The following is a 54,552-nucleotide window of genomic DNA, read 5'->3' as shown; positions in this document are numbered from 1 at the left end:
TGCTCGAACAGATCATCCAGGAGCTGCCGCGCTTCTTCAGCTACTACAACCTGGTCTTCTTCGCCAAGGCGCTGGGCGTCACCTTCGCCCTGTCGGCCATCGGCTGCATCGTCGGCTTCTCGCTCGGCTTCCTGCTGGCGGCGGTGCGGCTCGGCAGCCGGCCGGCGGGCCGGCCGCTGCGCGTGGCGGCCACGGTCTTCATCGAGCTGTTCAGGCGCATCCCGTTCCTGGTCACGCTGATGCTGGTGTTCTTCATCTTCCAGGGGCTCGACGCCGACCTCTCGATGTTCACCGTGGCCCTGATCAGCGTCTGCCTGATCGCCACCGCCTTCATCGCCGAGATCGTGCGCAGCGGCCTCGAATCGGTGCACCAGAACCAGTGGGACGCCGCCGAGACGATGAACTTCAGCTACCTCCAGACGCTGCGCCTCGTGATCGTGCCGCAGGCCTGGAAGATCATCCTGCCGCCGGTCTTCGGCTTCTTCGTCCTGTTCATCAAGGACACCGCGCTCGCCTCCCAGATCGGCGTCGTCGAGCTGGCCTTCGCCGGCAAGACGATGAACAACAAGGGCTTCTCGGCCACACTGGTCTACGGCACGGTGCTGGCTCTTTATTTCATGCTGTCCTATCCGCTGGCCCGGTTCGGCAAACACCTGGAGAACAAGCTTGCCCCAACTCGAAATCGTTGACCTCGAGGCCAACTACGGCGCCCACACCGTACTCGAGCGCATCAACCTGTCGGTCGACAAGGGCGAGATCGTCAGTCTCATCGGCCCTTCGGGCTCGGGGAAGAGCACCTTGCTGCGCGTGCTGATGGGCTTGCTGCCGCCGATTGCCGGCCAGGTGCGCATCGACGGCCAGGCGCTGGACTACAGCGACCGCGAGCAGCTGCGCCGGATCCGCTCGCAGATGGCGATCGTGTTCCAGCAGTACAACCTGTTCCAGAACATGAGCGTGCTCGACAACGTGACGGTGGCGCCGATCAAGGTCAAGGGGCGCCCGCGCAAGCAGGTCGAGGACTATGCGATCCAGCTGCTCGAGAAGGTCGGCATGGGGGCCAAGCTCAAGTCCTACCCCGACCAGCTTTCGGGCGGCCAGCAGCAGCGGGTGGCGATCGCGCGGGCGCTGGCCCTGCAGCCCGGCATCCTGCTGCTCGACGAGGTGACGGCGGCACTCGACCCCGAACTCGTCAATGAAGTGCTGGACACGGTGCGATTGCTGGCTGCCGAGGGCATGACGATGTTCATCGTCTCGCACGAAATGGGCTTCGTGCGCGAGGTGTCGAGCAAGGTCGTTTTCATGGACGGCGGGCAGGTGGTCGAGATCGGCGGCCCGAAGCAGATCTTCGACCAGCCGCGCGAGGCCCGCACGCGCGAGTTCGTCGGCAAGATCCTGCGCCACTGAGGGCGCCGCCGGCCGGCTCTACTGCGCGAATTCCGTCACGAGCCCGTTGCTGAGCCTCGACAAGGTGTAGCGGGCCAGGTTGCGCAGGTGCGCGACCACGGCGTCCTCGGCCGCCTTCTCGTTGCCGGCGATGTAGGCATCGAGGATCGCCAGGTGCTCGGTGCGGTCGTCCTCGATGCGGCTGAAGGGGTCGACCACCTCGAACAGCCGGCACAGCACGCGCAGGTGCGCGATGGTGTCGGCCAGCATCGCGTTGCCCGAGGCGCGCGCGAACAGGCCATGGATCTGGTCGTCGGCCTGCCAGTGGCTCGAGCCCTGCTGGCTCGAATCCAGCCCCAGGATGGCGCTGCGCAGGGCCTGCACCTGGTCCGGCGGCACGCGTCCCATCGCCAGCGAGACGGCTTGCGACTCGAGCCGCTCGCGCACCTGCAGGCACTGGAAGTAGTGCGACGCCGTGATCCGCCGCACCGCGTAGGAGCGGGCATTGGCGCGCACCAGCAGCCCTTCGCCCTCCAGGCGCAGCAAGGCCTCGCGCAGCGGCGTGCGCGACATCTGGAGCCGCTCGGCCAGCCGTCCCTCGACCAGCACTTCGCCGCCGATCAGCTCGCGCTGCAAGATGAGCCGGCGCACGACGGCATAGGCCCGGTCGGTCAGGTTCGTCGAGCCCTCGCCGTCGGGCGAGGACTTCGCGGCCGGCGGCGCTTCCGACGGCACGGGCTTGCGGGACCGCACGGTCTTGACCGGTGCCGCCGCCTTCCTGGCCTTTGCATGCGCCGCTGGCTTGGACGCGACTTTGGACTTCATATGATTTGTCTACAAACTGTGTGCAATCGAACCGGGAGCCCACAGCATACGGGGTTCTCCGCCCCCGTGCCACCGCCTGCGTCAGTCCTTGACCGGCCCGCGCAAGCTCTTGATCTCCGAGCGCTGGCTCTTGCCCGCCAGCCGCCGCTGCTTCGAGCCGTAGCTCGGCTTGGTGGCGCGCCGCACGCGCGGCGCCACGGCGACGCCGTCGACCAGTTCCTGCAGCCGCGCCAGCGCATCGGCGCGGTTCATGTCCTGGCTGCGGTGCTTCTGCGCCTTCAGCACCAGCACGCCTTCCTGGGTGATGCGGCTGTCGCGCAGCGCGAGCAGCCGCGCCTTGACGTCCTCGGGCAGCGAACTGGCGGGGATGTCGAAGCGCAGATGCACCGCGCTCGAGACCTTGTTGACGTTCTGGCCGCCCGCGCCCTGGGCCCGGATGGCGCTGAATTCGACCTCGAGCGGATCGACAAGAACGGGTGGACGCGGCGTGGGCATCCGCTATTTTGACTTGCGCGCCGCCACCTTCTTCGCCGTGGCGGGACGCTGCTGCACGCCGGCCATCAGCAGCGCGATGCTCTGGTCGGCGATCTGGTCGGGATCGAGGCCACCGTCGGGGTTGTACCAGCGCCCGATCCAGCTCAGTGCGCCGGCCAGCACGAAGGCCGCCATCTTGGGATCGCAGGGCGCCAGCGAGCCTTCGGCGATGCCGTCGCCGATCAAGCGACGGAACTCGCCGTCGATGCCGGCCTTGAGCCGCCGCAGTTCCTTGCGCCGCGCCGCCGGCAGCGGGTCTTCGCCGATGCGGATCACGCACATGCCGAAGTCCATCGTCACGATGCGCGAGTAGATGCGCATGCACGCCATCAGCTGGTCGATCGCACTGCCGCCGGCCCGTCGGACCTCGTCGATGCCCTGCTGCATCATGCCCAGCGCGGTGCGCACGCACTCGAGCAGGATGTCGTCCTTGCTCTTCACGTAGTAGTAGAGCGTGGGCTTGCTCACGTGCAGCTGCTCGGCGATGTCGTCGAGCGAGGTGGCGTGGAAGCCGCGCTCGTTGAACAGGCGCGCCGCCGTCTGCAGCACCGCGTTGCGCTTGGCTTCGCGCTGCTGCGCGCGCGCGCCGGCCGGCTTCCAGGGCGATGCACCGGCAGGCGGGGAGGTTTTTCGGGTGGCCATGGATCGAAGCGCCCGGGAAAGTCCCGATGCTGCCGACAGGCGCGGCATCGAACATTACCGGCGAGTAGAAATTCTACGCGTGGGTAACCCCGCATTCTTCCGCGCAAACCCTGATCGATGCCTGACGCCATCCATCCCGCTGCTGCCGCCCCGTCCAGCCCCGTGCTGCAGGTCGATGCACTCACGCTCGCCTTCGGCGGCGTGCGGGCGCTGAGCGGCGTCGGCTTCGAGGTCGCGCCCGGCTCGATCACGGCCGTGATCGGCCCCAACGGCGCCGGCAAGACCTCGCTGTTCAACACCATCTCGGGCTTCTACCGCCCTGCTGCCGGCCGGGTGCTGTTCGAGGGCCGCGACATCACGACGCTGCCGGCGCCGCAGCGAGCCCGGCTCGGCCTGGCGCGCAGCTTCCAGAACATCGCGCTGTTCCGCGGCATGACGGTGCTCGACAACATCAAGCTCGGGCGCCATTCGCATCTCCGGTCCAACGTCTTCGACGCCCTGCTCTATCTCGGCCGCGCCCGCCGGGAAGAAGCCGAGCTGCGCCGCGATGTCGAGGAGCGCATCATCGATTTCCTCGAGATCGACCACATCCGGCACGCCAGCGTGTCGGCCCTGCCCTACGGGCTGCAGAAGCGCGTCGAGATGGCACGCGCGCTGGCGATGCAGCCGCGCGTGCTGATGCTCGACGAGCCGGTCGCCGGCATGAACCGCGAAGAGACCGAGGACATGGCGCGCTTCATCCTCGACCTGCGCGACGAGTGGGGCGTGACCGTGCTGATGGTCGAGCACGACATGGGCATGGTGATGGACCTGTCGGACCACGTCGTGGTGCTCAATTTCGGCCAGGTCATCGCGCAGGGTGCGCCGGCCGCGGTGCAGTCCGATCCCGAGGTGATCCGGGCCTACCTCGGCGCCGGCGACGTTGCCGCCCTGCGCGACAAGCTGCGCGGCTCGCAAGCCACGGCGGCGCAGGCATGATGGACTGGGCCTACCTGTTCGAGATCGCGCTCAACGGCGTCGCCAGCGGCGGCCTCTACGCGCTGGCCGCCCTGGCTTTCGTGCTGGTCTACAAGGCCACCCGGGTGGTCAACATCGCGATCGGCGAGATGCTGATGATCGGCGCCTACCTGTTCTTCGCCTTCGCCGCCAGCTTCTCGCTGCCGATCTGGCTGGCGGTGCTGGGCGCGGTGCTCGGCACCGGCCTGCTCGGCGCCGTGGTCGAGCGCACCATGATCCGGCCGCTGCTGGGCGAGCCGCCGATCTCGGTCTTCATGGTCACGGTCGGGCTGGCGTCGATCCTGGTCGGGCTGGTCGAGATCGTCTGGACCGCCGACCAGCGCCGCCTGCCCGAGTTCCTGCCGAAGACGCCGGTGATGGTCGGCGACGCCTTCCTGGCGCCCAAGGTGGCCTACGGCGCGCTGGTGGCCCTGGTGCTGATCGTGCTGGTGCTGCTGGTGTTCCGCTTCTGGCGCGGCGGCGTCGCGCTGCGCGCCACCGCCTCCGACCAGGCCGCCGCCTACGCGATGGGCATCAACGTGCCGCGCGTGTTCTCGCTCGCCTGGGTGGCCTCGGCCATGATCGCGGCGGTGGCCGGCATCATCGTCGGCGCCATCGGCGGCATCTCGTCGTCGATGGGCGTGTTCGGCCTGTCGGTGCTGGTGGTGGTGATCGTCGGCGGTCTCGACAGCGTGCTCGGCGCGCTGGTCGGCGGCGTCTTCATCGGCCTGGTCGAAGCGCTCGCGGGCTCGTACCTGGGCGGCGAGTACAAGCTGCTGGCGACCTTCGTGGTGCTGGTCGTCGTGCTGATGATCCGGCCCTACGGCCTGTTCGGTACGCACGAAATAGAAAGACTCTGATGCGCATCGGCACCCTCAAGCAGAGCTACCTCGCCGACGCCGCGCTGTTCGATTCGCGCACGCAGAAGAGCTGGCTCGCACTGGGCGCCGCGCTGCTGCTGCTGTTCCCCTTCATGGCCAGCGACTACTGGCTCTACCTCGCCTGCCTGGTCGCGATCAATGTCGCGAGCGCCACCGGGCTCAACATCCTGACCGGCTACACCGGGCTCGTGAGCCTCGGGCAAGCCGCGTTCATGGGGCTGGGCGCCTACACCGTGGCGATCCTGCAGACGCGCCTGGGCACGCCTTTCCTGCTCAACCTGGTGGCCGGCGGCGTGGTGGCGATGCTCGGCGGCCTGGTGGTCGGCATCCCGTCGCTGCGGGTCAAGGGGCTCTACCTCGCGATCGCGACCATCGCGGCCTCCTTCATCACGCACTTCCTGTTCGCCAACCTCAAGCTCACCGGTGGCACCACGGGCCTGTCGCTGCCGCCCGCGCAGTTGTTCGGGGTCGCGCTCGACACCTCGTTCCGGCTCTACTGGGTGATCCTGCCGGTCACGCTGCTGATGGTGCTGGGCGCCGCCAACCTGTTCCGCACCCGAATCGGCCGCGCCTTCATCGCGATCCGCGACCGCGACATCTCGGCCGAGGTGCTGGGCATTCCGCTCCTGCGCTACAAGCTGCTGTCCTTCGGGCTGTCGTCCTTCTACGCCGGCGTGGCCGGCGGCCTGTGGGCCTACTTCTTCCGGGTCGTCACGCCCGAGAGCTTTCCGCTCCTGATGTCGATCTTCTTCCTGGCCGCGATCATCGTCGGCGGCATGGGCACGATCCTCGGCGGCATCCTGGGCGCGGTCTTCATGACGATGGTGCCGGAGCTGCTCAAGCTGGTGTTCGACCTGCTGCCCGGCGGCACCGAGGCGACCGTTTTCCTGTCGCCGGTCCGCACGGTCGTCTTCGGCCTGCTGATCGTCGGGTTTCTGGTGTTCGAGCCGCACGGGCTCGCAGAAGTGTGGCGGCGCATTCGCCGCTTTTTTCATCTGTGGCCGTTCAAGACCTAGGCCGCCTCAAAACTTGGAGACATCATGAAATCGCAACCCGTCTCGGCACGCCGCCGCACCCTCCTGCTGGCCGCTTCGGCCGCCCTCGCCGCGCCGCTGGCCGTGCATGCCCAGGCCGAAGACATCGTGATCGGCGGCTCGATCCCGATGACGGGTGTCTTCGCCTTCGCCGGCATCGGCATCAACGCCGGCATCGCCGACTACGTGAAGATCGTCAACGACGCCGGTGGCATCAAGGGCCGCAAGCTGCGCTACGTGCCCGAGGACACCGGCTACAAGGTCGATGCCTCGGTCGCCGCCTTCAAGAAGATCACGAGCCAGAACAAGGTCAATCTCTACTACGGCGACTCGACCGGCTTCGCCAAGACCATCAACCCCGAGCTCGACCGCAGCGGCCAGATCCTGATGGCCGGCGCCTCGTTCGCGACCGAGCTCAACGACCCGGCCAAGTACCCGAACCAGTTCCTGGTCGGGCCCGACTACACCGAGATGTTCGGCATCCTGCTCAAGCACATCGCCAAGGAGAAGCCCGGCGCCAAGGTGGCCTTCGTCTACTCCGACTCCGAGTTCGGCCGCGACCCGATCGAGGCCAGCGAAGCCATGGCGAAGAAGCTCGGCCTCACGGTGCCGGTCAAGCTCATGACGCCGCCCGGCAGCGTCGACGTCTCGACCGAGGTCATCAAGCTGCGCCGCGCCGCGCCCGACTACACGATCTTCCACGGCTACATCCTGGCGCCGATTCCCGAGTTCGTGCAGCAGGGCAAGCAGATGGGCATGACCAGCAAGTGGATGGGCACCTTCTGGACCATGGACAGCTCGACCGTGATGAAGATGGGCGAGGCCGGCGACGGCTTCATGGGCGTGATGCCCTATCGCTACTACTACGACACCTCGGCCAAGTCGCCGATGCTCGACAAGATCCGCCAGCTGCGCCCCGAGTACCAGAGCACGGCCTACACGCAGGGCTTCCTGACCGCGATGCTGTTCACCGAGGCGGCGAAGCGCACGCTCGACGCCGGCAAGCCGCTCGACGGCAAGAACCTCAAGGCGGCGCTCAACACCATCAAGGACTTCGACACCGGCGGCCTGATCGGCGTGCCGATCACGATCAAGGGCAACTCCATTCCCGTGGGGCGGGTGTACACGGCCGACATGAAGGCGCAGAAGATGGTGCCTGCGTCCGACTGGATCAAGCTGGACTGACGATGCAAGGCGCGGCCGCGGACCTGGTCCTCGAAGTGAACAACATCGAGGTGGTCTACAACAAGGTGGTGCAGGTGCTGCGCGGCCTGTCGCTGGCCGTGCCGCGCGGCGAGATCGTGGCGCTGCTGGGCAGCAACGGGGCCGGCAAGTCGACCACGCTGAAGGCGGTGTCGGGCCTGCTGGTGCTGGAAGACGGCGAGCTGCAGGCCGGCCGCATCGCCTTCAACGGCGCCTCGACCGCGCGCGTGCCGCCGCAGCAGCTGGTGCGGCGCGGCCTGTGCCACGTGATGGAGGGCCGGCGCGTGTTCGAGGACCTCACGGTGGAGGAGAACCTGGTCGCCGCGACCTACGCCCACAGCGGCCGCGGCCCGGCACCGCGCAACTTCGATGCCGTGTACGCCTACTTCCCGCGGCTGCACGAACGCCGCAAGGGCCTGGCCGGCTACCTGTCGGGCGGCGAGCAGCAGATGCTCGCGATCGGCCGCGCGCTGGTCGCCGAGCCGCAGCTGATCCTGCTCGACGAGCCCTCGCTCGGGCTCTCGCCCAAGCTGGTGGAGGACATCTTCACGATCATCGCGCGCATCAACGCCGAGCGCGGCGTCTCGATGCTGCTGGTCGAGCAGAACGCCAGCGTGGCGCTGGCCGTCGCCCACCGCGGCTACATCATGGAGAACGGCAAGATCGTGATCGACGGCAGCGCCGAACGGCTCGCGGCCGACCCCGACGTGCGCGAGTTCTACCTTGGCGTGGGCGGCGGCGGCGAAGCACGCAGCTTCCGCGGGCTCAAGCACTACAAGCGCCGCAAGCGCTGGCTCTCATGAGCGCAAAGCTCCCTGCCCTCACCCTGCCGCAGATGCTGCGCGAGCAGGCGCGCGCGCAGCCCCAGGCGATCGCGATCCGGCAGAAGGACTTCGGCATCTGGCAGCCGGTGAACTGGGCCGACTACCACCGCCGCGCCAGCCACTTCGGACTCGGCCTGCGTGCGCTCGGCCTGCCGGCCGGCGGCCATCTCGGCATCCTGTCCGAGAACCGCATCGAATGGGTGCTGGCGCAGCTGGGCGCCGGCCTGGTCGGCGCGGTCACGGTCGGCGTCTACCCGACCAGCCCGAGCAGCGAGATCGCCTACGTGGTCGCGCATGCCGACATCGAGCTGATCGTCTGCGAGGACCAGGAACAGACCGACAAGGTCATCGAGGCGCTCGACCGCCTGCCCCGCCTGCTGAAGATCATCGTGATCGAGACCAAGGGCCTGCGCAGCCTCGATGCCTCGCTGCGCGAGCGCGTCATCAGCTTCGACGAAGTCGAAAAGGCCGGCGCCGCCGTCGCCGCGCGTGAAGGGCCGGCGCAGATCGACACCGCGCTGCAGGCCCAGACGCTGGCCGACATCGGCCTCATGATCTACACCTCGGGCTCCACCGGAAAGCCCAAGGGCGCGATGATCTCCTGGCGCAACATCCGCGGCGTGGTGCCCGGCATCGTCGAGCGCCTGGGCCTCGACCCCAACACCACGCACCTGTCGTACCTGCCGCTGTGCCACGTGGCCGAGCAGATGCTCTCGACCTTCGTGCCGCTCTACCTGGGCTCCCAGGTCAACTTCGGCGAATCGATCCGCACGGTGCAGGAAGACCTGCGCGAGGTCGCCCCCACGATGTTCCTCGGCGTGCCCCGCATCTGGGAGAAGCTGCATGCCGGCATCAGCATCAAGATGCAGGAGTCCGGCCGCCTGCAGCGCGCGCTGTACCGGCGGGCGATGGCCGCCTGCGCGCCGCTGGCCGAGAAGCCGCGCAGCCGCTGGAGCCTCGGCGAGAGGGCCCGCTTCGCGCTGGCCTACTGGACCGTGCTGCGCGCCTTGCAGAACTTCATCGGGCTGCGCCGCGTCAAGGTCGCGCTGACCGGCGCGGCACCGATCCCGCCCGACGTGGTGCGCTTCTTCCGCACGCTCGGCGTGCCGCTGGTGGAGGTCTACGGCCTCACCGAGTCGACCGGCATGATCACCGGCCACCGCGGCGACCAGGTCAGGATCGGCACCGTCGGCCCGCCGATCCTGGGCACCAACCACCGCATCGGCGCCGACGGCGAACTGCTGGTGCAGGGCGAGATGGTGTTCGAGGGCTACTACAAGAATCCGGAAGCCACCGCGGCGTCGATCCGCGACGGCTGGCTGCACACCGGCGACGTGGTGCGTGAGGAAGATGGCCAACTGCGCATCGTCGATCGCCTCAAGGACATCATGATCACGGCCGGCGGCAAGAACCTGACGCCCTCGGAGATCGAGAACACGATGAAAGGCAGCCCCTTCATCAAGGAATGCATCGTGGTGGCGGACGGCCGCAAGTTCGTCGGCGCGCTGGTGCAGATCGACTACGAGACGGTCGGCAAATGGGCCGAGGCCGAGCGGATCTCATTCACGCATTTCCGCTCGCTGGTCGACCAGCCGAGGGTGCGCGACCTGATCGATGCCGAGCTCCAGCGCGGCAATGCGCAGCTGGCGCAGGTCTCGCAGGTGCGCCGCTTCCACCTGCTGACCAAGGAGCTCGACCACGACGATGGCGAGGTCACCGCGACCATGAAGGTGCGGCGCGCCAGCATCTACCAGCGCTACGCGAGCGAGATCGAGGCCCTGTACAGCGCCTGATCAGAGGGCGTCGTCGCGCGACACAGGACGCGCCTGCACGTCGGTGACCACGCCCGGATCGCGCAGCCGCACTGGCGCGTCGGCGGCCTGCCCCTGGGCACGGGCGCCTGCGACGTCCGCCGCCGTGGGCTCGGCCGGCCGGCCAGCGGCCCGGAAGCGGTCGAAGCCGCCACGCGGGTCGAAGCGCATCACCCACGGCTGCACCGGCTTGCCGGTGAGCCGCGCCCAGGCATAGCGCAGGCCCCAGACGGCCGCCAGCAGCAGCACGGCGACCGCCAGGCTGGCCGCGAACACGAGGCCCAGCATGAAGAAGACGAGGCGAAGAAAGAAATTCAGCATCGTTCTTAGGATACGGTCTCGGCCAAGGGTTCCCGGTCATTGCTGAACGTGAACTGCCCCGGTGCCTGGATCGGATCGGTGCCGACGCTGATCGTGTCCTTCGGCCCGAAGCTGCCGTCGAGCAGCAGCTTCGACAGCGGATTCTCGATCCGCTGCTGGATCGCCCGCTTCAGCGGCCGCGCACCGAACACCGGGTCGAAGCCGACCTTGGCGATCTCGGCCAGCGCCGCCGGCGACACCTCCAGCCCCAGGTCCATCTTGGCCAGGCGGTCCTTCAGCACCTTGAGCTGGATCGCCGCGATGGCTTCGATGTTCTTGGCGTCGAGCGCATGGAACACCACGGTTTCGTCGATGCGGTTCAGGAATTCGGGCCTGAAGTAGTTCTTGAGCTCGTCCCAGACCGCGTCCTTGATCTCCTCGGTCGGCCGGCCGACCATCGATTGGATGATCGGCGAGCCGATATTGCTGGTCATCACGATCACCGTGTTCTTGAAGTTCACGGTGCGGCCCTGGCCGTCGGTCAGCCGGCCGTCGTCGAGCACCTGCAGCAGCACGTTGAAGACGTCCGGGTGCGCCTTCTCGACCTCGTCGAGCAGGAGCACGCTGTAGGGCTTGCGGCGCACGGCTTCCGTCAGGTACCCGCCCTCCTCGTAGCCCACGTAGCCCGGCGGCGCGCCGATCAGGCGGGCGACCGAATGCTTCTCCATGAACTCGCTCATGTCGACGCGGATCAGGTGGTCCTCGCTGTCGAACAGGAAGCCGGCCAGCGCCTTGCACAGTTCGGTCTTGCCCACGCCGGTGGGGCCGAGGAACAGGAAGGAGCCGGTCGGGCGGTTCGGGTCCGCGAGGCCCGAGCGCGAGCGGCGGATCGCGTTGGCGACCGCACCGATGGCCTCGTCCTGGCCGACCACGCGCTCGTGCAGCTTGCCTTCCATCATGAGCAGCTTGTCGCGCTCGCCCTGCATCAGCTTGGACACCGGGATACCGGTGGCGCGCGCCACCACTTCGGCGATCTCCTCGGCGCCGACCTGCGTGCGCAGCAAGGTCGGCGCACTCGACTTGCCCTTGCTGGCCTCGGTGTCCTGCGCTTCCTTGAGCCGCTTCTCGAGCCCCGGCAGCTTGCCGTACTGCAGCTCGGCGACCTTGTTGAAGTCGCCCTTGGCGGTGAACTCGGCGATCTGGAACTTGATCTTGTCGATCTCCTCGCGGATCTGCGCGCTGCCCTGGGCCTGGGCCTTCTCGGCCTGCCAGACCTCGTCGAGGTCGGCGATCTCCTTTTGCAGCTTCGCGATGTCGCCCTCGATCAGGCCGAAGCGCTTTTGCGATGCCTCGTCCTTTTCGCGGCGCACGGCTTCGCGCTCGATCTGCAGCTGGATCAGGCGACGGTCGAGCCGGTCCATGACCTCGGGCTTGGAGTCCATCTCGATCTTGATCTTGGCCGCTGCCTCGTCGATCAGGTCGATCGCCTTGTCGGGCAGGAAGCGGTCGGTGATGTAGCGGTCGCTCAGCTCGGCCGCGGCGACGATCGCCGGGTCGGTGATGTCGACGCCATGGTGGACCTCGTATTTTTCCTTCAGGCCGCGCAGGATCGCCACCGTCGCCTCGACGCTCGGCTCGCCCACGAGGATCTTCTGGAAGCGGCGCTCCAGCGCGGCGTCCTTCTCGATGTACTTGCGGTACTCGTCGAGCGTGGTGGCACCGACGCAGTGCAGCTCGCCGCGCGCCAGGGCCGGCTTGAGCATGTTGCCGGCGTCCATCGCGCCCTCGGCCTTGCCGGCGCCGACCATGGTGTGGAGTTCGTCGATGAAGACGATGGTCTGGCCTTCGTCCTTGGCGAGTTCGTTCAGCACGGTCTTGAGCCGTTCTTCGAACTCGCCGCGGAACTTGGCCCCGGCCAGCAGTGCCGCCATGTCGAGCGACAGCACGCGCTTGCCCTTGAGCGAGTCGGGCACCTCGCCGGCGACGATGCGCTGGGCCAGGCCCTCGACGATCGCGGTCTTGCCGACGCCGGGTTCGCCGATCAGCACGGGATTGTTCTTGGTGCGGCGCTGCAGCACCTGGATCGCGCGGCGGATTTCCTCGTCGCGGCCGATGACCGGGTCGAGCTTGCCCAGGCGGGCCCGCTCGGTCAGGTCCATGCAGTATTTCTTGAGGGCCTCGCGCTGGCCTTCGGCATCGGCGCTGTTGACGCCCTGGCCGCCGCGCACCGCTTCGATCGCGGCCTCCAGCGACTTGCGGCTCACGCCGTTGCTGCGCGCGAGATTGCCGATGTCGGCCTTGCTGTCGGCCACCGCGAGCAGGAACAGTTCGCTGGCGATGAACTGGTCATTGCGCTTGATCGATTCCTTTTCGGTCGCCTGCAGCAGCTTGCCCAGTTCGGGGCCGACCTGCACCTGGTCATGGCCCTCGACCTTCGGCAGCTTCTTGATCGCCGCCTCGGCGGCCTGCAGCAGGCCCGGCACATTGGCGCCGGCGCGCTCGAGCAGCGCGCGCGGGCCGTCGTCCTGGCGCAGCATCGCGACCAGCAGGTGGGCCGGTTCGATGTAGGCGTTGTCGTTGCCCAGCGCGAGCGACTGCGAGTCGGCGAGGGCTTCCTGGAATTTGGTGGTGAGTTTGTCTTGTCGCATGGCTTGATTCCTGCATTCAAAATAGGGCCGTTCCGTGGCGAGTTCAAGACCGTCCGGACTTTTTCAACTGCAATCATTGGAGTCGATAGATGCTGAAGTCAACATGGAGTGGCGCCACGCGCCTCGTGCGCGGCCTTTTCGCGGCCGGCCTGCTGGCCGCCGGGGGCCTGGCGCTGGCCCAGCCGGCCGGCACGCCGATCCGGCTGCTGGTCGGCTTTCCGGCCGGCGGCGGCACCGACGTGATCGCCCGCACCCTGGCCGAGAAGCTCAAGGACGAGCTGGGCACCTCCGTGGTGGTCGACAACCGCGCCGGCGCCGGCGGCCAGATCGCCGCCCAGGCGCTGAAGGCCGCGCCGGCCGACGGCCACACGCTGTTCCTCTCGCACGACCATTCGATCTCGATCCTGCCGCTGGTGGTGAAGAACCCCGGCTTCGATGCGGCGCGTGATTTCGTGCCGGTGGCCGGCTTCGCCACCTTCGCCAATGCGCTCGCGGTGTCGGGCGGCACGCCGGCCAAGTCGGTCAACGAATACGTGGCCTGGGTCAGGAAGGAGCGCGGCGGCAAGGACACGATCGGCGTCCCGGCGCCCGCCTCGATCCCCGAATTCCTGGTCAAGCTGATCGGCGCCAAGTACAAGATCGACGTCCAGGCCGCCCCCTACCGCGGCAGCGCCCCGATGCTGGCCGACATGCTGGGCAACCAGATCTCGGCGGGCATCGGCTCGGTCCCCGACTTCATCGAGAACCAGAAGGCCGGCAAGATCCGCGTCGTCGCCGTGATCGGCGACAAGCGCCAGGCCGTGCTGCCGCAGGTGCCGACCTTCGCCGAACTGGGCCTGGCGGGCCTGGAAGACCTGCCCTACTACGGCATCTTTGCGCCGGTGGGCACCCCCCAACCGGTGATCGACCGCTTCGGCGTCGCGCTGGCCAAGGTGCTCAAGATGCCGGACGTGCGCGACCGCCTGACCGCGATGGGCCTGAGCGTCGAATACATGCCGCAGGGCCAGTTCGCCGGCCGCGTCCGCAGCTACACCCAGACCTGGGCGCAGATCATCAAGTCCAGCGGCTTTCAGCCGCAGTGAGGCTCAGCGGCATTGCCCGAGGCAATGCCCCAGCGCGCGATGGCTTCGTCGTCCGTCGCGCGCGCGTCGACCCAGCGGGCGCCCTCGGGCGTCTCTTCCTTTTTCCAGAAGGGCGCCTGGGTCTTGAGGTAGTCCATCAGGAACTCGCAGGCCAGGAAGCTCTGGCCGCGGTGTGCCGAGGTCACGGCGACCATCATGATCTGGTCCTGCGGCTGCAGCAGGCCGACCCGGTGGATCACGTGCGCGCCGAGGATGTCGAAGCGCCTGCAGGCCTCGTCGATCATGGCCTCGATCGCCTTTTCGGTCATGCCCGGGTAGTGCTCGAGTTCCATCGAGGCGACGGCGCTGCCGTCGTTGCGGTCGCGCACGGTGCCGATGAAGCAGCAGACCGCGCCGACGCCGGCGTCGCCCGCACGCAGCGCGGCGACCTCCTGCTGCAGGTCGAAGTCCTCGGTCTGGATCGAAACACGGGCGGTGCGCATCCACGGATTGTGGCACCGCGATACACTCGCGCGATGCCTTCCAGCGCCCTGCAACGCCAGCCCTCTTCTCGCGAAGAAGCGGCCTGCGTGCGCCTGCAAGGCAAAGCCAAAAAACCCGAGCTCGTCTGACCGGAGCTCAGGTTCCGTCGTCGGATGAGCGACGGAACTGCAAGGCCTCGGGCCGAAGTGGGTGGCGTGCGCGCATTCGACGGTGGTTTCCTCCATCGGTCGAAACCTGAAAAGGACAACTGCGTGCAAGACTCTCATCCTTCCCCCTCTCCCGACTTCTCGGGCCTCTGGATTCCGCTCGTCACGCCGTTCCGCGACCACGCGGTCGACCACGCCGCGCTCGCGGCGCTGGCCGAAGGGCTGGCTGCCACCGGCATCGCGGGCTTCGTGGTCTGCGGCTCAACCGGCGAAGCCGCCGCGCTCGACGAGGACGAGCAGCTGGCGGTGCTGGCGACGGTCGCCGCGGCCGCCCCCTCGCTGCCCCGCGTCATGGGCCTCTCGGGCTACCACCTCGGCAAGACGCTGGCCTGGGTCCGCCACCTGTCGGCCTGCGGCCTGGCCGGCCTGCTGGTGCCGGCGCCGAGCTACATCCGCCCCTCGCAAGCCGGGCTGGCCGAGTGGTTCGGGGCCATTGCCGATGCCAGCGCGGTGCCGCTGCTGGTCTACGACATTCCGTACCGCACCGGCGTCGCGATCGAGCGCGAGACCCTGCTGGCGCTGGCAGCCCACCCGCGGATCCGCGGCATCAAGGACTGCGGCGGCGACCTGGCCAAGACCCGGGCCCTGATCGCCGACGGCCGGCTGCAAGTGCTGGCCGGCGAAGACGCTCAGCTCTTCGCCACGGTGGCCGAAGGCGGCGCTGGCGCGATCGCCGCCAGTGCCCACCTGCAGACCGAGCGGTTCGTGAAGGTGCTTCGCCTGCTGGGCGCGGGCCGGCTGGCCGAGGCGCGGGCCGAGTGGCAGCCGCTGCTGCCCCTGGTCGAGGCCCTGTTCTCCGACCCCAACCCGGGTCCGCTGAAGGCGGCGCTGGCCGCCCGGGGCCTGATGCAGGACGAACTGCGCTCGCCGATGACGCGGGTTCCGCCCGAGCGGCGCCAGCGCCTGCTCGGCAGCCTGCAGGCGCTCAGCCGCCCGTGACCGGCGGGAAGAAGGCGACCTCGCTGCCCTCGCGCAGCGCGGCGCTCTCGCCGCTCATGACCTGGTCGAGCGCCATGCGCACGGCCCGGCCCCGGGCCAGCGCGCTGGCATGCGGTTCGCCGCGGGCGATCAGTTCGTCGCGCAGGGCGCCGAGGTCGGCCGCGCGGGTGTCGACGGTCTCGCTGCCGCTTCCCAGCGCCTCGCGCACCGATGCAAAGTAGCGCACCTTGACTTGCATGGTCAGCCGAGCAGCGAGGCGAAGGGAATGAACTGCACCGTGTCGCCGGCCTTGAAGGGCTGGCCCGCCGGCGTGTCGATCACGCCGTCGCCCCAGACCATGGAGGTCAGCACCCCCGAGCTCTGGTTGCCGAAGACGTCGAGCCCGCCCGCGGCATTGCGCCGGGCGCGCAGGAACTCGCGCCGCCGGTCGGCCTTCGGCCAGTCGAAATCGGCGCGCACCGCGATCGGCTCGGGCGCCACGCGCGACGCGCCCTGCAAAGTCAGCAGGAAGGGCCGTACCAGCAGCAGGAAGGTCAGGAAGCTCGACACCGGATTGCCCGGCAGGCCGGTGAGGTGCGCGTCGCCGATACGGCCGTAGGCGAAGGGCTTGCCCGGCTTCATCGACAACGACCAGAGATCGAGCTGGCCGAGATGCTGCACCGCGGCCTTGATGTGGTCTTCCTCGCCGACCGAGACACCGCCGGTGGTGATGATCAGGTCGTTGCCCAGCGATGCGGCGGCGAGCGCCTCGATGGTGGTCTCGCGCCGGTCCGGCACGATGCCCAGGTCGTTGACCTCGCACCCCAGCCGCACCAGCAGGGCCCGCATGAAGAACCGGTTCGAGTTGTAGATCGAGCCCGGCTTCATCGCATCGGGCGCCACCTCGCCCGGCATCACGAGTTCGTCGCCGGTCGACAGCAGCGCCACGCGCGGGCGCTTCGACACCTGCAGCCGGTCGAGCCCGACGCTGGCCGCCAGACCGAGCCCGGCCGGCGTCAGCCGCTCGCCGCGGGCGAGCACCACGTCGCCCGCCGCGACGTCCTCGCCGGCACGGCGGATCCACTGGCCGGCCGCCGGCGCGATCTCGATGCGCACGCGGCCCAGGCCGCCCTCCTCGGGCAGCGCCGCCGTGTCTTCCTGCATCACGACGGCATCGGCGCCCTCGGGGATCTGGGCCCCGGTGAAGATGCGCGCCGCGGTGCCGGCGGCGAGCGGCGTGCCGACGCTGCCGGCCGGAATCCGCTGCGCCACCCGCAGCACGGCGCCCGCGGCCACGCAGTCGGCGCTGCGCACCGCATAGCCGTCCATCGAACTGTTGTCGCGCGGCGGCACGGTCAGCCCCGACACCACGTCCTGCGCCAGCACCCGGCCGTCGGCCTCGAAGGTCGAGACGCTCTCGGTGCCCAGGCGGGGCGTGGCGGCGGCCAGCAACCGCGCCAGCGCCTCGTCGAGCGGCATGAGGGGGAGACGGTTGGAAGCGCTAGCCATGGTGGTCTACCTTGTAGTCGAAACGCTCGGCGTGCCGCAGCAGCCAGTCGCCGATGCCATCGGCGTCGTCGAGGTCAAAGATCGGCAGCCCGGTCGGCCGCGGCAGGCATGCCGGATCGTCAGTCGCGATGCCGACGACGAAGGCGTCCTCGAGGTAGCGCGCCGGCCGCGCCGCCTCGCCCTCGGCGGGTGCGCGAAAGACCTCGATCTTGAACAGGTCGCTGTGCTTGAAGCCCTCGACCAGCACCCAGTCGACCCCGTGGTCGAGCTCGGCGATCAGCTCGTGCACGCCGAGCTCGGTCGGTCGCTCGAACTCGCGCATCAGCGCCAGGCGCTTGTCGGAGGCCACCACGACCTCGAAGGCACCGGCCTCGCGATGGCGGAAGGTGTCCTTGCCCGGATGGTCGATGTCGAACTTGTGATGCGCATGCTTGACCACCGACACGCGCTGGCCCAACAGCCTGAGCACCGGGATCAGCCGCTCGACCAGCGTGGTCTTGCCGGCGCCCGAGTAGCCGGCGAAGCCGATGACTTTCATGCGCGGCCGGCCCGCTCAGGCCGGCGCCGGACCGCCCCGAGCCGGCCAGCGCCCCCTCGGGGAGCAGCGAGGACACGAAACGACGAGCGTGGGGGCCTCTCAGTCACAGTGCTGCGCAATGTAGGCCTTGACCGCTTCGGCGTCGGCCGGCAGCTTGACCACCCGCTTGGGCAGCGCCTCGATGCCCTCGAAGCGCGCCGGCCGCGCCGGCTCGTGGCCGAGCGCCTCGACGATGGTCTCGGCGAACTTGATCGGCAGCGCGGTCTCCAGCACGATCATCGGCACGCCGGCGACCAGGTGCTCGCGCGCGGCCTTCAGGCCGTCGGCGGTGTGGGTGTCGATCAGTGTCGCGAACCGCTTGTCGGTATCGCGGATGGTGGCCAGGCGGTCGGCGTGGGTGCTGCGGCTGCTGGCGAAGCCGAAGCGTTGCGCCGCCTGGGCGAAGACCGGGTCGCCACGCAGGTCGAAACGCCCGGCACGGCCCAGTTCGCCCTCGAACAGCGCACGCGTCTTGGCGCCGTCGCGGCCCACCAGGTCGAACACGAAGCGCTCGAAGTTGCTGGCCTTGGAAATGTCCATCGACGGGCTGGAGGTCTCGTGCGTGTCGGCGGCCGCGCGCACGCGGTAGACGCCGGTGCGGAAGAACTCGTCGAGCACATCGTTCTCGTTGGTCGCCACCACCAGCGTGCGGATCGGCAGGCCCATCATGCGGGCCACGTGGCCCGCGCAGACGTTGCCGAAATTGCCCGAAGGCACGGTGAAGCTGACCTGCTTGTCGTTCGAAGCCGTGGCCTGGAAGTAGCCCGCGAAGTAATACACGACCTGGGCCAGGAGGCGCGCCCAGTTGATCGAATTGACCGTCCCGATCTTGTACTTGCGCTTGAAGCCCAGGTCGTTCGACACCGCCTTGACGATGTCCTGGCAGTCGTCGAACACGCCGTCGACGGCGATGTTGTGGATGTTCGCATCCTGCAGGCTGAACATCTGGGCCTGCTGGAACGGGCTCATGCGGCCGTCGGGCGAGGTCATGAAGACCCGCACGCCCTTCTTGCCGCGCATTGCGTACTCGGCCGCGCTGCCGGTGTCGCCGCTGGTGGCGCCGAGGATGTTGAGCTGCTCGCCGCGGCGGTTCAGTTCGTATTCGAACAGGTTGCCGAGCAGCTGCATCGCCATGTCCTTGAAGGCCAGGGTCGGGCCGTTCGACAGGGCTTCGAGGTAGACGCCGTCCTCGAGTTCGCGCAGCGGCACGATCTCGTCGCTGCCGAACACCTCGGCGGTGTAGGTCTTGGCGCAGAGGGCCTTCAGGTCGGCGGCCGGGATGTCGTCGACATAGAGCGAGAGCACCTCGAAAGCCAGTTCGGCGTAGCTCAGGCCGCGCCACTTCGCGAGCGTCGCCGCGTCGACCTTCGGATACTGCTCGGGCAGGTAGAGGCCGCCGTCGGGCGCCAGGCCCTCGAGCAGGATGTCGCAGAAGCGGCGGCGGTCCGGGTGACCGCGCGTGGACAGGTAGCGCATCAGGAGAGCTCTTCCTTGCGGATGCGCACGATCGGCGCCAGCACGGTCGGCAGTGCCTGCAGCTGCGCCATGGCGTCGTCGAGCGTGCCCTCGCGGGTGTCGTGCGTGAGGATGATGAGGTCGGTCTGGGTCGAGCCTTCGCCGCCCACTTCGTCGGCTTCGCGCTGCAGCACGGCGTCGATGCTGATGCCGGCGCCGGCCAGCAGGCCGGTCACCTTGGCCAGCACGCCGGCCTCGTCGGCCACGCGCAGGCGCAGGTAGTAGCTGGTCACGACCTCGGCCATCGGCAGCACCTTCAGGTCGCTCATCGCGTCCGGGTGGAAGGCCAGGTGCGGCACGCGGTGCGCGGCGTCGGCCGTGTGCAGGCGCGCGATGTCGACCAGGTCGGCGATCACGGCGCTGGCGGTCGGCTCGCTGCCGGCCCCCTTGCCGTAGTAGAGCGTGGTGCCGACGGCGTCGCCGTTGACCACCACCGCATTCATCGCGCCTTCGACATTGGCCAGCAGGCGCTTGGACGGCACCAGCGCCGGGTGCACCCGCAGCTCGATCCCCTGGGCCTTGCGCTTGGTGATGCCCAGCAGCTTGATGCGATAGCCGAGCTGCTCGGCGTACTTGATGTCCTGCGCCGCCAGCTTGGTGATGCCCTCGACGTGCGCGCGGTCGAACTGCACCGGGATGCCGAAGGCGATGGCGCTCATCAGCGTCACCTTGTGGGCGGCGTCGACGCCCTCGATGTCGAAGGTCGGGTCGGCCTCGGCGTAGCCCAGGCGCTGGGCCTCCTTGAGCACCGTGTCGAAGTCCAGGCCCTTGTCGCGCATCTCGGACAGGATGAAGTTGGTGGTGCCGTTGATGATGCCGGCGATCCACTGGATCGAGTTGGCCGTGAGGCCTTCGCGCAGCGCCTTGATGATCGGGATGCCGCCGGCCACCGCCGCCTCGAAGGCCACCATCACGCCCTTGGCATGGGCGGCCGCGAAGATCTCGGTGCCGTGCACCGCGAGCAGCGCCTTGTTGGCCGTGACCACGTGCTTGCCGGCCGCGATCGCCTCGAGCACCAGCTGTTTCGCGATGCCGTAGCCGCCGATCAGCTCGACCACGATGTCGATCTCGGGATTGGCGATCACGGCGCGGGCGTCGGCCACCACCTGGACGCCCTCGCCGACCACCGCTTTGGCGCGCGCCGTGTCGAGGTCGGCGACCATCGTGATCTCGATGCCGCGGCCGGCGCGGCGCTTGATTTCTTCCTGGTTGCGACGCAGCACCTGGAAGGTGCCGCTACCGACCGTGCCGATGCCGAGCAGGCCAACTTGGATGGGTTTCATTCGATGTGTCTTCTGGAGCAATGGGGAGGAACTCAGGCCGCGGCCCGGTTTCGATAGCGTTCGAGGAAGCCGGCGATGCGGTTGACCGCCTCGCGCAGATCCTCTTCGTGCGGCAGGAACACGATCCGGAAATGATCGGGCGTGGCCCAGTTGAAGCCCGTGCCCTGCACCAGCATCACCTTGGTCTCCTTCAGCAGGTCGAGGAAGAACTGCCGGTCGTCCTCGATCGGATAAACCTTCGGGTCGAGCTTGGGAAACATGTAGAGCGCCGCGCTGGGCTTGACGCAGCTCACGCCCGGGATCGCGGTGATCAGGTCGTAGGCCAGGTCGCGCTGGCGGCGCAGGCGGCCGCCCGGGGCGACCAGGTCGTTGATGCTCTGGTAGCCGCCGAGCGCGGTCTGGATCGCCCACTGGCCCGGCACGTTGGCGCACAGCCGCATGTTCGAGAGCATGTTGAGGCCCTCGATGTAGTCGCGCGCCATCTTCTTGTCGCCCGACACCACCAGCCAGCCGGCGCGGTAGCCGCAGGAGCGGTAGCTCTTGGACAGCGAGTTGAAGGTCAGCGTCAGGACGTCCTTCGACAGGCTGGCGATCGCCGTGTGCCTGACGCCGTCGTACAGGACCTTGTCATAGACCTCGTCGGCGAAGATCACCAGGCCGTGCTCGCGGGCGATCGCGACGATGCCCTTGAGCAGCTCGTCCGAGTAGAGCGCGCCCGTGGGATTGTTGGGGTTGATCACCACGATGCCCCGGGTGCGCGGCGTGATCTTGGCGCGGATGTCGTCGAGGCTCGGCATCCAGCCGTTGTCCTCGTCGCACACGTAATGCACCGGGCGCCCGCCCGAGAGGCTGGCCACCGCGGTCCACAGCGGGTAGTCGGGCGCCGGCAGCAGCAGCTCGTCGCCGTCGTTGAGCAGCGCGTTGGTGGCCATCGCGATCAGCTCGCTGGCGCCGTTGCCGAGGTAGATGTCGTCGAGCGTGACGCCCGCGATGCCCTGCTTCTGGGTCTCGTGCATCACCGCCTTGCGCGCCGCGAAGATGCCCTTGCTGTCCGAGTAGCCGGCCGAGGCCGGCAGGTTGCGGATCATGTCCTGCTGCACCTCCTCGGGCGCATCGAAGCCGAACACGGCGAGATTGCCGATGTTGAGCTTGATGATCTTCTGGCCCTCTTCCTCCATCTGCTTCGCGGCGTCCATGATCGGGCCGCGGATGTCGTAGAGCACGTTGGCCAGCTTGGCCGATTTCTTGAGCGGTTTCAAAGTCCCTCCAAGGGGGTCTGCGCAGGGGAAAACCTATAATTTGACCACATTTCAACCCCCTCCCCGATGAAGCTCCAGCCTGACAAATCCGACGTCCAGACCCTCACTGCGCACGGCCCGGGCTGGGTCGCCATCAACAACGAACGGGTGGAATCCAGCGTCGTGGTCGGCTCCCGCGGGGAGCGCTTCGAATGGGACGCCAGCGACTTCGGCCAGCTCGGTGCCGAGCATTTCGCCCAGCTGGCCTCGCTGGGCGCCGAACTGGTCATCTTCGGCAGCGGCAGCCGCATCCGCTTCCCGCAGCCGGCTTGGCTGCAACCCCTGATGGCGCAGCGCACCGGCGTCGAGACCATGGACACCCCCGCGGCCTGCCGGACCTACAACATCCTCGCCAGCGAGGGCCGCCATGTGCTCGCGGCGCTCCTTATCGAGAGACCTTGAGGGCAATTGGAGTCATTTCGGGGTAAAATCGCGGGTTGCGAACCGGCGGCCAGCCCTCAGTTAGCAACGACCAATCCTCCATGATCCCGACTGGGTCGGACATGGAATCAAACGGAGAAAACAAGTTTCATGGCGATCGTTGTCAACAAACCCATTCCCGAATTCGACGCCAATGCGACAGGCGGCCTGAAGGTCTCGAACACCTCTCACCTCGGCCATGTGCTGGTCATGTACTTCTACCCCAAGGACAATACCCCGGGTTGCACGACCGAGGCGATGCAATTCCGCGATCGCTACAAGGATTTCGAGAAAGCCGGCGCCACCGTGTTCGGCGTCTCGCGCGACAACATGAAGTCGCACGACGAATTCAAGGCGAAGCTCGAGCTCCCCTTCGAGCTGATCGCCGATACCGAAGAGAAGATGTGCCACATGTTCGGTGTGGTCAAGAACAAGATCATGTACGGCAAGAAGGTCAAGGGCATCGAGCGCAGCACCTTCCTGATCGGCGCCGACGGCATCCTGAAGGCCGAATGGCGGGGCCTCAAGGTCCCGGGCCACGTCGACGACGTCCTGAAGGCAGTCAAGGCGCTCAAGAAATCCGCCTGAAACCCGAATTCGTGTGGTTTTGCGCGCTCGCGTTGGCGAAGCGCAACGATCACCGGTTGCGTCACGTGCGATGTGCATAATGGCTTCATGCCGTTGAGCTCCACGACCGCATCCACCGAAAAAAGCCGCCCTGGTCTTCAGGCGGCTTTTTCGCTTTCTGGCCCCTTTACTTTTGCGAGCGACACCCTCCATGCCCTTGCCTCCCGCCCCCACGAAACGCGCCGCACTGCTGTCGCCGGACGCCCACGACGCGCCCGCCCGGTCCTCGCACGGACGCAACGGCCGCCGCTCGGCCGACCGCAGGACTGAGCAAAGCGACGCGAACGGGCCCCAGCCGCTCGAATTGTTCGACCGCCACGCGGCCGAGGCCGGCGCCGCGATCGAGCCGCCGCCGCTGCCCCGGGCCAAGGCGCCGCCGCGTCCGGCACCGGAGCCGGCCGTGCAGGTGGAGACCCGCGCCCGGGTGCCCGCCCCGGCACCGCAGCCGGCGCCGCGCCCCAAGCGCAGCAAATCCAACGGCCCGGCCAAGCTCTTCGTGCTCGACACCAACGTGCTGCTGCACGATCCGATGTGCCTGTTCCGCTTCGAGGAGCACGACATCTTCCTGCCGATGATCGTGCTGGAGGAACTCGACGGCCACAAGAAGGGCACCACCGAAGTCGCGCGCAACGGCCGCCAGACCAGCCGCACGCTCGACGCCCTCGCCGGCGCCCAGGGTGCCGACATCGGCAAGGGCCTGAAACTCGACACCACCGGCCACCGCGAGGCCGGCGGCAAGCTGTTCTTCCAGACCGCGCCGCTCGACTACACGCTGCCGACCAGCCTGCCGCAGGGCAAGGCCGACAACCAGATCCTGGGCGTGGTGCAGGCGCTGCGCGACCTCTACGCCGATGACGCGCCCGGCCGGCCGAAGCAGGAAGTGGTGCTGGTGTCGAAGGACATCAACATGCGCGTCAAGGCACGCGCGCTCGGGCTGGCCGCCGACGATTACCAGAACGACAAGACGCTCGAAGACGGGGACCTGCTCTACGCCGGCTCGCTGGCCCTGCCGGCCGACTTCTGGACCCGCCAGAGCAAGACGGTCGAGAGCTGGCAGAGCGGCAGCAGCACCTTCTACCGCATCAGCGGCCCGATCGTGCCGAACCTCTACATCAACCAGTTCGTGTACTTCGAGGCGCCCGGCGAGCCCAGCATGTATGCGCGCGTGACCGAGATCCGCGACAAGACCGCGGTGCTCAAGACGCTCAAGGACTACGGCTCGGTGAAGAACGCCGTCTGGGGCGTGAACACCCGCAACCGCGAGCAGAACTTCGCGATGAACCTGCTGATGGACCCCGACGTCGACTTCGTCACCCTGACCGGCACCGCCGGCACCGGCAAGACCCTGATGGCGCTGGCCTCGGGCCTGACGCAGGTGCTCGACGACCGCCGCTACACCGAGATCATCATGACCCGCGCGACCGTCAGCGTGGGCGAGGACATCGGCTTCCTGCCCGGCACCGAGGAAGAGAAGATGGGCCCCTGGATGGGCGCGCTCGACGACAACCTCGAGTTCCTGGCCAAGGGCGACGGCGGCGGCGCCGGCGAGTGGGGCCGGGCGGCCACCAACGAGCTGATCCGCAGCCGGATCAAGATCAAGAGCATGAACTTCATGCGCGGGCGTACGTTCCTGAACAAGTACGTGATCATCGACGAGGCGCAGAACCTCACGCCCAAGCAGATGAAGACGCTGGTCACGCGCGCCGGCCCGGGCACCAAGATCATCTGCATGGGCAACCTGGCGCAGATCGACACGCCCTACCTCACCGAAGGCTCGTCCGGCCTCACCTTCGCGGTCGACAAGTTCAAGGGCTGGCCGCACAGCGGGCACATCACGCTGGCGCGCGGCGAGCGCTCGCGCCTCGCCGACTTCGCCAGCGAAGTTCTGTAGCTCGGCCGCTTTTCGCCGCTGCTGAAGCCTGCTGACACTACGTTGTCAGCAGGCGGCGCGCAGCATGGAGGCTTCTTTCACCCCCTGAGGAAGCCACCATGACCACCACCATCAACTGGTTCGAAATCCCCGTCGCCGACCTGGACCGAGCCCAGTCCTTCTACGAGAAGGTGCTCGGCCGCGCGCTCAAGCGCGAGGACATGGGCGGCGCCGCGATGGCGATCTTTGCCTACGAGGAGCCGGCCACCGGCGGCTGCCTGGTGGCCGGCGCCCCGCGCGCTGCCGCCGCGGGCAGCGGCGTGCGGATCTATCTCGACTGCATGCCGAGCATCGACGCCGCGCTGTCGCGCGTGGCGCCGGCGGGCGGACAGATCGTGACGCCGAAGACGGCGTTGCCGGGCGACATGGGCTCGTTCGCGGTGCTGCGCGACACCGAGGGCAACGAAGTCGGCCTGCACGCCCTGGCCTGACGCCATGACCGCCGCCCGCAGGCACAGGAACTGGATCGCCGTCGCCAGCGCGGAACATGCGCGTCGCGGCCGCGACGATCCCGCGGGCGGCTTCATGCAGGTCGGCCATGGCTAGCGGGCGTCGCTCCAGCGCATCCGCGCCGGCGACCATGCCGCTTGTGACGCGCCGACCACCACCCTGGGCCGGCCTGTTCGAGGTCAACGACCACGATTTCGGACTGATCGCGGCCGCCATGCGGGCCGAGCTGCAAGGCCTCGGCCCTTGGAACCGATGATGGAGAAAACCATGCAATCCCAATCCCAACCCCAACGTCAACGCCTCGAACCCTTCCGCGTCGCGGGGCTCACCGCACGCACCACCAACCGCGACGAGAGCGATCCGCAGGCCGCCCGCATCGGCACACTGTGGGACCGCTTCTTCGGCGAGCGGGTCTACGAGAAGACGCCGCACCGCGTCGACGACATGCGGCTCTTCGGCGTCTACTCGGACTACGAGACCGATGCCCACGGGGCCTTCGACATCACGACCGGCGTCGCCGTGGCGGACGGCCCCGCGAGCGTGCGGATCGAGGGCGGCGACTACCTGGTCTTTCAGGGCCACGGCGAGATGCCGCAGATGGTGCTCGCGGTGTGGCAGGCGATCTGGCACTATTTCGATGCGCACCCCGAGATCCAGCGTCGCTACAAGAGCGACTTCGAGGCCTACAGCGGCCCCGACCAGGTCGCCATCCACATCGGAATCCTGACGGACTGACATGAGCAGCACCACCGGCGGTCGGCACGGCAAGAAGAGCTGGCGAGAAAAACTCGCAGGCTACCCGCGGCTGCCCGAAGTGAAGCCCATCCCGCCCGCCATGCAGCGCCGTCACGGACCGGGGACCATCGTGACGCCCTCCCCGCGCGAGGTCGAGGAGGCGATGCGGCGGGTGCCGGAGGGCCGTCTCGTGACCGTCTTCGGCATCGGCGAGCAACTGGCGCGCGAACACGGCGCCACCATCGGCTGCACCGTGACCACCGCGATCTTCGCCAGCATGGCTGCGCAGGCGGCGGCAGAAGACCGGCAGGCCGGCCGCGCCGACATCACGCCCTACTGGCGCACCCTGAAGGTCGACGGCGAACTCAACCTCAAATACCCCGGAGGCCTCGATGAACTCATGCGCCGCCTCGAAGCCGAAGGCCACGCCGTGGTCCAGCGAGGCAGGCGCTATTTCGTCGAAGACTACGAAACCAAGACCATCGGAAGCTGACCCCCTGCATGCGCCGCGCCGACCGCCTGTTCCACATCGTCCAGCTCATCCGCGGGCGCCGGCTCACCACGGCCGCCTTCCTGGCGCAACGGCTCGAGGTCTCGGAGCGCACCGTCTACCGCGATGTCGCCGACCTGCAAAGCCAGGGCGTGCCGATCGAAGGCGAAGCCGGCGTCGGCTACCGGCTCGGCTCCGGCTTCGACCTGCCGCCGCTGATGTTCACGCAGGACGAAGCGGCGGCACTGGTCGCGTCGGCGCGCCTGGCACAGAGCTGGGTCGACGCCGCGATGGCCCGCGACATCGAATCGGCGCTCGGCAAGATCCTGTCGGTGCTGCCGCCGGCGGCACGGGTGTCGGCCGAGAGCCTGGCGCTCTATGCGCCGGCCTACGTGCTCGACGCCGGCACGCGCGATCGACTGCAGACCTTGCGCGAGGCGGTGCAGTCGCGCCACAAGCTGCGCATGGACTACCGCGACGTCGCCGGCGCCCCCAGCCTGCGCACGGTGCGTCCGCTGGGCTGCTTCTACTGGGGCAAGGTCTGGACCTTCTCGGCCTGGTGCGAGCTGCGCGACGACTTCCGCGGATTTCGGATCGACCGCATCGACCGCATCGAGGTGCTGCCGGAGCGCTTCAGGGACGAGCCGGGCAAGACCCTGGCCGACATGCTGCGCCGGCTCAAGGCCGACGCGGACAACGCCGGCGAAGCGCGCTAGAAATCGTTGCCGCCCCCGGCCAGGTTCTCGAACTTGGTGAGCGGCTTCAGGAAGGCCAGCTTGACGGTGCCGGTCGGGCCGTTGCGGTGCTTGCTGATGATCACCTCGGCGACGCCCGGCTCCTTGCTGTTCTTGTCGTAGTAGTCGTCGCGGTAGATGAACATGATGATGTCGGCATCCTGCTCGATCGCCCCGGATTCGCGCAGGTCGCTCATCATCGGGCGCTTGTCGGTGCGGCTCTCGACGCCGCGGCTCAACTGCGACAGCGCGATCACCGGGCACTTGAGTTCCTTGGCCAGCATCTTCAGCCCACGCGAGATTTCGCCCACCGCCGTGGCGCGGTTTTCGTCGTTCATGCTGCTCGAGACGCTCATGAGCTGCAGGTAGTCGACCACGATCAGCCCGAGCTTGCCGTACTGGCGCGCCAGCCGCCGCGCGTTGGCACGCAGCTCGCTCGTGGTGAGGCCGGGCGTCTCGTCGATGTGCAGCGAGACATTGCGCAGCTTCTCGATGGCCTCGGTCAGCCGCGGCCATTCCTCGTCGGTCAGCTTGCCGGTGCGCAGGTGGCCCTGGTCGATGCGGCCGATCGAGCCGACGATACGCACCGCCAGCTGCGAGGCGCCCATTTCCATCGAGAACACCGCCACCGGCAGGCCCTCGTTGAGCGCCACGTGCTCTGCGATGTTGATGGCCAGCGAGGTCTTGCCCATCGAGGGCCGCGCCGCCAGCACGATCATGTCGCCCGGCTGCAGGCCCGAGGTCATCTTGTCGAACTCGTAGAAGCCGGTGCGCACGCCCGTGATGTCGTTCGGGTTCTCGGCCATCTCGGTCACGCGGTCGAGCAGTTCGACCACCAGGGAATCCATGCCCTGGAAGCCCTGCTTCATGCGCGAGCCTTCCTCGCCGATGTTGAAGATCTTCTGCTCGGCTTCGTCGAGGATCTTGTCGACCGCCTTGCCCTGCGTGTTGAAGGCGTTGGTGGCGATCTCGTCGCTCGCACTCACCAGCTTGCGCAGGATCGAGCGCTCGCGCACGATCTCGGCATAGCGCCGGATGTTGCTCGCGCTCGGCACGTACTGCGCCAGCGAGTTGAGGTAGGCCAGGCCGCCGATCTCGTCGGCCTTGCCGAGGTTCTGCAGTTGCTCGTAGACCGTGATCACGTCGGCCGGCTTGCTGGCGTTGATCAGCGTGCCGATGGCGGCGTAGATCAGCTTGTGCTCGTGGCGGTAGAAGTCGCCGTCGACCACCACGTCGCCCATCCGGTCCCAGGCGCCGTTGTCGAGCAGCAGGCCGCCCAGCACGCTCGATTCGGCCTCGATCGAATGCGGCGGAATGCGCAGCTGCGCGATCTGGCGGTCGGACGACGGGTCGTTGTCGGCGTAGGAAAAGAGTGCGGACATGAAATTCCTTGCAACCATGCATGCTAAGCCGGGCGAGGCGCGGCGTCACGTGGACAAGGCTGTGAATAAGCGGTGATCTTCCGGTGCAGCGTGCGGGACAACCCGGGCGCCCGGAAAAAGAAAAGCCGCCCGAAGGCGGCTCTTTCACGCGCACGAAGCGCGTGGGGCGTCTTAGGCGCTCTCGCCGTAGACCGTGACCGTGATGTCGACCACCACGTCGGTGTGCAGCGCGACGCTGACGGTGCTGTCGCCGACGACCTTGATCGGGCCGTTGGGCATGCGCACTTGAGCCTTCGCGACCTTGTAGCCTTGCTTGTTCAGCTCTTCGGCGACGTCCGCGTTGGTGACCGAGCCGAACAGGCGGCCGTCGACGCCGGCCTTCTGCGTCAGCTTGATGGCGGTGCCGCCGAGCTTTTCGCCCTGGGCTTGCGATTCGGCCAGCTTGGCGGCCGCAGCCTTTTCGAGCTCGACGCGCTTGGCTTCGAATTCGGCCTTGTTGGCTTCGGTGGCGCGGCGCGCGCGGCCCGAGGGGATCAGGAAGTTGCGGGCGTAGCCGTCCTTGACCTTGACGATTTCGCCGAGGACGCCGAGGTTGACGACTTTGTCCAGAAGAATGACTTGCATGGTGTGTCGCTCCTTAGACGCGGTGTTGGTCGCTGTACGGCACCATCGCGAGGAAGCGGGCACGCTTGATCGCGGTGTTGAGCTGGCGCTGGTAGATCGCGCGCGTGCCGGTCAGGCGGGCGGGGATGATCTTGCCGTTTTCGCTGATGAAGTCGCGCAGGGTGTCGATGTCCTTGTAGTCGATCTCTTCGACGCCGGCGACGGTGAAGCGGCAGAAGCGCTTGCGCTTGAACAGCAGCGACTGGGTGTTGCGCTTCGGACGCTTGTCCTTGTTGAATTTCTTGAACGTGGCCATTGTTGGACCTCTAGAAAATTAGTTGAAATCTTGAACGTGCAGAACAGGATGCTTGGCCGTACCCGGTGTCGCGAGGAAGCCCTGGAATCGCCAGAGACTGCCCAGTTCCTGCCTTGCGAGCCGTTCGGCCACTGCGCCGAAGGCGACGGCCTTGATGGCCGCCTTGACCTGTCGGGGCTGGGCCGCTTCGGTCACTGTCGACTCGTGTTCGAGTCGCAGGTCGATGGCGGGCAGTCCGGCAGGCGTGTATCGCAAGGCTCCGAGTTCGGCGACGCAGGCAGTCAGCAGCAGCTGATTGACCGCGGCAACGCTCACGCCATCAGTTGTTGTTGGCGGCGTATTCGGCCTGCTGGGCCTTGCGGGCCTCTTCGCGCTCGACCGTCTTCATCATCGACGAAGGACCGGTGTCGGCCTTCTTCTTGACCACGGTGAGGTGGCGCAGGACGGCGTCGTTGAACTTGAACGCGTGCTCGAGTTCGGCCATGACGGTCTGCTCGGCTTCGATGTTCACGCACAGGTAGTGCGCCTTGTTCAGCTTGTTGATCTGGTAGGCCAGCTGGCGGCGGCCCCAGTCTTCGACGCGGTGGATCTTGCCGCCGCCAGCCGTGATCAGGCCCTTGTAGCGCTCCAGCATGGCCGGAACCTGCTCGCTCTGATCCGGGTGGATCAGCAAAATGATTTCATAGTGACGCATTGGCACTCCTTGTGGATTTCCCCCGATGTGGTTCGAGGAAAGGGGTTGAGCCACCCGCGGCGTCAGACGTGGTGTGGCAAGGCAAAGCCGTAAATTATAGCACTCAGGCGCCGCGCAGTGCCCGCTCGAGCGCCGCGGCCTTGTCAGGACCCACTGCCGCCTGGATCTTCGGGAACAATTCCAGCAGCTGCTCGTAGTTCGCGGTTCCCTCGACCGACAGGTTGAGCCTGAAGCCGCGCAAGCCCAGGCTGCCCGTGAGCTGGGTCGCGATCGGATAGGCGTCCTTGTAGCGCTGCTGGTCGGAGCGGCCGTCGGCCGGCGCAGCGGCCACGGGGGCAGGCGCAGGCGTGGGCGCCGCCGCGGGCACGGGTGCAGGCGCGGACGCCGCCGCGGGCACGGCAGCGGCGGCAGCGCCGGCCTCGCCGACGAGCGCCAGCAGGCCCTGCGCGATCATCTGGTCGATTTCCTCGCGGCTCACGCCCATCCCGGCCTCGAGCACGTCGCCGACGCTTTGCTTGCCGTCGCAGAGGATGAACGCCGTGCGCTGGCGGGGGGTCAGCGCGATCGAACGATCCTTCAGGACGCGCTGACCGGCTTCAGTCTTGACAAGAATCATGGGGTTCCTCGACGCCAGGGCCAGGGAGCATGCAGGTCCGCGAAGCGGACCCGATGCAACATGGCCATGAGTTTGACATCAAAGATGCATTTGGTTGCAAATACACCAAGCTGACACGGGGATTACAACCGCAACCTGACCGAAGTCGTTGCGCGGCGGTGACAGCACTGCCCCCGCCGCCCTTCCACGGTCAGCGCTTGGCGAGCTGCTGCCAGGTCTCGATCACGCTGTCGGGGTTCAGCGAAATCGACTCGATCCCCTGTTCGGCCAGCCAGAGCGCGAAGTCCGGATGGTCGCTGGGGCCCTGGCCGCAGATGCCGACGTACTTGCCCTGGGCCTTGCAGGCCTTGATGACCTTCTCCAGCAAGGCCTTGACGGCCGGGTCGCGCTCGTCGAAGTCCGCCGCCAGCAGTTCGAGGCCGGAATCACGGTCCAGGCCCAGCGTGAGCTGGGTCAGGTCGTTGGAGCCGATCGAGAAGCCGTCGAAGAACTTGAGGAACTCTTCCGGCAGGATGGCATTGCTCGGCACCTCGCACATCATGATCAGCTTGAGCTCGTTCTCGCCGCGCTTCAGGCCGTGCTCGCCCAGCAGTTCGGTCACGCGCTGAGCCTGGCCCAGGGTGCGCACGAAGGGCACCATGATCTGCACGTTGGTCAGGCCCATCTCGTTGCGCACGCGCTTGAGCGCCTCGCATTCCATCGCGAAGGCCTCGCCGAACTCGCCGCTCAGGTAGCGCGCCGCGCCGCGGAAGCCCAGCATCGGGTTCTCTTCCTCGGGCTCGTAGCGGCTGCCGCCGATCAGCTTGCGGTATTCGTTCGACTTGAAGTCCGACAGCCGCACGATCACCGGCTTGGGCCAGAAGGCGGCGCCGATGGTGGCGATGCCCTCGGCCACCTTGTCGACGTAGAAGGCGCGCGGCGAGGCATGGCCGCGGGCCACCGACTCGACCGCCTTCTTGAGGTCGGCATCGACGTTCGGGTAGTCGAGGATCGCCTTCGGGTGGACGCCGATGTTGTTGTTGATGATGAACTCGAGCCGCGCCAGGCCGACGCCGTGGTTCGGCAGCTGGGCGAAGTCGAAGGCCAGCTGCGGATTGCCGACGTTCATCATGACCTTGAGGTCGATCGGCGGCATCTCGCCGCGCTGGACTTCGGTCACCTCGGTTTCGAGCAGGCCGTCGTAGATGAAGCCGGTGTCGCCTTCGGCGCAGCTCACGGTCACCAGGGTGCCTTCCTTGAGCAGGTCGGTGGCGTCGCCGCAGCCGACCACCGCCGGGATGCCGAGCTCGCGGGCGATGATCGCCGCGTGGCAGGTGCGCCCGCCGCGGTTGGTGACGATCGCGGCGGCCCGCTTCATCACCGGCTCCCAGTTCGGGTCGGTCATGTCGGTGACCAGCACGTCGCCGGCCTGGACCTTGTCCATCTCGCTGATGCTGTGGACCAGGCGCACCGGTCCGGTGCCGATCTTCTGGCCGATCGCACGGCCTTCGGCCAGCACCGCGCCCCGGCCCAGCAGCTTGTAGCGCTGCTCGGCCTTGCCCTGCTGCTGGCTCTTAACGGTTTCAGGGCGGGCCTGCAGGATGTAGAGCTGGCCGTCGGTGCCGTCCTTGCCCCATTCGATGTCCATCGGACGGCCGTAGTGCTCCTCGATCACCAGCGCGTACTTCGCCAGCTGCTCGACGTCGGCGTCGGTCAGCGAATAGCGGTTGCGCTGCTCGGTCGGCACGTCGGTGGTCTTCACCAGCTTGCCGCTGGCGGCCTTTTCGGCCGCGGTCGCGAACTCCATCTGGATCAGCTTGGAGCCCAGGTTGCGGCGGATCACGGCCCGCTTGCCGGCGCGCAGGGTCGGCTTGTGGACGTAGAACTCGTCGGGGTTCACGGCGCCCTGCACCACCGTCTCGCCGAGGCCGTAGCTCGAGGTGATGAACACCACGTCCTCGAAGCCGGATTCGGTGTCGATCGTGAACATCACGCCGGCGGCGCCGAGGTCGCTGCGGACCATGCGCTGCACACCCGCCGACAGCGCCACCACGTCGTGGGCGAAGCCCTTGTGGACCCGGTAGCTGATCGCGCGGTCGTTGTAGAGGGAGGCGAACACCTCCTTCATCTTGTGCAGCACGTCCTCGATGCCGACCACGTTGAGGAAGGTCTCCTGCTGGCCGGCGAAGGAGGCGTCGGGCAGGTCTTCGGCCGTGGCCGACGAGCGCACCGCGAAGCTGGCCTGGGGATTGCCCGCCGACAGGGTGGCGAAGGCGTCCGCGATCGCCTTCTGCAGGTCGGCGGGGAAAGGCTGGGCCTCGACCATGGCGCGGATCTCGCCGCCCACGGTGGCCAGGGCGCGCACGTCCTCGGTGTCGAGCGCGGCCAGCTTGGCGCTGATCTTGTCGGCCAGGCCGTCGTGGGCCAGGAACTGGCGGAAGGCATGGGCCGTGGTAGCGAAGCCGGTGGGCACCCGGACGCCCTGCGGCAGCTGGGAAATCATCTCGCCGAGACTGGCGTTCTTGCCGCCGACCGACTCGACGTCGGTCATTCTCAGGTTTTCGAACGGGACGACCAGGGCGGTCGCTTCGAAGAGGTCAGACATGGGAAAGCTCCAGAAGTTGAAACTGTGGCTGCATGCAGGCGGCACGACGCGATCGTTCTTCTTGCTCTGGGCATCGGCGGGGGGTGCATGCTGGAATTCGAAGGGGAAAAGTGCTCGGCTTTCCCGATAATGGGGCGAATTGTAGGCGCGGCGGGGTTCGGCGTGCCGCAGGACAAGGTCGCCAATCCATGCACACGCGCACAGTCTTCTTCGTTTCCGACGGCACCGGCATCACGGCCGAAACCTTCGGCAATGCCGTTCTGGCCCAGTTCGAGATGAAGCCGCGCCATGTGCGGCTGCCCTTCACCGACACGGTCGACAAGGCGCACCAGGCGGTTCGCAAGATCAACCACACGGCCGAAATCGAGGGCGTCCGGCCGATCGTCTTCACGACGCTGGCCAACATGGAGGTGCTCGAAGTCATCGAGACCGGCTGCAAGGGCATGCTGCTCGACATGTTCGGCACCTTCGTGCGCCCGCTCGAGATCGAGCTCGCCATGAAGTCCAACCACCGGATCGGGCGCTTCAGCGACGTCAGCAAGAGCAAGGAATACGACGCCCGCATCCAGGCCATCGATTTCAGCCTGGCGCACGACGACGGCCAGAGCAACCGCGACCTCGAGGGCGCCGACGTGATCCTGGTCGGCGTCAGCCGCAGCGGCAAGACGCCGACCTCGCTCTACCTGGCCATGCAGCATGGCCTGAAAGCCGCCAACTACCCGCTGATCCCCGAGGATTTCGAGCGCCGCCAGCTGCCGCCGGCGCTGATGCCGCACCGCAAGAAGATCTTCGGGCTCACCATCCAGCCCGAGCGGCTGAGCGAGATCCGCAACGAGCGGCGGCCGAACTCCCGCTACGCGAGCCTCGAAAGCTGCCGCCACGAGGTCAGCGAGGCCGAGGCGATGATGCGGCGGGCCGGCATCCGCTGGCTGTCGACCACCACCAAGTCGATCGAGGAGATCGCGACCACGATCCTGCAGGAACTTCGTCCAGAGCGACTGACGTACTAGCCGAACAAGTATTGGACGGTGCCGTCGGCAGCCGCCACCGGCTGGCAGGGCATGCCCCAGACGCGCTCGATCAGCGCCGGCTGCAGCACCTGCGCCGCCGGCCCCTGCTGCACGCCACCGCCGCCCACCAGCACCACCACCTCGTCGGCATAGCGGCGCGCCAGGTTGAGGTCGTGCAGCACGGCGACGATGCCCACGCCCTGCCCCGCCCAGCCGCGCAGCAGGCGCATCGCGGCATGCTGGTGCGACAGGTCGAGGGCAGCGGTCGGCTCGTCCAGCAGCAGCCAGCGGGCCCGGCCGTCGGGCCGCGGCTCCCACAGCTGGGCCAGGGCCCGCGCCATCTGCACCCGCGACTTCTCGCCGCCCGAGAGCGTGTTGAGCACGCGCTGCGCCAGCGCCGACACGTCGGTCAGCGCCATCGCGCCGTCGATGATCGCGTCTTCGTCCCGGCTCGGCGTGCGGCGGTGGGGGAAGCGTCCCAACGCGACGATGTCCTGTGCGCTGAAGTCGAAGGCGACGGCGCTTTCCTGCGGCATGAGCGCGCGCCGCAGCGCCAGCGCGGCCGGCCTGTGGTCGGCCAGCGGCTGGCGCTCGAGCAGCACTTCGCCCCGGTCCGGCCGGCGCTGGCCGCCCAGCACCGACAGCAGCGTGGACTTGCCCGCGCCGTTGGGTCCCAGGATGGCGGTCACCCGGCCCGGGTGCAGCGTGATGTCGGCGCCGGCCAGCAAGGTCTTGCCGCCGAGCCGCAGGTCGATGTCGGTGCAGGCCAGCGTCACAGGCGCCCCCTGAAATGCCGCAGCATCAGCAGGAACATCGGCACCCCGATGAAGGCGGTCAGCACGCCCAGCGGCAGCTCGGTCGGCGCCATCACGGTGCGCGCCACGGTGTCGGCCTCCAGCACCAGCACCGCGCCGAGCAGCGCCGAGCCCGGCAGCACCACCCGGTGGTCGGGCCCGGCCACCAGCCGCACCCAGTGCGGCGCGATCAGGCCGACGAAGCCGATGATGCCGGTGGTGGCCGTCACCGCGCCGACCGCGAAGGCGGTCACCAGGATGGCGCGCCGCTTGACGCGCTCGACGTCGACGCCGAGCAGCGTGGCCTGCGCCTCGCCGAGCGCGATCGCGTTCAGCGGCGCCGCCAGCGTCAGTCCAGCGCCGAGCGCGACCAGCACGATCGCGGCGACCAGCCCCACGGCGCTCCAGCGCGCGCCGCCCAGGCTGCCCAGCAGCCAGAACTGCAGGCTGCGCAACTGCTCGTCGCTGGCCATCACGCTGAGGAAGCCGAGTCCCGCCCCCGCCAGCGCATTGATCGCAATGCCGGCCAGCAGCATGAGCGCCATGCGCGTGCTGCCTTCGCTGCGCGACAGGCCGTAGATCAGCAGCGTGACCAGGAAGCCGCCACCGAAGGCCATGCTGACCAGCGTCCAGCTGCCCAGGCTGCGCGGCAGCACCGGCATCAGCCAGGCGCCGAGCACGATCGTCACGCCGGCGGCCAGCGCGGCGCCGCTGCTGATGCCGATCAGGCCCGGGTCGGCCAGCGGATTGCGGAACAGGCCCTGCATCAGCGTGCCGGCCATGCCCAGCCCGGCGCCGGCGGCGACGCCGAGCACCAGCCGGGGCAGCCGGATGTTGACGAACACCAGGTACTCGGGCGACGGATCGGCCCCGCCCTGCCAGATCGAGGCGAACACGCCCATCAGCTGCGAGCCGCTGATCGCGTAGGCGCCCGAGGCGGCGCCGACGACCAGGCTCAGCAGCAGCAGCGCGAACCCGCCCGCCAGCGTGGCGCGCATCGTCAGCCGTCCGCTCATGCCGCGCGCAGGCTCTGGTGCAGTTCGCCGACGGCGGCGGGCAGGCGCGGGCCGAAGCCCAGCAGCAGCAAGGCGTCCTGGGTCACCAGGGCCCGGCGCTTGTAGGCCGGCGTCAGCGCCAGCTCGGGCCGCTGCCAGAACTTCTCGGCGCCGCCATGGGCCTCGATGCTCTGCGTGGTGGTCAAGATGACGTCGGGCGCGGCGCTGGCCATCGCCTCGGCGGTCATCGGCCGGTAGCCCTGGAAACCCGAGAGGCAGTTGACGCCGCCGGCGAAGCCGATCACCGCGTTGGCGGCCGTCTTCTCGCCCGAGACCTGCGGACTGGCACTGTGCGACAGCACGAACAGGACGCGCGGCTTGCGGCCGGGGCTTGCCGCCACTCGCTGCTGCAGTTCGGCCCATGCGGCATCGAGGCGCGCCATCAGCGCGCGCGCCTGCGGTTCGCGCGCCGCAGCGCGGCCCACGGCCGCGACCTTGCGCTGCACCTCGGACCAGCTGTGGTCGGCCTCGACCAGTTCCAGCCGGACGCCGGCCGTGCGCAGCTGGTCGAGCACCACCGGCGGCCCCGATTCGGTGGTGGCGATCACCGCGTCGGGCTTCAGCGACAGGAGGCCTTCGGCGGAGAGCTGGCGCATGTAGCCGACCTTGGGCGTCTGCCGGGCCGCCTCCGGGTAGAGGCTGGTGGTGTCGGTGCCGACCAGTTGCGATTCGGCGCCCAGCGCATAGACCACCTCGGTGATCGCGCCGCTGATGGTCACCAGGCGCGGCGCCCGCGGGGCCTGCGCCAGCGCCGTACCGGCCCAGGCCGCCAGGGCGCCCGCACCGGCCAGGCGCAGCGCCTCGCGGCGATTTCGCATCGGCTGCGTCATGGGTTCACCTCCAGCGTCGGCAGCTTGCGCACCAGCGCGCGCCAGTCCTCGCGCTCGGCATCGCCGGCTTGCGGGTGCCGAAGAACATCGCCATCAGGCCGCCCTCCCCATCGAAGGCCTCGACCGAGGTCACGACCCCGTCGCTGGTGGGCTTCTCGACGATCCAGACGCTGTCGATCAGGTCTTCGCGCAGGTGCAGGTTGAAGCCCGGGTCGAGCACGTTGAGCCACTGCATGCCGCGCATCTCCATTGGCTCGATGCGCACCACCGGCCCGCTGTGGATCTGGATGCAGCCCGGACTGCCGACGAAGACCATGATCGGCGTGCCCGCGAAGGAGGCTTCGAGGAGCAGCTCGCGCACCGCCGTGCGCTGCGCGCGCTTCGTGAAGCCGCCTTCGCTCAGGCGGAAGCTCTGCTGGCGCTCGACCTCGAACTTGTTCAGCAGTCCGAAGAACTGGTGCGTGTCGGTCATGCCGCTCCAGGCTTCGGCCAGCCCGGCGCGGTCGATCTCGCCGTCGGGCCGCGGCGGCGCCTTGGCTTCGGCGGGCGCGAAGGCGACCTGCTGCGCCGCATCCGCATGAGCCTGAGCGACCGCCTCGAAGGCGCCGCGATCGGTCGCGTCGCGGGCGAAGATCTTGTGCACGGCGATGCCGCTGGCGTCGAAGAACTGCAGGCTCAGCGCCGCCGGCTGGCCCGCGTTGGCGGCCGCCTCGCTGACGAAGAAGCCCGCATGCCAGTGCTTGAAGAAAAGCCGCAGGTCGATCTCCTCGCCGAGTGCCAGTCCCATCTGGGCGCCGCCGGACAGGTTGCGGTAGACGCCGGTCTTTTCATGCACCGTCGAGGTGTTGCGCGTCAAGGCCAGCACCGGCCCGCAGCGCTCGAGCGACTGCAGCAGCGCCAGCCACGGCCCGCGCAGCGGCGTCGCCCGCAGGCCGCGCTCATGGTCGCCCGCGTGGGCGGCGATGGCCTCGCCTTCGCTGATGCCGAGCGCTTCGGCGGCATCCTTGTGGCGCTTGCCCTCGGCGCGCAGGGTGGCGAATCGTTCGCGTACGAGTTCAGGTTTCATCATGCGTGCTTGCTTTCGAGAGGTGGATCAGAAATCGGCCACGAGCGACACGTTGAAATGCCGTCCGGGCTGCGTGTAGGCGTCGACCACGGGCGAGGTGGCCGCGAGGCCGCGCACGTCGCTCCACATCCAGTACTTCTTGTCGGTGAGGTTGACGACCGCGACGTTCAGCCGCAGGTCGCGCCGGATACGCCACTGCGCATTGAGGTCGAGCGTGGTGGCCGACGGCGTGAGGAACTGGACGCCGATCGTGACCTCGGCCGGATCGACGTCGCTGCGCTTCTTGGCCGCGTGGTGGACCGCGTCGAGGCGCACGCTCCACATCGGCGCCTGGTACTTCAGGCCGACGGCCAGCTTCTGCGGATCGACCGAGTTGAGCGGCACGTGGCTGGTGCGGTCTTCGCCGCGCGCCTGGCCGTAGGCGATCGGCAAGGTGAAGCCGGTGCCGTTGTTGGTCCAGTCGAACTCGCCCTTGAGCTCGAAGCCATGGATGCGCGCGCGCCCGATGTTGACCGACTGGAAGGTCGCCGGATTGGTGCGCGAGCCGAACACGCCGCCGACCTGGCGATCGTTCTCGATCAGGTCCCGGTAGTTGCCCGTGAAGACGGCGGCTTCGAAGTTCAGGATGCCGGCCCGGCCCCGGGTGCCGAGTTCGAAGTTGTCGCTGGTCTCGGGCTTCAGGTTCGGGTTGGGAATCGTCCGGTAGCCGGAGATCACGTTCTCGAAGAAGTTGTTGACCTGGAAGGCATTGGGGGCCTTGAAGCCCGAGGCGTAGTTGCCGTAGAGCGTCCATTGCGGCGTCGCGCGGTACAGCACGCCCAGCTTGGGCGAGACCGCCGAATCGGACAGCGAGACCGCCGTGGGCCCGAAGCCGGCCTGCTTGGCGTCGATGTCGAAATGGTCGATGCGCACGCCCGGCGTGATGCTCCACTGGTCGTGGATGAGTTCGTCCTGGATGTAGAAGGCCGCGGTCTTTTCCGTCGTGTCGGGAAAGCGCTTGAGCGGATAGACCTCTCCGGCCGGCGGCACCAGCCCGGTCTGCAGGTTCTCGACCTGGGTGTTGGTGTAGTCGATGCCGAAGGTGATGCGCTGCGACCAGTCGCCGGCCATGCGCAGCGTCTTGTCGGCCTGCAGGCCGGCCTGCCAGGTGTTCTCGCTGTAGGTGACATCACGCATGCGGTCGGCGGCGGCGTAACGCTTCTCCCAGGCTTGTTCGCGCGAATCCGACTTCTGGTAGCTCAGGTAGCCGAGCAGGTCGTCGGCCAGCACCGAGTTGACGTGCAGCCGGCCGTCCCAGGTCAGGCGGTCGCGCTGCAGGTCGGTCAAGGCGCCGAGGCCGGTCACCGAGGTCGAGGTGTAGGGCGGTTTCGAAATGCCCGACAGCAGGTCGTAGCCGGTCGACCTGGCCACATGCTCGAACGTGAGGTTGTGCGTCAGGTCGGCATTCGGCTTCACGATCAGCTTGGCGAGCAGCGACTGGCTGTTGCCTTGCTCGGGATTGGGCGCCGTGCGGTCGCTGTTGCGGGCGTCGTTGGTGCCCATGTTCTCCAGCTCGTGCGTACGGCTGCCGTTGGCGGAGATCAGCCAACTCACCGTGTCGCTGGCCTTGCCAGCCAGCGTCACGCCGCCCTGCCAGCCGTTGTCGTCGCCGCTGTAGCCGACGTTGGCGCTGCCGCCGAAGGTCTTGCCGTCGGCGAGGAAGGACTCCGGCTGCCGGGTGATGAAGTTGACGAGGCCGGCCAGCCCGTCGGACCCGTAGAGCGCGGAGGCCGGTCCCTTGATGATCTCGATGCGCTCGATCAGGCCGAGGTCGAAGTAGTCGCGGCCGAAGGCATTGGCGCTGAAGACGTAGCTGCGCGGCATCCGGATGCCATCGGTCATCAGCAGCACGCGGTTGCCGTCCAGGCCGCGGATATTGAAGCCCGCATTGCCGTCGCGCCCGGTGTTGCCGGTCGCGAGGCCGAAGCGCGCAGGCGCCCGGCGGACCGACACGTTGGGGATGTCGCGCACCGCGTCGCGGATGTGGTGGATCTGGTCGAACTCGATCTGCTCCCGGTCGATCACCTCGACGGTGGCCGGGATGTCGTCCTTGTTCTGCTCGGAGCGGGTGCCGCTCACCACGATCTCGCCGAGTGCCGCCACCCGGGCGGGGCCGGCCTCCTGGGCCGACGAAAGGGTGCCGAAGCCGGAAGCGATCAGCCAGGGGAGGATGCGAAGACGATGCGAGAAGGCAGTGGAGCGTGACACGTGAAGTCCAGGGACAGCGATTGGAGAAGCTGCTCGCTGGACCGCACGCCGCGAAAGGCGCGGCGCGATCTTGCTGGCGGGTGGAGGGCTAAGTGCCCGGCCCGTACTATATGAGAATAATTCTCATTAGTAACTGAATGTCGTTCTTTTTTGAGGGGCGATGGGGCCGCAGACAGCCCCCGCAAGGGGGCTGGCGAGGCGACCACTCGCTCAGGCCGCGACCGCTTCTTCCGCCGGGGCCGAGGTGCGGATCAGGTGGTCGAAGGCGCTCAACGCCGCCTTCGCGCCATCGCCGGCCGCGATGATGATCTGCTTGAACGGCACGGTGGTGGCGTCGCCGGCGGCGAACACGCCGGGCACCGAGGTCTGGCCCTTGGCATCCACCACGATCTCGCCGTGCTTCGACAGCTCGACCGTGCCCTTGAGCCAGTCGGTGTTGGGTACCAGGCCGATCTGCACGAACACCCCTTCGAGCGGCACCTGGTGGCTCTGGCCGGTCGCGCGGTCCTTGTAGACCAGGCCGTCGACCTTCTGGCCGTCGCCGGTGATCTCGGTGGTCTGCGCGTTCAGGTGCACCGTGACGTTGGCGAGGCTGCGCAGCTTGCGCTGCAGCACCGCGTCGGCGCGCAGCTGCGTGTCGTACTCGATCAAGGTCACGTGGCCGACGATGCCGGCCAGGTCGATCGCCGCCTCGACGCCCGAGTTGCCGCCGCCGATCACCGCCACCCGCTTGCCCTTGAACAGCGGACCGTCGCAGTGCGGGCAGTAGGCCACGCCCTTGTTCTTGTACTCGTGCTCGCCGGGCACGTTGATGTTGCGCCAGCGCGCACCGGTCGAGATCACGACCGAACGGCTCTTCAGCGACGCCCCGCTCTCGAGCTGGATCTCGATGAAGCCGTCGCCCGCCACCAGACCGGCGGCGCGCTGCAGGTTCATGATGTCGACGTCGTAGTCGCGCACATGCTCCTCGAGCGCCAGGGCGAACTTGGGCCCCTCGGTCTCCTTGATCGAGATGAAGTTCTCGATGCCCATGGTGTCGAGCACCTGGCCGCCGAAGCGCTCCGAGGCGACACCGGTGCGAATGCCCTTGCGCGCCGCGTACACCGCGGCCGCGGCACCCGCGGGGCCGCCGCCGACGATCAGGACGTCGAACGGCGCCTTGGCGGCGATCTTCTTCGCTTCGCGCTCGACGCCGCTGGTGTCGATCTTGGCGAGGATCTCCTCCAGGCTCATGCGGCCCTGGCCGAATTCGGTGCCGTTCAGGAAGACGGTCGGCACGGCCATGATCTGGCGTTCCTTGACCTCGTCCTGGAACAGCGAGCCGTCGATCATCGTGGTCTTGATGCGCGGGTTCTGGATCGCCATCAGGTTCAGCGCCTGGACCACGTCCGGGCAGTTGTGGCAGGTCAGCGAGATGTAGATCTCGAACTCGAAGTCGCCGTCGAGCGCGCGGATTTGTTTCAGCACCGCCTCGTCGACCTTGGGCGGGTAGCCGCCGACCTGCAACAGGGCCAGCACCAGGGACGTGAATTCGTGGCCCATCGGCAGGCCCGCGAAACGCGGACCGTGGTTTTCGCTGGGCCGGTTGATGGAGAAGGATGGCTTGCGATGCTGGTCGTCCCGGCTCTCGCTGACCTTCACCAGCGCAGACGACTCGGCCACGTCCTTCAGCAGCGCCTGCAGCTCGCCCGACGCCTTGCTGTCATCGAGCGAAGCCACGATCTCGATCGGCTGCGTGATGCGGTCGAGGTAGCTTTTGAGTTGCGATTTGGTACCGGCGTCGAGCATGGTGACTTTCTTTTCAAATGCGATGGAAACAAAAAAGCCCGGGTGCGAACGCGCCCGGGCTGTGGCGCGAACCAGGCGGCTTAGATCTTGCCGACCAGGTCGAACGAAGGCTTGAGCGTTTCGGCGCCTTCGGTCCACTTGGCGGGGCAGACTTCGCCCGGGTGAGCGGCGACGTACTGGGCGGCCTTCACGCGGCGCAGCAGTTCGGCGGCGTCACGGCCGATGCCGTTGTCGTGCACTTCGATGGTCTTGATCTTGCCTTCGGGGTCGATCACGAAGGTGCCGCGGTAGGCCAGGCCGGCGTCTTCGCCTTCTTCGATCAGGACCTGGAAGGCGCGGGCCAGCTGCTGGCTCGGGTCGCCGATCAGCGGGTACTGCACCTTGCCGATGGTCTCGGACGTGTCGTGCCAGGCCTTGTGGGTGAAGTGGGTGTCGGTCGACACGCCATACACCTCGACGCCGAGCTTCTGGAATTCGGCATAGTGATCGGCCAAGTCACCCAGTTCGGTCGGGCACACGAAGGTGAAGTCGGCCGGGTAGAACACGACCACGGACCACTTGCCCTTGAAGTTGTCGTTGCTGACGGGCACGAACTTGCCGTTGTGATACGCGGTGGCCTTGAACGGGATGATTTCGGTGTTGATCAGGGACATTGAGTTTCCTTGGAGGCTGATGAGTGCGAGTCATTAGTATAACTACCAATATTGGCTTTTAGATAGCCAGGAGCTATTAAATGCATTGCCCACCCCTATGAATGCGAACACCTATCACCCTCACCCGCATGCAGACCGTATGCGCATGGGTTTGCTTGCGCCGCCGCAGGGCGGGCTCGCACAATCGCCTCTTTAAGAACAAGGAAAAAATCATGAAGGGCGACCCTCAAGTCATCGACCATCTGCAGGCGCAACTCAAGAACGAGTTGACCGCGATCAACCAGTATTTCCTGCACTACCGGATGCTCAAGCACTGGGGCCTCGACAAGCTGGCCAAGAAGGAATACGAGGAGTCGATCGGCGAGATGAAGCACGCCGACCGGATCATGGACCGGATCTTCATGCTCGACGGCCTGCCGAACCTGCAGGACCTGGCCAAGCTCCAGGTCGGCGAAGACGTGCCCGAGATCCTCGAATGCGACCTGCGCTCCGAGACCGGCGCGCAAGCGACCATCAAGGCCGGCATCGCCCACTGCGAGAGCGTGCGCGACTATGTCTCGCGCGACCTGCTGCAGGAAATCCTGGACGACACCGAGGAACACATCGATTTCCTCGAGACCCAGATCGACCTGGTCGGCAAGGTCGGCCTGCAGAACTACCTGCAGTCGCAGATGGGCGAGAACGAGTAGGCCGGCACGGCGTCCGGCGCGCGGGGCCATGCCCCGCTTTTTTTCGACTTTACGAAACTTCATTGCTATCGAAAGAGGAGCAATGAACGCAGATTCGACGGGCCCTTCCACCGTATCGAAATGCCTCGTCGGGCGCCACCCGGAACCCTGCAAATAGAATTCATTCTCATCTGAGCGGCTAGAATCGCCCGCTCCGATGACTGCCGCCACCACCGACAACCGCCGCCGCGCCTACTGGCTCAAGACCCTGCACGAGTGGCACTGGGTCAGCTCGGCGCTCTGCCTGATCGGGCTGCTGCTGTTCGGCATCACGGGCTTCACGCTCAACCACGCGGCCAGCATCGAGGCCCGGCCAAAGGTGACGAGCCGGACCGCCACCGTCGACGACACCTTGCGCGCGGCCTTGCAGAAGGAAGTCCCCGCCGCCAAGGCCCGCAAGGGCAAGGCCGAACTGCCGGCCGAACTGCAGTCCTGGATCCAGGCGCAGTGGGCGGTCGACACCGCCGGCCGCGACGCCGAATGGTCGGACGACGAGATCTACCTTTCGCTGCCGCGCCCGGGCGGCGACGCCTGGCTGCGCCTGAGCCTGATCGACGGCGAGGCCGAGTACGAGCGCACCGACCGCGGCTGGCTGTCCTACTTCAACGACCTGCACAAGGGGCGCAACAGCGGCGCGGCCTGGAGCTTGTTCATCGACGTCTTCGCGGCCGCCACGCTGGTGTTCTCGATCACCGGGCTTTTCATTCTCAAGATGCACGCCGGCAACCGGCCCTTCACCTGGCCGATGGTCGGCATGGGCCTCGTCATCCCGGTGCTGCTCGCGCTGCTGTTCATCCACTGATCCAGGAAAGAGGTTTTTCGTGCAAGTTCGCTATTCCCTCGCGCTCGCCGCACTCTTCGGCGCGCCGGCCTTCGCTGCGGGGCTCACGGTCAACGTCGAAGTGCCGCGCCTCAACGTGGCCGAGTACCACCGCCCCTACGTGGCGGCCTGGATCGAGCGGCCCGACCAGTCGGTGGCCGGCACGCTGGCGGTCTGGTACGACGTCAAGAACAAGGGCGGCAACGCCGAAGGCGAAGGCACCAAGTGGCTGAAGGACATCCGTCAGTGGTGGCGCCGCACCGGCCGCGAACTGCAGATGCCGGTCGACGGCGTCAGCAGCGCCACGCGGCCCGCCGGCAAGCACCAGATCGCCGTGTCCGAAGGCTCGGTGCAGTTGCCCAAGCTGGCGCCCGGCGCCTACAAGCTGTACGTCGAGGCGGCGCGCGAGGTCGGCGGCCGCGAGATCGTGAGCATCCCCTTCCAGTGGCCGCCGGCCAAGGCCGAGCAGTCGCAGGTCGCCGGCAGCAGCGAGTTGGGCGAGGTCTCGCTCGAACTCAAGCCCTGATCCCACTTCGTCACCAACTTCCCGGGAACCCATCATGAAGCTCTCCTTGCGCACCCTCGCCCTCGGCATCGCCCTCTGCGCCGGCACCGCGGCCGTCCAGGCCCACAACGCGTGGCTGATGCCGTCGAGCACCGTGCTGTCGAAGGCCGACTGGATCACGGTCGACGCCGCGGTGTCGAACGACCTGTTCTTCTTCAACCACAACCCGCTGAACCTCGACAGCCTGACGGTCACCGCGCCCGACGGCAGCGCGCTCAAGCCCGAGAACATGTTCAAGGGCAAGCTGCGCGCCGGCTTCGACCTGAACCTCACGCAGCCCGGCACCTACCGCCTGGCCCTGATCAACGAAGGCGTCTTTGCACGCTGGAAGGACAAGGCGACCGGCCAGACCAAGCGCGCCCGCGGCACGCCCGAGAACATCGCCGGCCAGATCCCGGCCGACGCGACCGAGGTCGAAGTCACGCAGTCGGCGGGCCGCAACGAGACCTTCGTCACCGTCGGCAAGCCCAGCGCGCTGCGTCCGAGCGGCAAGGGCCTCGAACTGGTCACGGCCAACCCGACCGACCTGGTGAAGGGCGAGAAGACCGGCTTCACGCTGCAGCTCGACGGCCAGCCGGCCAAGGACCTCGAGGTCACGGTCACGCTCGGCAACACGCGCTATCGCGACAAGCTCGACGAACTGAAGGTCAAGACCGATGCCAAGGGCCAGTTCAGCGTGACCTGGCCGGAAGCCGGCATGTACTGGCTCGATGTCAGCACCACCGACAAGAAGACCTCGCTGCCGCAGGCCAAGGAACGGCGCCTGAGCTACGCCGCGACGCTGGAAGTGATGCCCTGAGTTCGACCGCGAAAGTTCCGGCGCCCGCGCCGGCGTCCTTCGCGACCTGGGCCGCGGGCGGCTACGCCAACGCGCCCCGGCCGCGCCGTGCCGACCCGGCCCGCCTGCAGGCGCTGGCCGGCCGCACCATGGGCACGACCTGGTCGCTGCGCCTCGACAACCCGCGCATGGTCGCGCTCGAAGAGGTGCGCGCCGCCGCCCAGGCCGCGCTCGATCGCGTGGTCGCGCAGATGAGCACATGGGAAGCCGACTCGGACATCCGCCGCTTCAACCATGCCGCAGCCGGCAGCCGGCACGTGCTCGAACCCGAATTCGCCAAGGTGCTGGCCTGCGCCCTCCAATGGGCCGCCGCCAGCGACGGGGCGATCGATCCGAGCATCGGCCCGCTGGTCGCGCTCTGGGGCTTCGGTGCCGACGCCGACACATCGCACGACGCGCCGCCCTCGCCCGCTGCGATCGTGCAAGCGCTTGAACGGGTGCGCTGGCAGCGCCTGGCGCTGGACCCCGACACCCGCACCGCCATCCAGCCGGGCGGCGCGGCGCTCGACCTGTCGGGCGTCGCCAAGGGCTTTGCGGTCGACCAGGTCGCGGCCGCGCTGCAGGCACTCGGGCTCGCCGATTTCCTGATCGAAGTCGGCGGCGAACTGCGCGCGGCCGGTCGTCGTCCCGGCGGCGATCCGTGGCAGGTCCTGGTCGAGGCGCTGCCCGGCCACACGCACCGGGTGCCGCTCGACGGCATGGCGATCGCGACCTCGGGGGACCGCTGGCATGTCCGCGAACACCAGGGACGACGCTGGTCGCACACCCTCGATCCGCGCACCGGCGAGCCGGTCCAGCATGCGCTGGCCTCGGTCACGGTGCTGCATCCCGCCTGCATGGAGGCCGACGCGCTGGCCACCGTGCTGACCGTGCTGGGCCCCGACGACGGCCTGGCCTTTGCCCGCAGGCACGGCGTGGCGGCGCTGTTCGTGTGCCGCGCCGACGCCGGCCCGCGCGCCTTCTCCAGCCCCGCCTGGCCGGCTGCCTCGCTCACCCCGACCGTCGACGCCGCATGACCGAGCCGACCCTGCGGGCGCTGGCCGCCTGCTTCACCGTGCTCGCCTATGCCGCGCTGTGCGCCGCCATCTACTGGCGGCAGCGCCGGCAACGCGACGCCAGCCAGCGCAGGGCCAGTGCCCTGGCCGGCGGCGGGGCCGGCGCCGCCACCCTGGTGCTCTATGCCAGCCAGACCGGCCAGGCCGAGGCCCTGGCATGGCAGACCGGCGGCTGGCTGCATGCGGCCGGGACACCGGCCCGCGTGATGCCGCTCAACGAGGTCGATGTCGACCTGCTGCGCCAGGCGCCGAAAGCACTCTTCATCGCCAGCACCTATGGCGAAGGCGATGCACCCGACGGCGCCAGCGTGTTCGCCGAGCACGTGATGGGCGCGAAGGCCGAGCTGTCTTCGCTGCGCTACGCGGTGCTCGCGCTGGGCGACCGCCAGTACGCCAACTTCTGCCGCTTCGGCCGCCTGCTCGACGAATGGCTGCACGCGGCCGGCGCGACCCGCAGCTTCGAGCGCATCGAGGTCGACAACGCCGAGCCCGCCACCCTGGCCGCCTGGCAGGCGCAGTGCGGCGGCGGCGCGCCGGCCGGCGAAGCGGCGGGCGCCTCGGAAGCGCCGGAGCCGGTCGCCGTGCCTTTGCGATTGGCGTCGCGCACGCACCTCAACGACGGCAGTGCGGGCGCACCGGTGTACCGCCTGGCCTTCGCCCCGATGGCCGCACCAGCCGCCGGCTGGGAATCCGGCGACATCGCGCGCCTTGTCCTCGCCAGCGATCCCGGGCGGCCGCGCGACTATTCGATCGCCTCGATCCCCGCCGACGGGGCGCTCGAGCTGCTGGTGCGCCAGGAGCAGCACCCCGACGGCCGGCTCGGTGCCGCCTCCGGCCTGCTGACCTCGACGCTTCGCCTGGGCGACACGGTCCAGCTGCAGCTGCGTGCGCACCGCAATTTCCGGCTGGGCGAGAACCTCCAGCGCCCGCTGCTGCTGATCGGCAACGGCACCGGGCTGGCCGGCCTGCGCGGCCACCTGCGCGCCCGCGCAGCGCAGGGCCGGCACGACAACTGGCTGGTCTTCGGCGAGCGCAACGCGCAGCACGATTTCCTTTGCCGCGCGGAGATCGAGGCCTGGCAGCAAGCCGGCGTGCTGCAACGGCTCGACATGGTGTTCTCGCGCGACCAGGCCGAACGGCTCTATGTGCAGCACCGGCTGCTCCAGCGACATGAGGAGGTGCGCGCCTGGATCGCACGCGGTGCCGCGATCTATGTCTGCGGCAGCCTCCAAGGCATGGCCTCGGGCGTCGATGCCGCGCTGCGCCAGATCGCCGGCGACGCGCCCCTGCGCGATCTCACGGCCGCCGGCCGCTACCGGCGCGACATTTACTGACATCGCATCGTTGCTCACAAGCAACGAAAGGGCCCCGGGCACCTCCGAAATTTCTCTCAATATGAACGCTCTGTTAACAGTCGTATTGAGATTCATTATCATTTCGTCACTTCGCGCTTCCGCGAATCAACTCACCCAGCCAATCCCGCCGCCCCGTCGCAGAGGCCGCGCGGGACCCGCCAGTCGAGTTCCCGGTTTTCATTCCTCTCGGAGAATCTCATGGCCTACATCAAGAGCCGCAAGCATGCCGTCGCGCGCGCGCTCCCTCCCTTCGGCAGTGCCGCTGCCGCCGCCACGCTGATCGCGCTGGCAGTGCCTGCCATTGCGCAGACTTCCACCAACACGCTGAAGGAAGTGCGCGTCGAGGACAGCACGGCGGACGACTTCCGGGTCGAGAACTCGGCCAACCCCAAGTTCACGGCACCGCTGGTCGACACCCCGCAGGTCATCCAGGTCATCCCTGAAGCGCTGATGCGCGAGCAAGGCGCCACCACCCTGACCGAGGCGCTGCGCAACACGCCAGGCGCGGGCGCGTTCTTCCTGGGCGAGAACGGCAGCACCAACACCGGCGACTCGATCTTCATGCGCGGCTTCGATGCCTCGGGCAGCATCTTCGTCGACGGCGTGCGCGACCTCGGCGCGATCTCGCGCGACATGTTCAACATCGAACAGGTCGAAGTGGTCAAGGGTCCGTCGGGCACCGACGTGGGCCGCACCTCGCCGACCGGCTACATCAACCTGATCACCAAGAAGCCCAAGCTCGAAAACAGCTTCTCCGGCTCCCTCACCTACGGCAGCGCGGACTTCGGCCGCGGCACCCTCGACTGGAACCGCGTCATCAGCGGCGCCGACGGCTCGGCCACCGCCTTCCGCCTGAACGCCGTCGCCGAAGACGGCGGCGTGGCCGGCCGCGACGAGGTCAAGAACAAGCGCTGGGGTATCGCGCCCTCGATCGCCTTCGGCCTCAACACGCCGACGCGCGTGTACCTCGACTACCTCCACGTGAAGCAGGACAACGTGCCAGACGGCGGCGTGCCGACCATCGGCCTGCCCGGCTACAGCACGCCGGACGCGCTGCTGATCAACTCGCCGATCCTGCGCCGCACCTTCCTGAACTACGCGCAGCGCGTCGATTCGAAGAACTTCTACGGCACCACGTCCGACTTCAACGACGTCACGGCCGACATGTTCACCGCCCGGGTCGAACACGACATCACGCCCGACATGACGATCCGCAACGTCACGCGCTACGGCAAGACCGAGCAGGACTACATGCTGACCTCGTTCATGCTCGGCGGCCTCACGGCGACCCGCGTCGGCACCACCAACACCTACCGCGGCACGGTCCCCGCGCTGACCGCGGGCTTCATCAACACGCCGGTCGCGAGCAATCCGCTCACCTGGACCGTCACGCGCAACGGGCCGACCAACCGGGACCAGGAAAACACGATCTTCCTGAACCAGACCAGCCTGTCGTCGAAGTTCAAGACCGGCAGCTTCAGCCACACGGCGAACTTCGGCCTGGAACTGTCGCGCGAAGAGCAGACGGCCGGCAACTTCTACGCCCCGGGTTTCGCATCGATCAACACGACCTTCGCGCCGGCGGGCTCCTGGCCGGTCGCCAACCTCTACAACCCGGATCCGAACGTCACCGGCTACAACCGCATCTCGAACGGCACGGGCTCGTTCGGCAAGACCGACACGGCCAGCCTGTACGCCTTCGACACGATGAAGATCAACGAGCAGTGGCAGATCACCGGCGGCCTGCGCTATGACCACTACACGACCGACTACAGCGCGACCGCGCTGACCTTGCCGGCGCGCACGATCACGCCGACCGACCTGTCGACCTCGGGCGACCTGTGGAGCGGCAAGATCGGCGTGGTCTACAAGCCGGCCGAGAACGGCAGCATCTACGCCGCCTACGGCACCTCCGCCCAGCCCCCAGGCGGCGCCAACTTCGCCCTGGCGGCCGGCGGCACGGGCAGCAGCGCCTCGCGCATCGACTTCGAGCCGCAGGAAGCCAGCACCTACGAGGTCGGCACCAAGTGGGACGTGCTGAACAAGCACCTGTCGCTGACCGCCGCGCTCTACCGCACCGAGGTCAAGAACGAGGTCGTGCAGGACCCGACCACGCTGCTGTACTACCAGACCGGCAAGAAGCGCGTGCAGGGCATCGAGCTCGGCGCAGCCGGCGCGATCACCGACAACTGGGGCGTCAGCGCCGGCTTCACGACCATGGACACCTCGATCGTGAGCGGACCGGCCGTGACCGCCGACGGCAGCGACGTGTTGGCCTACACGCCCAAGAACGCCTTCACGCTGTGGACCAGCTACCAGCTTCCGTTCGGCGTGACCCTGGGCGGCGGCGCACGCTACAACGGCAAGCTCAACCGCGGCACCGACGGCGCGATCGGCACCCCGACCTACACCGACGCCTACTGGGTGTTCGATGCGATGGCGTCCTATCGCGTCAACAAGAACGTCGAGCTCCAGCTGAACGTCTACAACCTGTTCGACAAGGACTACGTGGCAGCGATCAACAAGAGCGGCTACCGCTACACGCCGGGCATTCCGCGTTCGGCCCGCCTGACCGCCAATTTCGCGTTCTGACGTCGATCAAGCCGCCCGCATCTTCGCGGTGCGACACTCGAGCCCCGGCCCTGCCGGGGCTTTTTCATTGAGGAATGCTGAAGATGATGCTGCATGTGCCCGATGTGCTGAGCGCCGAACAGGTGCACAAGATTCGAGCCACCCTGGACGCCACCGACTGGGTCGATGGCCGCGAGACCGTCGGCGACCAGGGGGCGCAGGTCAAGCGCAACCGGCAGCTGCCGGAGCAGTCGCCGGTCGGTCGCGAACTGGGCCGGGTGATCCTGGCGGCGCTGTCGCGCAACCCGCTGTTCTTCGCCGCCGCCCTGCCGGTGCGCTTCGTGCCACCGCTGTTCAATCGCTACGAAGGCGGCGAGCACTACGGCTTGCACGTCGACGGCTCGGTGCGCGCCGTGCCGGGCACCGGCGAGCAGTTGCGCACCGACCTGTCCTGCACCCTCTTCCTGTGCGATCCCGAGGACTACGAGGGCGGCGAACTGGAAGTGGTCGACACCTACGGCACGCACGAGGTCAAGCTGCCCGCCGGCGACCTGATCCTCTACCCGTCCAGCAGCCTGCACCGGGTCCACCCCGTGACCCGGGGCGCCCGCGTGTGTTCGTTCTTCTGGCTGCAGAGCATGGTGCGCGACGAGCGCCAGCGCGCGATGCTGTTCGAGCTCGACCAAGTGATCCAGAAGCTGCGCGGCCGGCTGGGCGAGTGCGAGGAATCGGTGGCGCTCACCGGCCAATATCACAACCTGCTCCGGATGTGGTCCGAGGTGTAGGTCGGGTCCTGAAATTTCCCGACCCTGCGGCCGCGATAGTTATTGCAAATGCGAAGAATTCGTATTTATAATCGAGTCTTCTTCAAACCAGCCAGCTAAAAGCCGCCTTCACCGCCATGATCGTCTGCGTCTGCCGCCGAGTTTCCGACCGTGAAATCGCGCGCCATGCACGCGCCGGGATGACGTTCGACGAAGTGCAGTTCGAACTCGGCGTGGCCACCCAATGCGGCCAGTGCGAAGGTTGCGCGCGCGACGTGGTCGCGCAGTGCAGCGCCTCGCACCCGGTCGCCGCGCTTCACCGCGACACCGGCCCCCAGGCGATCCAGCTTGCCAATTCCATCAAGGAAAGCAACGCATGGAACTCTTCGCGGCTCTCTGCGGCAGCCTGATCCTGGTCGCCAGCTCGGTCTGGTGGATTCTTCGCAAGTAACTCTTCAGCGTAGCGGTTCTGCTGCACCGGGGCGCTCTTTGCGCCCCCCGTATTCGAATGGTTGATCGTGTCTGACCGCTTTTCCCCGCCTCCCTCCGCCCTTGGCCTGTCGCGCAACGCCGTCATCGCCGGCAGCGTGGTGCTGTTCCACGTCGCAGCGCTCTGGGCCCTGCAAAGCGGCTTGCTGCGCCGCGCCGCCGAGGTGGTGATCCCGGTCGAGATCCTGAGCGAGTTCATCGAGCCGCCGAAGCCGAAGGAACTGCCCCCGCCGCCGCCGCCACCGCCCGCCCCCAAGCCCCAGGTCACCAAGGCGCCGCCCCCGCCGCGTCCGCAGGCGATCCGCGAGCCCAAGCCCACGCCGGCGCCGAATGCGCCGACCGGCAGCATCGAACCACCGCCGCCGCCGGCCCCGATCGCCCCTCCCGCACCGCCGGAACCGCCGGCGCCGCCGCCGGCGCCACCCGCGCCGCCCTCGGTGCAGCTGCCGTCCAGCAACGCCGACTACCTGCAGAACCCCAAGCCGGTCTATCCCGCCATGAGCAAGCGCCTCGGCGAGCAGGGCAAGACGATCGTGCGGGTGCTGATCGGGGTCGACGGGCTTCCCAAGCAGGCCAGCGTCCGGCAGTCGAGCGGCTACGAACGTCTGGACGAGGCGGCGCGCAACGCCGTAATGAGCTGGCGCTACGTGCCGGGCAAACGCAATGGGGTCGTCGAACCAATGGAGTTCAACGTGCCGATCAACTGGGTTCTCAACTAATTTTCTTGGAGTAGTTTCGTATGGATTCCCACTTTGGCCTGATGAATGTCTGGCAGCAAGGCGACTTCGTCACCAAGGCTGTCGCGCTGCTGCTGATCGGCATGTCGCTCGCATCCTGGATCGTGATCCTGATCAAGGCGATCGACGTCGTGCGCTACAAGCGCCTGGCGAAGCACTCGCAGGACTTCTGGCACAGCGAAGACTTCGCCACCGCGCTTGCCAAGCTCGGCAAGGACGACAGCAACCCCTTCCGGGCGCTGGCGCTCGAAGGCCGCGAAGCCGCCGCCCACCATCGCAACACCAAGGCCCACCTGCATGACGCGCTCGACGTCAGCGACTGGATCACCCGCGCGCTGCGCAATGGCATCGACGAGTTCACGGCCCGCCTCCAGACCGGCCTGGCGATCCTTGCATCCGTTGGCTCCACGGCGCCCTTCATCGGCCTGTTCGGCACCGTCTGGGGCATCTACCACGCGCTGATGAGCATCGGCTCGGCCGGCCAGGCAACCATCGACAAGGTGGCCGGCCCGATCGGCGAGGCGCTCATCATGACGGCCCTCGGCCTGGCGGTCGCGATTCCCGCGGTGCTCGGCTACAACGCACTGGTGCGCGGCAACAAGTTCGTGCTGACCAAGCTCAACAGCTTCGCGCACGACCTGCACGCCTACTTCGTGACCGGCGCCCGGGTCCAGAGCGGCGGCGAAGCCACGGTCGTGCCCCTCAAGAAGGTCTGAGCGCCATGGCTTTCGGAACACAGGACGAACCCGACGAGGTGATGAACGAGATCAACATGACGCCGCTGGTCGACGTCATGCTGGTGCTGCTGATCATCTTCATCATCACGGTGCCCGTGATGAAGCACGCCGTGAACATCGATCTGCCGCGCGCCAGCAGCGAGCCCGAGCAGACCAAGCCGCAGAACATCCTGTTCACCGTGGCGGCCGACGGCAGCTACTACTGGAACGAACAGAAGATCGAAGACGGCGAACTGGTCGGCCGGCTGGCTGCCGAGGCCGCCAAGGACCCGCAGCCCGAGCTGCACATCCGCGGCGACAAGGCGGTGCGCTACGAGCGGGTGGCGCAGGCGATGTCGGCGGCCCGGGAAGCCGGCGTGCGCAAGATCGGCTTCATCACCGAGCCCGATCCGAAATAAGCGCGGCCAGCGCGGCGTGCAAGTCAAAAAAACCGATCGCCGCGATTGACTTTCAATTGAGAATGGTTATCATTAACCAACCGCTTCGACACAGGAGTCATTCAATGTCCGCAACGCCCAACGCCTTCACCGTGCTGAACCATCCCTCGCTGGATCACGCAGGCGGCGGCCGTGCTGCCGCCGAAGCGGCCCGCCCTGCCGCCCTGTTCGAGAGCGCGGAGCTGCTCAAGGGCGGCAAGGCCGTCGGAATCCTTCACAATGGCTCGCTGTATCGCCTGCAGGCCACCAAACTCGGCAAGCTGATCCTGACCAAATAGGATCGGCCACGCCCCTCGCGCAAGTTTCATCGTGGGGCGACTCCAGGAGATTCATCTCCGAAGGGTCGTTTTTTGCTAGCCAACGGTTCGCCGACTAGCCAAGCTTTTTTTCACGTTGAACCCATGAAAAACGCCGTCCAGAAGGACGGCGTTCTTGTTGGAGCGAACCGTTCAGAGGCCCAGCGCGGCGATGCCGGCCTTG

General features: G+C 67.8%; 58 protein-coding genes and 1 pseudogene (2 of these 59 cut by a window edge). 32 read left to right on the top strand and 27 right to left on the bottom strand.

Annotated elements, in window-relative coordinates; translation table 11 throughout:
- A protein-coding gene (locus QTI33_RS17770; protein ID WP_286507491.1) for an amino acid ABC transporter permease crosses the window boundary here: on the top strand, positions 1 to 689 show its 3' portion. The gene continues 1 nt to the left of window position 1, outside the view; the window shows 689 of its 690 coding nt (coding positions 2–690); the start codon is cut by the window's left edge — 2 of its three bases fall inside, at positions 1 to 2; the stop codon is at positions 687 to 689.
- Entirely contained in the window at positions 667 to 1,404 is a 738-nt protein-coding gene (locus tag QTI33_RS17765) for an amino acid ABC transporter ATP-binding protein (protein ID WP_286507490.1), read from the top strand. Before QTI33_RS17770 ends, QTI33_RS17765 begins: the two co-directional genes overlap by 23 nt.
- Before the next feature lie 18 nt (positions 1,405 to 1,422).
- On the opposite strand, the gene QTI33_RS17760 is transcribed toward QTI33_RS17765, so the two are convergent.
- From QTI33_RS17760 to QTI33_RS17750, 3 genes are all read right to left on the bottom strand, one after another.
- On the bottom strand, positions 1,423 to 2,208 hold the full coding sequence (locus QTI33_RS17760; protein WP_286507489.1) for a GntR family transcriptional regulator: 786 nt from the start codon (positions 2,206 to 2,208) through the stop codon (positions 1,423 to 1,425).
- An 81-nt stretch (positions 2,209 to 2,289) separates the two neighbouring features.
- Positions 2,290 to 2,703 (bottom strand): alternative ribosome rescue aminoacyl-tRNA hydrolase ArfB, encoded by a 414-nt coding sequence (gene arfB / locus QTI33_RS17755; RefSeq protein ID WP_286507488.1) that lies wholly within the window; start codon positions 2,701 to 2,703, stop codon positions 2,290 to 2,292.
- A gap of 3 nt (positions 2,704 to 2,706) precedes the next feature.
- Entirely contained in the window at positions 2,707 to 3,384 is a 678-nt protein-coding gene (locus QTI33_RS17750; RefSeq protein ID WP_286507487.1) for a TetR/AcrR family transcriptional regulator, read from the bottom strand.
- Between the two features lie 117 nt (positions 3,385 to 3,501).
- Here QTI33_RS17750 and QTI33_RS17745 point away from each other — a divergent pair, with 117 nt between their 5' ends.
- From QTI33_RS17745 to QTI33_RS17720, 6 genes are read left to right on the top strand one after another with little or no spacing between them, the layout of a single operon-like run.
- Positions 3,502 to 4,362: an ABC transporter ATP-binding protein gene (locus QTI33_RS17745; protein ID WP_286507486.1), complete on the top strand. Its 861-nt coding sequence runs from the start codon at positions 3,502 to 3,504 to the stop codon at positions 4,360 to 4,362.
- Positions 4,359 to 5,240, top strand: coding sequence for a branched-chain amino acid ABC transporter permease (locus tag QTI33_RS17740; protein ID WP_286507485.1), 882 nt, complete (start codon positions 4,359 to 4,361; stop codon positions 5,238 to 5,240). The genes QTI33_RS17745 and QTI33_RS17740 overlap by 4 nt, the downstream gene beginning before the upstream one ends.
- Positions 5,240 to 6,277, top strand: a complete 1,038-nt coding sequence (locus QTI33_RS17735; RefSeq protein WP_286507484.1) for a branched-chain amino acid ABC transporter permease — start codon at positions 5,240 to 5,242, stop codon at positions 6,275 to 6,277. The genes QTI33_RS17740 and QTI33_RS17735 overlap by 1 nt, the downstream gene beginning before the upstream one ends.
- A 24-nt stretch (positions 6,278 to 6,301) precedes the next feature.
- A complete protein-coding gene (locus tag QTI33_RS17730) occupies positions 6,302 to 7,480 on the top strand; it encodes an ABC transporter substrate-binding protein (protein ID WP_286507483.1) in 1,179 nt (392 codons plus the stop codon).
- A gap of 2 nt (positions 7,481 to 7,482) precedes the next feature.
- Entirely contained in the window at positions 7,483 to 8,301 is an 819-nt protein-coding gene (locus tag QTI33_RS17725; RefSeq protein ID WP_286507482.1) for an ABC transporter ATP-binding protein, read from the top strand.
- On the top strand, positions 8,298 to 10,115 hold the full coding sequence (locus tag QTI33_RS17720) for an AMP-dependent synthetase/ligase (protein WP_286507481.1): 1,818 nt from the start codon (positions 8,298 to 8,300) through the stop codon (positions 10,113 to 10,115). The genes QTI33_RS17725 and QTI33_RS17720 overlap by 4 nt, the downstream gene beginning before the upstream one ends.
- On the opposite strand, the gene QTI33_RS17715 is transcribed toward QTI33_RS17720, so the two are convergent.
- Together QTI33_RS17715 and clpB are read right to left on the bottom strand one after the other, a co-directional pair.
- The gene (locus QTI33_RS17715; RefSeq protein WP_286507480.1) at positions 10,116 to 10,454 is read right to left on the bottom strand and encodes a hypothetical protein; all 339 of its coding nucleotides are present in this window, start codon (positions 10,452 to 10,454) and stop codon (positions 10,116 to 10,118) included.
- A 5-nt stretch (positions 10,455 to 10,459) separates the two neighbouring features.
- A complete protein-coding gene (gene clpB / locus QTI33_RS17710) occupies positions 10,460 to 13,081 on the bottom strand; it encodes an ATP-dependent chaperone ClpB (RefSeq protein WP_286507479.1) in 2,622 nt (873 codons plus the stop codon).
- Between the two features lie 89 nt (positions 13,082 to 13,170).
- Between clpB and QTI33_RS17705 the strand changes: the two genes are divergently transcribed.
- Positions 13,171 to 14,163, top strand: a complete 993-nt coding sequence (locus tag QTI33_RS17705; RefSeq protein WP_286507478.1) for a Bug family tripartite tricarboxylate transporter substrate binding protein — start codon at positions 13,171 to 13,173, stop codon at positions 14,161 to 14,163.
- On the opposite strand, the gene QTI33_RS17700 is transcribed toward QTI33_RS17705, so the two are convergent.
- Positions 14,151 to 14,645 carry a molybdenum cofactor biosynthesis protein MoaE gene (locus QTI33_RS17700; RefSeq protein WP_286507477.1) on the bottom strand — a complete coding sequence of 165 codons (495 nt, stop codon included), beginning with the start codon at positions 14,643 to 14,645 and terminating at the stop codon, positions 14,151 to 14,153. The two genes, QTI33_RS17705 and QTI33_RS17700, sit on opposite strands and share 13 nt — an antisense overlap.
- A gap of 252 nt (positions 14,646 to 14,897) precedes the next feature.
- On the opposite strand from QTI33_RS17700, the gene dapA reads away from it, so the two are divergent.
- On the top strand, positions 14,898 to 15,791 hold the full coding sequence (dapA, locus tag QTI33_RS17695) for a 4-hydroxy-tetrahydrodipicolinate synthase (protein ID WP_286507475.1): 894 nt from the start codon (positions 14,898 to 14,900) through the stop codon (positions 15,789 to 15,791).
- Here dapA and QTI33_RS17690 read toward each other — a convergent pair.
- From QTI33_RS17690 to QTI33_RS17665, 6 genes are all read right to left on the bottom strand, one after another.
- The gene (locus QTI33_RS17690) at positions 15,778 to 16,029 is read right to left on the bottom strand and encodes a MoaD/ThiS family protein (protein ID WP_286507474.1); all 252 of its coding nucleotides are present in this window, start codon (positions 16,027 to 16,029) and stop codon (positions 15,778 to 15,780) included. The genes dapA and QTI33_RS17690 overlap by 14 nt on opposite strands.
- 2 nt (positions 16,030 to 16,031) lie before the next feature.
- The gene (locus tag QTI33_RS17685) at positions 16,032 to 17,279 is read right to left on the bottom strand and encodes a molybdopterin molybdotransferase MoeA (RefSeq protein WP_286507473.1); all 1,248 of its coding nucleotides are present in this window, start codon (positions 17,277 to 17,279) and stop codon (positions 16,032 to 16,034) included.
- On the bottom strand, positions 17,272 to 17,817 hold the full coding sequence (gene mobB / locus QTI33_RS17680) for a molybdopterin-guanine dinucleotide biosynthesis protein B (RefSeq protein WP_286507472.1): 546 nt from the start codon (positions 17,815 to 17,817) through the stop codon (positions 17,272 to 17,274). The genes QTI33_RS17685 and mobB overlap by 8 nt, the downstream gene beginning before the upstream one ends.
- A 99-nt stretch (positions 17,818 to 17,916) precedes the next feature.
- Positions 17,917 to 19,332 carry a threonine synthase gene (thrC, locus tag QTI33_RS17675; RefSeq protein WP_286507471.1) on the bottom strand — a complete coding sequence of 472 codons (1,416 nt, stop codon included), beginning with the start codon at positions 19,330 to 19,332 and terminating at the stop codon, positions 17,917 to 17,919.
- Positions 19,332 to 20,654, bottom strand: coding sequence for a homoserine dehydrogenase (locus QTI33_RS17670; protein WP_286507469.1), 1,323 nt, complete (start codon positions 20,652 to 20,654; stop codon positions 19,332 to 19,334). The genes thrC and QTI33_RS17670 overlap by 1 nt, the downstream gene beginning before the upstream one ends.
- A 32-nt stretch (positions 20,655 to 20,686) precedes the next feature.
- Complete coding sequence (locus tag QTI33_RS17665; protein ID WP_286507468.1) at positions 20,687 to 21,913, bottom strand: pyridoxal phosphate-dependent aminotransferase; 1,227 nt, start codon at positions 21,911 to 21,913, stop codon at positions 20,687 to 20,689.
- 66 nt (positions 21,914 to 21,979) lie between these two features.
- On the opposite strand from QTI33_RS17665, the gene QTI33_RS17660 reads away from it, so the two are divergent.
- The 8 genes from QTI33_RS17660 to QTI33_RS17625 all read left to right on the top strand — a co-directional run bounded on the left by QTI33_RS17660 (position 21,980) and on the right by QTI33_RS17625 (position 27,320).
- Positions 21,980 to 22,354 carry an Mth938-like domain-containing protein gene (locus QTI33_RS17660; protein WP_286507467.1) on the top strand — a complete coding sequence of 125 codons (375 nt, stop codon included), beginning with the start codon at positions 21,980 to 21,982 and terminating at the stop codon, positions 22,352 to 22,354.
- Between the two features lie 129 nt (positions 22,355 to 22,483).
- Complete coding sequence (locus tag QTI33_RS17655; protein WP_286507466.1) at positions 22,484 to 22,960, top strand: peroxiredoxin; 477 nt, start codon at positions 22,484 to 22,486, stop codon at positions 22,958 to 22,960.
- 190 nt (positions 22,961 to 23,150) lie between these two features.
- Positions 23,151 to 24,890, top strand: coding sequence for a PhoH family protein (locus tag QTI33_RS17650; RefSeq protein ID WP_286507464.1), 1,740 nt, complete (start codon positions 23,151 to 23,153; stop codon positions 24,888 to 24,890).
- 98 nt (positions 24,891 to 24,988) lie between these two features.
- Complete coding sequence (locus tag QTI33_RS17645; RefSeq protein ID WP_286507463.1) at positions 24,989 to 25,360, top strand: VOC family protein; 372 nt, start codon at positions 24,989 to 24,991, stop codon at positions 25,358 to 25,360.
- 149 nt (positions 25,361 to 25,509) lie between these two features.
- Entirely contained in the window at positions 25,510 to 25,635 is a 126-nt protein-coding gene (locus tag QTI33_RS17640; protein ID WP_286507462.1) for a hypothetical protein, read from the top strand.
- Positions 25,636 to 25,646: 11 nt separating this feature from the next.
- Complete coding sequence (locus QTI33_RS17635; protein WP_286507461.1) at positions 25,647 to 26,114, top strand: GyrI-like domain-containing protein; 468 nt, start codon at positions 25,647 to 25,649, stop codon at positions 26,112 to 26,114.
- Between the two features lies 1 nt (position 26,115).
- On the top strand, positions 26,116 to 26,607 hold the full coding sequence (locus QTI33_RS17630; RefSeq protein WP_286507460.1) for an MGMT family protein: 492 nt from the start codon (positions 26,116 to 26,118) through the stop codon (positions 26,605 to 26,607).
- Positions 26,608 to 26,615: 8 nt separating this feature from the next.
- Complete coding sequence (locus tag QTI33_RS17625) at positions 26,616 to 27,320, top strand: helix-turn-helix transcriptional regulator (protein WP_286507458.1); 705 nt, start codon at positions 26,616 to 26,618, stop codon at positions 27,318 to 27,320.
- Here the strand turns inward: QTI33_RS17625 and dnaB are convergent.
- From dnaB to ppsA, 7 genes are all read right to left on the bottom strand, one after another.
- Positions 27,317 to 28,720 carry a replicative DNA helicase gene (gene dnaB, locus QTI33_RS17620; protein WP_286507457.1) on the bottom strand — a complete coding sequence of 468 codons (1,404 nt, stop codon included), beginning with the start codon at positions 28,718 to 28,720 and terminating at the stop codon, positions 27,317 to 27,319. The genes QTI33_RS17625 and dnaB overlap by 4 nt on opposite strands.
- Before the next feature lie 171 nt (positions 28,721 to 28,891).
- On the bottom strand, positions 28,892 to 29,344 hold the full coding sequence (gene rplI, locus QTI33_RS17615) for a 50S ribosomal protein L9 (RefSeq protein ID WP_286507456.1): 453 nt from the start codon (positions 29,342 to 29,344) through the stop codon (positions 28,892 to 28,894).
- 13 nt (positions 29,345 to 29,357) lie between these two features.
- A complete protein-coding gene (rpsR, locus tag QTI33_RS17610) occupies positions 29,358 to 29,639 on the bottom strand; it encodes a 30S ribosomal protein S18 (protein ID WP_007830781.1) in 282 nt (93 codons plus the stop codon).
- 18 nt (positions 29,640 to 29,657) lie between these two features.
- The gene (gene priB, locus QTI33_RS17605; protein WP_286507455.1) at positions 29,658 to 29,954 is read right to left on the bottom strand and encodes a primosomal replication protein N; all 297 of its coding nucleotides are present in this window, start codon (positions 29,952 to 29,954) and stop codon (positions 29,658 to 29,660) included.
- Between the two features lie 4 nt (positions 29,955 to 29,958).
- Positions 29,959 to 30,333 carry a 30S ribosomal protein S6 gene (rpsF, locus tag QTI33_RS17600; protein ID WP_286507454.1) on the bottom strand — a complete coding sequence of 125 codons (375 nt, stop codon included), beginning with the start codon at positions 30,331 to 30,333 and terminating at the stop codon, positions 29,959 to 29,961.
- A 103-nt stretch (positions 30,334 to 30,436) separates the two neighbouring features.
- A complete protein-coding gene (locus QTI33_RS17595; protein WP_286507453.1) occupies positions 30,437 to 30,949 on the bottom strand; it encodes a hypothetical protein in 513 nt (170 codons plus the stop codon).
- Between the two features lie 190 nt (positions 30,950 to 31,139).
- Complete coding sequence (gene ppsA / locus QTI33_RS17590) at positions 31,140 to 33,533, bottom strand: phosphoenolpyruvate synthase (RefSeq protein ID WP_286507451.1); 2,394 nt, start codon at positions 33,531 to 33,533, stop codon at positions 31,140 to 31,142.
- A gap of 188 nt (positions 33,534 to 33,721) precedes the next feature.
- On the opposite strand from ppsA, the gene ppsR reads away from it, so the two are divergent.
- Positions 33,722 to 34,543, top strand: a complete 822-nt coding sequence (gene ppsR / locus QTI33_RS17585) for a posphoenolpyruvate synthetase regulatory kinase/phosphorylase PpsR (protein WP_286507450.1) — start codon at positions 33,722 to 33,724, stop codon at positions 34,541 to 34,543.
- Here the strand turns inward: ppsR and QTI33_RS17580 are convergent.
- The 7 genes and pseudogenes from QTI33_RS17580 to ahpC all read right to left on the bottom strand — a co-directional run bounded on the left by QTI33_RS17580 (position 34,540) and on the right by ahpC (position 42,976).
- Positions 34,540 to 35,319, bottom strand: coding sequence for a heme ABC transporter ATP-binding protein (locus QTI33_RS17580; RefSeq protein ID WP_286507449.1), 780 nt, complete (start codon positions 35,317 to 35,319; stop codon positions 34,540 to 34,542). The genes ppsR and QTI33_RS17580 overlap by 4 nt on opposite strands.
- Positions 35,316 to 36,353, bottom strand: a complete 1,038-nt coding sequence (locus tag QTI33_RS17575) for a FecCD family ABC transporter permease (protein ID WP_286507447.1) — start codon at positions 36,351 to 36,353, stop codon at positions 35,316 to 35,318. The genes QTI33_RS17580 and QTI33_RS17575 overlap by 4 nt, the downstream gene beginning before the upstream one ends.
- Positions 36,350 to 37,222, bottom strand: a complete 873-nt coding sequence (locus QTI33_RS17570) for a heme/hemin ABC transporter substrate-binding protein (RefSeq protein ID WP_286507446.1) — start codon at positions 37,220 to 37,222, stop codon at positions 36,350 to 36,352. Before QTI33_RS17570 ends, QTI33_RS17575 begins: the two co-directional genes overlap by 4 nt.
- Positions 37,219 to 38,288: pseudogene (locus QTI33_RS17565) on the bottom strand (hemin-degrading factor). The gene QTI33_RS17570 and the pseudogene QTI33_RS17565 overlap by 4 nt, the downstream one beginning before the upstream one ends.
- A gap of 27 nt (positions 38,289 to 38,315) precedes the next feature.
- On the bottom strand, positions 38,316 to 40,535 hold the full coding sequence (locus QTI33_RS17560) for a TonB-dependent hemoglobin/transferrin/lactoferrin family receptor (protein WP_286507444.1): 2,220 nt from the start codon (positions 40,533 to 40,535) through the stop codon (positions 38,316 to 38,318).
- A 210-nt stretch (positions 40,536 to 40,745) separates the two neighbouring features.
- Positions 40,746 to 42,323 (bottom strand): alkyl hydroperoxide reductase subunit F, encoded by a 1,578-nt coding sequence (gene ahpF / locus QTI33_RS17555; protein WP_286507443.1) that lies wholly within the window; start codon positions 42,321 to 42,323, stop codon positions 40,746 to 40,748.
- An 80-nt stretch (positions 42,324 to 42,403) separates the two neighbouring features.
- Entirely contained in the window at positions 42,404 to 42,976 is a 573-nt protein-coding gene (gene ahpC, locus QTI33_RS17550) for an alkyl hydroperoxide reductase subunit C (protein WP_286507442.1), read from the bottom strand.
- A 212-nt stretch (positions 42,977 to 43,188) separates the two neighbouring features.
- Between ahpC and bfr the strand changes: the two genes are divergently transcribed.
- The 13 genes from bfr to hemP all read left to right on the top strand — a co-directional run bounded on the left by bfr (position 43,189) and on the right by hemP (position 54,350).
- Positions 43,189 to 43,665 carry a bacterioferritin gene (gene bfr / locus QTI33_RS17545; RefSeq protein ID WP_286507441.1) on the top strand — a complete coding sequence of 159 codons (477 nt, stop codon included), beginning with the start codon at positions 43,189 to 43,191 and terminating at the stop codon, positions 43,663 to 43,665.
- A 196-nt stretch (positions 43,666 to 43,861) separates the two neighbouring features.
- Positions 43,862 to 44,506, top strand: a complete 645-nt coding sequence (locus QTI33_RS17540) for a PepSY-associated TM helix domain-containing protein (RefSeq protein WP_286507440.1) — start codon at positions 43,862 to 43,864, stop codon at positions 44,504 to 44,506.
- Positions 44,507 to 44,525: 19 nt separating this feature from the next.
- Positions 44,526 to 45,050 carry a DUF2271 domain-containing protein gene (locus tag QTI33_RS17535; RefSeq protein ID WP_286507437.1) on the top strand — a complete coding sequence of 175 codons (525 nt, stop codon included), beginning with the start codon at positions 44,526 to 44,528 and terminating at the stop codon, positions 45,048 to 45,050.
- Positions 45,051 to 45,084: 34 nt separating this feature from the next.
- Entirely contained in the window at positions 45,085 to 45,888 is an 804-nt protein-coding gene (locus QTI33_RS17530) for a DUF4198 domain-containing protein (RefSeq protein WP_286507435.1), read from the top strand.
- A 128-nt stretch (positions 45,889 to 46,016) separates the two neighbouring features.
- Positions 46,017 to 46,943 (top strand): FAD:protein FMN transferase, encoded by a 927-nt coding sequence (locus QTI33_RS17525; RefSeq protein ID WP_286507434.1) that lies wholly within the window; start codon positions 46,017 to 46,019, stop codon positions 46,941 to 46,943.
- Positions 46,940 to 48,316 carry a sulfite reductase subunit alpha gene (locus QTI33_RS17520; RefSeq protein WP_286507433.1) on the top strand — a complete coding sequence of 459 codons (1,377 nt, stop codon included), beginning with the start codon at positions 46,940 to 46,942 and terminating at the stop codon, positions 48,314 to 48,316. Before QTI33_RS17525 ends, QTI33_RS17520 begins: the two co-directional genes overlap by 4 nt.
- A 219-nt stretch (positions 48,317 to 48,535) precedes the next feature.
- A complete protein-coding gene (locus QTI33_RS17515; RefSeq protein ID WP_286507432.1) occupies positions 48,536 to 50,929 on the top strand; it encodes a catecholate siderophore receptor Fiu in 2,394 nt (797 codons plus the stop codon).
- 83 nt (positions 50,930 to 51,012) lie between these two features.
- Complete coding sequence (locus QTI33_RS17510; protein WP_286507739.1) at positions 51,013 to 51,693, top strand: Fe2+-dependent dioxygenase; 681 nt, start codon at positions 51,013 to 51,015, stop codon at positions 51,691 to 51,693.
- A 116-nt stretch (positions 51,694 to 51,809) separates the two neighbouring features.
- Positions 51,810 to 52,082, top strand: coding sequence for a (2Fe-2S)-binding protein (locus tag QTI33_RS17505; RefSeq protein ID WP_286507431.1), 273 nt, complete (start codon positions 51,810 to 51,812; stop codon positions 52,080 to 52,082).
- Positions 52,083 to 52,187: 105 nt separating this feature from the next.
- A complete protein-coding gene (locus tag QTI33_RS17500) occupies positions 52,188 to 52,880 on the top strand; it encodes an energy transducer TonB (RefSeq protein ID WP_444814858.1) in 693 nt (230 codons plus the stop codon).
- Positions 52,881 to 52,900: 20 nt separating this feature from the next.
- Positions 52,901 to 53,614, top strand: coding sequence for a MotA/TolQ/ExbB proton channel family protein (locus QTI33_RS17495; RefSeq protein WP_286507428.1), 714 nt, complete (start codon positions 52,901 to 52,903; stop codon positions 53,612 to 53,614).
- Positions 53,615 to 53,619: 5 nt separating this feature from the next.
- Positions 53,620 to 54,033 (top strand): ExbD/TolR family protein, encoded by a 414-nt coding sequence (locus QTI33_RS17490; protein ID WP_286507427.1) that lies wholly within the window; start codon positions 53,620 to 53,622, stop codon positions 54,031 to 54,033.
- A 104-nt stretch (positions 54,034 to 54,137) separates the two neighbouring features.
- Positions 54,138 to 54,350: a hemin uptake protein HemP gene (hemP, locus tag QTI33_RS17485; protein WP_286507426.1), complete on the top strand. Its 213-nt coding sequence runs from the start codon at positions 54,138 to 54,140 to the stop codon at positions 54,348 to 54,350.
- 171 nt (positions 54,351 to 54,521) lie between these two features.
- Here hemP and QTI33_RS17480 read toward each other — a convergent pair whose 3' ends face one another.
- Positions 54,522 to 54,552, bottom strand: the 3' portion of a protein-coding gene (locus QTI33_RS17480; protein ID WP_286507423.1) for a GlcG/HbpS family heme-binding protein. Its footprint extends 377 nt past the window's final position; 31 of the gene's 408 nt are visible here — the last part of the coding sequence; its start codon lies beyond the right edge, outside the window — the gene reads right to left on this strand; it ends in the stop codon at positions 54,522 to 54,524.

It is taken from the genome of Variovorax davisae (genome assembly GCF_030316845.1).
GTDB lineage: Bacteria > Pseudomonadota > Gammaproteobacteria > Burkholderiales > Burkholderiaceae_C > Variovorax > Variovorax davisae.
This window is presented reverse-complemented; position numbering and strand designations above follow the sequence as displayed.

Bases quoted from the DNA above. Each gene is read 5' to 3' on its own strand.
- QTI33_RS17760 (WP_286507489.1), bottom strand. From the start codon at position 2,208: ATGAAGTCCAAAGTCGCGTCCAAGCCAGCGGCGCATGCAAAGGCCAGG.
- arfB (WP_286507488.1), bottom strand. From the start codon at position 2,703: ATGCCCACGCCGCGTCCACCCGTTCTTGTCGATCCGCTCGAGGTCGAA.
- QTI33_RS17750 (WP_286507487.1), bottom strand. From the start codon at position 3,384: ATGGCCACCCGAAAAACCTCCCCGCCTGCCGGTGCATCGCCCTGGAAG.
- QTI33_RS17745 (WP_286507486.1), top strand. From the start codon at position 3,502: ATGCCTGACGCCATCCATCCCGCTGCTGCCGCCCCGTCCAGCCCCGTG.
- QTI33_RS17740 (WP_286507485.1), top strand. From the start codon at position 4,359: ATGATGGACTGGGCCTACCTGTTCGAGATCGCGCTCAACGGCGTCGCC.
- QTI33_RS17735 (WP_286507484.1), top strand. From the start codon at position 5,240: ATGCGCATCGGCACCCTCAAGCAGAGCTACCTCGCCGACGCCGCGCTG.
- QTI33_RS17730 (WP_286507483.1), top strand. From the start codon at position 6,302: ATGAAATCGCAACCCGTCTCGGCACGCCGCCGCACCCTCCTGCTGGCC.
- QTI33_RS17725 (WP_286507482.1), top strand. From the start codon at position 7,483: ATGCAAGGCGCGGCCGCGGACCTGGTCCTCGAAGTGAACAACATCGAG.
- QTI33_RS17720 (WP_286507481.1), top strand. From the start codon at position 8,298: ATGAGCGCAAAGCTCCCTGCCCTCACCCTGCCGCAGATGCTGCGCGAG.
- QTI33_RS17715 (WP_286507480.1), bottom strand. From the start codon at position 10,454: ATGCTGAATTTCTTTCTTCGCCTCGTCTTCTTCATGCTGGGCCTCGTG.
- clpB (WP_286507479.1), bottom strand. From the start codon at position 13,081: ATGCGACAAGACAAACTCACCACCAAATTCCAGGAAGCCCTCGCCGAC.
- QTI33_RS17705 (WP_286507478.1), top strand. From the start codon at position 13,171: ATGCTGAAGTCAACATGGAGTGGCGCCACGCGCCTCGTGCGCGGCCTT.
- QTI33_RS17700 (WP_286507477.1), bottom strand. From the start codon at position 14,645: ATGCGCACCGCCCGTGTTTCGATCCAGACCGAGGACTTCGACCTGCAG.
- QTI33_RS17690 (WP_286507474.1), bottom strand. From the start codon at position 16,029: ATGCAAGTCAAGGTGCGCTACTTTGCATCGGTGCGCGAGGCGCTGGGA.
- QTI33_RS17685 (WP_286507473.1), bottom strand. From the start codon at position 17,279: ATGGCTAGCGCTTCCAACCGTCTCCCCCTCATGCCGCTCGACGAGGCG.
- mobB (WP_286507472.1), bottom strand. From the start codon at position 17,817: ATGAAAGTCATCGGCTTCGCCGGCTACTCGGGCGCCGGCAAGACCACG.
- thrC (WP_286507471.1), bottom strand. From the start codon at position 19,332: ATGCGCTACCTGTCCACGCGCGGTCACCCGGACCGCCGCCGCTTCTGC.
- QTI33_RS17670 (WP_286507469.1), bottom strand. From the start codon at position 20,654: ATGAAACCCATCCAAGTTGGCCTGCTCGGCATCGGCACGGTCGGTAGC.
- QTI33_RS17660 (WP_286507467.1), top strand. From the start codon at position 21,980: ATGAAGCTCCAGCCTGACAAATCCGACGTCCAGACCCTCACTGCGCAC.
- QTI33_RS17655 (WP_286507466.1), top strand. From the start codon at position 22,484: ATGGCGATCGTTGTCAACAAACCCATTCCCGAATTCGACGCCAATGCG.
- QTI33_RS17650 (WP_286507464.1), top strand. From the start codon at position 23,151: ATGCCCTTGCCTCCCGCCCCCACGAAACGCGCCGCACTGCTGTCGCCG.
- QTI33_RS17645 (WP_286507463.1), top strand. From the start codon at position 24,989: ATGACCACCACCATCAACTGGTTCGAAATCCCCGTCGCCGACCTGGAC.
- QTI33_RS17640 (WP_286507462.1), top strand. From the start codon at position 25,510: ATGCCGCTTGTGACGCGCCGACCACCACCCTGGGCCGGCCTGTTCGAG.
- QTI33_RS17635 (WP_286507461.1), top strand. From the start codon at position 25,647: ATGCAATCCCAATCCCAACCCCAACGTCAACGCCTCGAACCCTTCCGC.
- QTI33_RS17630 (WP_286507460.1), top strand. From the start codon at position 26,116: ATGAGCAGCACCACCGGCGGTCGGCACGGCAAGAAGAGCTGGCGAGAA.
- QTI33_RS17625 (WP_286507458.1), top strand. From the start codon at position 26,616: ATGCGCCGCGCCGACCGCCTGTTCCACATCGTCCAGCTCATCCGCGGG.
- dnaB (WP_286507457.1), bottom strand. From the start codon at position 28,720: ATGTCCGCACTCTTTTCCTACGCCGACAACGACCCGTCGTCCGACCGC.
- rplI (WP_286507456.1), bottom strand. From the start codon at position 29,344: ATGCAAGTCATTCTTCTGGACAAAGTCGTCAACCTCGGCGTCCTCGGC.
- rpsR (WP_007830781.1), bottom strand. From the start codon at position 29,639: ATGGCCACGTTCAAGAAATTCAACAAGGACAAGCGTCCGAAGCGCAAC.
- rpsF (WP_286507454.1), bottom strand. From the start codon at position 30,333: ATGCGTCACTATGAAATCATTTTGCTGATCCACCCGGATCAGAGCGAG.
- QTI33_RS17595 (WP_286507453.1), bottom strand. From the start codon at position 30,949: ATGATTCTTGTCAAGACTGAAGCCGGTCAGCGCGTCCTGAAGGATCGT.
- ppsA (WP_286507451.1), bottom strand. From the start codon at position 33,533: ATGTCTGACCTCTTCGAAGCGACCGCCCTGGTCGTCCCGTTCGAAAAC.
- ppsR (WP_286507450.1), top strand. From the start codon at position 33,722: ATGCACACGCGCACAGTCTTCTTCGTTTCCGACGGCACCGGCATCACG.
- QTI33_RS17575 (WP_286507447.1), bottom strand. From the start codon at position 36,353: ATGAGCGGACGGCTGACGATGCGCGCCACGCTGGCGGGCGGGTTCGCG.
- QTI33_RS17570 (WP_286507446.1), bottom strand. From the start codon at position 37,222: ATGACGCAGCCGATGCGAAATCGCCGCGAGGCGCTGCGCCTGGCCGGT.
- ahpF (WP_286507443.1), bottom strand. From the start codon at position 42,323: ATGCTCGACGCCGGTACCAAATCGCAACTCAAAAGCTACCTCGACCGC.
- ahpC (WP_286507442.1), bottom strand. From the start codon at position 42,976: ATGTCCCTGATCAACACCGAAATCATCCCGTTCAAGGCCACCGCGTAT.
- bfr (WP_286507441.1), top strand. From the start codon at position 43,189: ATGAAGGGCGACCCTCAAGTCATCGACCATCTGCAGGCGCAACTCAAG.
- QTI33_RS17540 (WP_286507440.1), top strand. From the start codon at position 43,862: ATGACTGCCGCCACCACCGACAACCGCCGCCGCGCCTACTGGCTCAAG.
- QTI33_RS17530 (WP_286507435.1), top strand. From the start codon at position 45,085: ATGAAGCTCTCCTTGCGCACCCTCGCCCTCGGCATCGCCCTCTGCGCC.
- QTI33_RS17525 (WP_286507434.1), top strand. From the start codon at position 46,017: ATGGGCACGACCTGGTCGCTGCGCCTCGACAACCCGCGCATGGTCGCG.
- QTI33_RS17520 (WP_286507433.1), top strand. From the start codon at position 46,940: ATGACCGAGCCGACCCTGCGGGCGCTGGCCGCCTGCTTCACCGTGCTC.
- QTI33_RS17515 (WP_286507432.1), top strand. From the start codon at position 48,536: ATGGCCTACATCAAGAGCCGCAAGCATGCCGTCGCGCGCGCGCTCCCT.
- QTI33_RS17510 (WP_286507739.1), top strand. From the start codon at position 51,013: ATGATGCTGCATGTGCCCGATGTGCTGAGCGCCGAACAGGTGCACAAG.
- QTI33_RS17505 (WP_286507431.1), top strand. From the start codon at position 51,810: ATGATCGTCTGCGTCTGCCGCCGAGTTTCCGACCGTGAAATCGCGCGC.
- QTI33_RS17495 (WP_286507428.1), top strand. From the start codon at position 52,901: ATGGATTCCCACTTTGGCCTGATGAATGTCTGGCAGCAAGGCGACTTC.
- QTI33_RS17490 (WP_286507427.1), top strand. From the start codon at position 53,620: ATGGCTTTCGGAACACAGGACGAACCCGACGAGGTGATGAACGAGATC.
- hemP (WP_286507426.1), top strand. From the start codon at position 54,138: ATGTCCGCAACGCCCAACGCCTTCACCGTGCTGAACCATCCCTCGCTG.